This window comes from Bdellovibrio bacteriovorus (genome assembly GCF_001592755.1).
In the GTDB taxonomy this organism is placed as follows: domain Bacteria; phylum Bdellovibrionota; class Bdellovibrionia; order Bdellovibrionales; family Bdellovibrionaceae; genus Bdellovibrio; species Bdellovibrio bacteriovorus_E.
Genome location: NZ_LUKF01000002.1, coordinates 1 through 57,671, shown reverse-complemented (window position 1 = coordinate 57,671; position 57,671 = coordinate 1). Strand labels below are relative to the sequence as shown.

Genomic DNA, 57,671 nt, shown 5'->3' with positions numbered 1-57,671 from the left:
AGAGTGGAGTAGTTCCACTCTCGTGTCTGCATTTTCACCATTAAAGGCGCGCGGCCCTTTTCAAACGGCAGTTGGAATTCCCCTTGAACCTTGCCACCAAAAAGGCTGAGTTGAGTAAAGATCGTGTCTAAATTCAAACGCACGATGAAATTAGAATTCGGAATTTCCTGATCTTCGAAGAAGGAGTCAGTCACGGCTCCTTTGACTAAGACCTGCGGGTTTTTAACGGGTCCGGTTAATTCGGCCGCGAAGTTCAGATTCCCCGCGATGCTCGAGTTGATTTTGCTGATGGTGTCGGATTCTTCAAGTTTAAAGTTTTTTCCATCGGCATTGAGGTTTAAAACTTGCGACGAGCTGATTCCGCCTTGAACAAGAACAATCGATCCCGCTCTTTGTAACGTGACCTTATCCGCGTTGATATTGCCATCACGAGCTGTGACATTGAAATTCAAAGAATCAAAAGTCTCAGGTCCAATGCTCACATTTTTAAAAGCCGACTGCAGTTCATAGTTCATCTTCCAGAAGTTTAAGGGACCGCGCACAGATGCTTTCGCAGAGCCTTGACCTTGAACATCGACCGGGAATTTATAAATACGAGTGAAAACGGCGGCAACGTCGGGAAGCTCTGCCGTTGGAATACTGAAGTCACCTGTTAAAGTGTTTTTATCTAAATTCACTTCCAGATCACCCAAGTACTGAGTTTTACGAATCGCGCCTGCGACGTCTTCGAAAATCAGGCGCCCCCCGCGGTACTTTAAGTTCGAAATCAAATTTCCTAAATAAAAATCTTCAAAGGTGAATTCGCGAGCATTGACCTTCATGTCAAAGATCGCGGCGTTAGAATCTCCGGATGTTGAGCCTTCCATGCTGGCAGAACCTTCCATTTTCAGGTTCGCCAAGTTCTTCACATTTTTAAAATCAAGTTTGTCTGTTTTAAAATTGATTTTAAAACCTTTGGCAAAATCAATCACACCATCACTTTGGCCGGTGCTATCACCAATAGAAACCCCAGCGGCATATGTCACGGCCTCTGTGGTGACTTTCACTTGTCCTTGAGCACTCATCGTATTGATGTCTAAGATCGCTGTGGCCTTAGGCGCTAACGAGGATCGCACCCATAGTTGCTCCGCTTTTAAGGAAGCATTTGAACACGTGAACTCGAAGCTTGGTTGAATGTGTCCTTCGCAAGGCAGATCACCTTGAATACCGACACCGACCGGGACGTTATTCAGATTCAAGCTGATAAAAAGTTTTTGCAGATCCAGGTCGTGAACAGCGACGTGAGTCTTAAAGTCAAAGTTTTGACCTATCGACATCTGTGTGTTTGTCATCACGGCTTCGCCGGCAGGGTGTTGCACGCGAATTTCAGAAAGACTGATTTTTTTATCGCGGTATTCACCTTGGATGCGCGCATCGCCCAACTCAAATTTATCAACCGTCAATGCGCGAGTTTTAATATCCGCTTTGCCGCGCACGTCCTCGAGGCCGTTGAAGCGGGCTTCTGCATCCAGGTTCACTTCGCCACTGAAGGTCGGCAGTTTCAAGTCCGGACGGATTTTCTGAAGTTCGGTGTAGAGGTCACTTAAGTGCAGACGGGCAGAGACATCCAAAAGACCTGAAGGTTTGATCGTGACGCGATGAAATTGCGTGAGTTCACCACGAAGCAAAACTTCGGATTGATCCAGGCGCACACCCATTTGAATAATGCGCAGACTTTGTCTTGTCAGATAAAGATGAGTGTCCAAAGACCCTTGGAAGCTTCCGATCTTTTCAAGATTTAAATTCAGTTGTGGGACATTGGCTTTGGCCGTCAGGTGTTTACCCATGTTCGTAGCCAGAAGATCGCCACTTTGAATTTCACCATTCAGTTTTAAATCTTTCGAAGTGACTTTCAGATGCAGGTTCTGAATAAACAGGCGATTCAGCGGCAGTTGATCCAGTTGATTAAATAAAGCGTCGAGGGGAAGTTCTTTCGGAGGACCGTCACTTTTCAAAAAAGGATCGATGTTGATCTCCACATCGGGAGAATCCACAACGACGGCCGACAAAGTCACACGACCACTGAGCAGGTGAAAGAAGTCGATGAAAACCCGAACACTGCTCACGCGAATAGGTTTCAACGCTTCGGCGAGCTCTCCTTTAGCTTCGACATCAATGCCTTCCAATGCCAAAGAGGGCTTAAAAAGTTTTAGCTGCAATTTTTCCGCGCGGATTTTTACCGGCAAAGAAGAGTCTGAATAAGTTTGAATTTTATCCAACGCCCAAGCTTCAAGTTTAGGTGCGATCAGCATCGAGCCGATCAACCACAAAACCAGAAAGCCTGCTAAGGGCGTGATTAAAATCCAAAACGCTCTTTTCACTGACCACTCCAGATACTCAGCAGAGCGCTGGCAGCGCGATAGTGGGGGCGAGAAGCAAGCAAGCCTTCCATCACTTCAATAGCGGTGTGTTTCTGTCCAAGTCCCCAAAGAGCTTGCGCGCGTAAATAGGCCGTCGCAAAAAAAGTTTCTGGTTCGTGTGCAAAAATAATTTCGGTCTGAGAAAGTTCATTCAATAGTTCGACAAAGCGACGGCACTTCAACAACACTTCCAATCGGAACCAAAGAAGCGAGTCGGATTCTTCACTCAAACCCAATAACGACAATGAAGCTTCGTAATTTTCCATCATGAAAGCCGCCACGGCAAAATCAAAAGCCATATCAGGATTTTGTGCCGCGTGCTCATGCAGACTTTGCATTAAGGCACTCATGGCTTTTTCAACTTCAGGATCTTTGGGAGAAAAATCTTCCGGTTTGACGGTGCGAGCTTTCGGCGTGCGACGTTGTAAAATCTCAAGAGCGTAACGCTGCTTGTGCTCATTCACTTCACTGCGGATGTCAGCATCGCCGGGATAAAGTTTTTGCAAACGCTGTAGAAGATGTTTTTCTTGTTCGTAAAGCTGTTGCGTGCGCAACGTGATCAATTGATCTAATAGCTGTCGCTTGTTGTTCAGGTAGTCTTTGTGAATCTGGTATTTTCGATTCCCACGCCATTCACCTAATTCAGGAATCAGATCTTTTAACGCCAAGGAACGGCCCGCTTCGGATTCCGCGCCGTCTTCAGCAATTCCTTCTAACAAAGCTTTGATAGTTTTTTCGTCAAGCTCCGCACTGACGGCACCTAAGGCTTCCAAGAAGTAAGGCCAAGGGATCGGAAAAGATTCATTGTCGATGTAACGCAAAATAAATTCGATCAACAAGTGAGGCTGCTCAGCGTGAATTAAAAACTTTGCTAAGGCCGTGACGTTATCAAGGGTGAGGCCTTCAGAAGAGGACTCTAAATTTTGAATCAGACGTTCGGAAGCTTGTTGAAGGTCAGTGCCTTCATTAAGCAAATTTTGAATTTCAAGTTCAACGTATGTGGACAAGAATAGCCTCCGCGACCGAATCCCTCTTATTTTGCGATAAAAACGAGTGGTTGCGGAGACTTAATACTAGGCGTTAGCTATTTTTGAGTGACACGCTCTACGTATTCGCCAGAAGCGGTATCAATACGAAGAACATCGCCTTCATTGATGTGCAATGGAACGTTCACAGAAAGGCCTGTTTCCATGATAGCAGGCTTCGTCGCGCCAGTAACGCGGTCACCTTTAATGCCTGGATCCGCTTTCGCGACCATCAAGTTCACGGCTTTTGGTACGTCACAAGCAACAGCTTTTTCGTTGTAGAACAAGATAACGACTTTCAAGTTTTCAGTCAGGTAGTACTTAGATTCGCCCAAGTCTTCTTCAGACATCGCGATTTGTTCATAAGATTCAGGAGACATGAAGTTGTAACCAGAGTCGTCTTTGTAAAGGAAAGTCATCTCTTTGTTTTCAACGTTCGGTACTTCGAACTTTTCACCAGACTTGAAAGTAGATTCCAAGTTTTGGCCCGTCAGCATGTTACGCAGTTTCGTGCGTGTGAACTGATTTCCTTTTCCTGGTTTAACGTGTTGGAAATCAACGACTACGTAGGGCTTGCCCTCGATCATGATTTTAAGACCTTTTTTAAAATCGGACGTTTCGTACATGTTTGATCCTTTTAAATTGTAAATGCAGAGGGGCCATATTCTCCTAAGTGCCTGTATTTGGTCAACAGTCACTCCTTTGGAAAACGAGTCTATCGCCATTTTCCAGCGTGGAGGTCTTTGTGCGTCATGGTGTTGTGAGTGCTAAGTCTGCAGGCGATACTCTTCAATTTTGCGAAGCATCATTTGAAGAACTTCCAGCTTACGCTCGCGCACGAGTTGTTCTCGCGGCATCAAAGGTCTTAAAGGAGTTGCTTCGTCAGAATCATTATAACGAACTTGAAGAGTCTTCATTCGTCTTTGAATTTCCGGATGATCACCAAACTCCACGCGCGTGTCTTTTAAAAGAGCATGAGCTTTTTCCAGATCATTGCGCACAATAAAGGCATCAATCAAAGAAAGCATGCGTTCCATGGCTTTGCTTGGTGATGCCGGCGTCAGAGGTTTTGCAATCAAAGCCTCTTCCTTTTTTGCGACAGGCGGAGGAGCTTCATTCAAGCGAACTTCCGGAAGCTTTGTCATCGCAAAAACTTCTTCGTCGTATTCGTCCGCAGTCAAAGATTCTAATTTTTGCACGGCTTTTTGTGCTGACTTCGAATTTGGATTTAAGAATAAAACCATCTTGAAAGCTTTAAGAGCTTCCTTCGGATTTTTGCTGGCTAGTTGAACTTCAGCCAAAAGCTGATGCGCCAAAATATTTTCAGGAGAAAGTGACGTCGCGCGCTTTGCCGCATCCAGGGCCTTGTTCAGCTCTCCAAGATCGCGCATGACTTTGGTGTACGTGACAAGGCCGCCGACAAATTGCGGGTGGCGTTGAACGCCGGCAGTCACAGTTTTTTTGGCTTCAGGAAGAAGACCCATTTCGCGATAAGCTTCCGCCAGCGGAGCGAAAACCTGAGAATTCGGATCTTTCTCAAGAATCTGCTGGTACTTTTCAATGGTGCTTGCATCTATTTTCATCAATGCTCGATCCAATTCGCAAAAAATTAAAGGTCTCTCTAGAGAAATAGTATTTCAGATTTATTGACTACGCAATACTTCTAACTAAAATCCTCAATAAGTGCTCAATTCTATTGTTCCAAGAATAAAAGTGCACAATTTTAGCGGTGGTGGAAATGTCAGTGACAATCCTCGGAGTGGATCCGGGATCTCGCATTACAGGATTCGGAGTTATCCGAGTGGAAAACGGTCGGATTGAGCATATCAATCACGGCGTGATTTTATTGGACGCCGATCAGGCTTTTCCCTATCGCATGAAAGAATTGGGTTCGGCCTTTCGCGAAGTCATGACGAAGTATCAACCAGATCAAGTCGTGATTGAAAAAATCTTCCTGGGAAAAAACGCCGATAGCGCGTTCAAGTTAGGTCATGCCCGTGGCGTTGTCATGTATGAAGCCGGTTTGGGTGGATCTGATGTGTTTGAGTATGCCACACGCGTGGTAAAAAAAGGTGTCACCGGAACCGGGGGCGCCAGCAAAGAAGACGTGCAGGCGATTCTCAAAGCCATTTTAAACATCAAAGTGATCAATCGTATTGACGCGTCCGATGCTTTGGCTATGGCCTGCCACCATGCTTTTGAAATTAAAAAGAAATCCATCCTGCAAAGAGCGGTGAGTTTATGATCGGTTATTTACGTGGAAAAATTATTGAAGTCTTAAATGACTCCGCTTTGATTGATGTGCAAGGGGTGGGCTATGAAGTTCATGCCTCATCAAATACTTTAGGCGATTTGCAAACTCTGATGGGTAAAGACATCATCATTTGGGTGCATACGCACGTGCGCGAAGATGCTTTGCAACTTTTTGGGTTTCATTCCAAAGACGAAAAAAATCTTTTCTTGTCACTTTTGAAAGTCAATGGCGTCGGTCCTAAGATGGCTTTAAGTATTTTATCTGGGGGGCGTCCCGCCCAAATTCAAGAGATGATCGAAGCGGGGAATGCCAAAGCTCTTTCGGGTCTTCCGAAAGTGGGTAAAAAAACCGCAGAACAAATTATCCTGACGTTAAAAGGCAAACTTGTATCGATCGAAGAAACCATCAAAGGTAAATCAGAAAGCCATACGCAAATCACGTCGGCTCTTTTAAACCTGGGTTACAAATCTCAGTTGGTGGATCAGTTCGTTTCGTCACTTCCGACAGATATTTCTTTGGAAGACGGCGTTCGTAAAGGTCTTCAGACATTATCTGGGAGCTTATCATGAGTCGCATCCTAGAAGGGGATCCGGTAGAAGGTGAAAAGAGTTGGGAAAACGAACTTCGCCCCCAGCACTTTGAAGATTTTCCGGGCCAAGAAGACGTCAAAGAAAAATTAAAAGTTTTCGTCGCGGCGGCAAAACATCGTGGTGAATCTTTGGATCACGTTTTGTTGTGCGGCCCTCCGGGGTTAGGTAAAACCACGCTTTCAAAAATTATCGCGAACGACATGGGTGCTGAGATCAAAATGACATCGGCTCCGGCGATCGATAAAAAAGGCGATTTGGCGGCGGTTCTGACTTCATTAAAGCCGCACTCTGTTTTGTTCATTGATGAAATTCATCGTTTAAGTCGTCACGTCGAAGAGTATCTTTACACCGCAATGGAAGACTACTACATCGACATCGTCACAGGCGACGGCTTGGGTGCACGTTCAATGAAGTTTCAGTTGGCGCCATTTACTTTGGTGGGGGCGACGACACGAGCGGGGCTTTTAAATCCGCCATTCCGAGACCGTTTCGGAATTGTCGAGCGTCTGCAGTTTTATGATAAAAACGCGCTTCAAAAAATCCTGATCCGATCGGCTGAAATTCTCAAAGTGAAAATCGATGAAGAAGGCGCTGAAGAAATCGCGCGCCGTTCGCGCGGGACACCTCGTGTGGCGAATCGTCTTTTAAAACGTGTTCGCGACTATGCCCAGGTCAAAGGTAATGGAAATATCTCGAAAGACATTGCTGTCTACGCCCTGAACCAGCTTGGAGTGGATCAATTTGGACTGGACCTTATGGACCGTCGTATTTTGAGTCTGATCCAAGAAAAATATAACGGGGGGCCCGTAGGAATTGATACAATGGCTGCTGCGCTCAGTGAAGAGCGAGACACTCTAGAAGAGGTCTATGAGCCTTTCTTGATCCAAGAAGGATTCATTCAAAAAACACCTCGTGGTCGCGTGATCACAGAGTTTGCAAAAAATTCGGTACTATCGGAGAAGTAGCTATGGCATTGAGACAACCATTAGTGGTTGAGGTGTTAAGAGGTCCCGTCGTGGAAAGCTTGCACCAGGTGATGATCGTTGTAACAAACGAGATTGGAAGCGTGACAAACTATTGGGGAAATCCGCAGTTTCTGACGATGCCCCGTAGTGCGATCAAAATGCTTCAGGCTTTACCTCTCATTGAGTCAGGGGCTGCTGATAAGTACGAACTTGAAGACAAGCACATTGCGCTAGCCTGCTCCTCTCATCGTGGCGAAAAAGACCATCTTGCGGCTTTAAGTCAGTGGATGGAAAAGGTGCAAATCAAAGAAGGTGCTTACGTCTGTGCTCCGCACATGCCTTATGATGAAGCCTCTGCAAGTGATTTCACTCGTCGTGGGCAGAAGCCTTCAGTGCTTTGTAATAACTGTGCCGGAAAACACTCGGCAATCATCACAACATGTCTGCATCTTGGCGAAGATCCCACGGGTTATGAAAAGTACGAACACAATGCGCAGAAACGTTTGCGCAAAGTTCTGACTGAGACAATGAAGATTGATCACTCTAAAGTTCCGCACGGTGTAGATGGTTGCGGTATTCCCACGTATGCTGTTCCCTTGCAGTCGATGGCGACAGGCATGTCGGCCTTGATCAATCCGAAAGAAACACCGGCCCGCAAAGCCGCGGCAGAACGCCTTTTGCGTGCAGTTAAGAATTTTCCGTTCTATCTTTCCGGCAGTGACAATTTCGCCACAGCTGTGATTGAAAAGTCACAAGGTCGTGCGATTGTGAAGGGCGGGGCAGAAGGTGTTTTCTGTGGGGTTCTTCCTGAAAAACGCCTCGCTTTTGCAGTGAAAGCCTGTGATGGCGCTTCTCGTGCGGCTCAGGCGGCGACAGCGTCTTTACTATTGCAGCTTGGGGGTCTTAACGAAGCCGAGTTCAAATCCCTAGCAAAACACACTCTACCTTCGGTCACTAACTGGAACGGTGATGTTGTTGGCCAAATCCGCATTGCGAAGGGTCGCTAGTTAGAGTAATGTCTAACTAGTATGTTCTTACAAAAAACGATTCGTAAAAAAACGGTGGTAAATGGTATCGGGATTCACTCAGGTGATTCCTGCACTTTGACTTTCAGACCGGCACCTCCGGATACGGGCGTTTACTTTATTCGCACAGATCTTCCAGGAAATCCTTCTTTGAAAGTCACCGCACGCAATGTGCAAGCGACTTCTCACCAGACGACTATTGGTGGCGCCGCTTTTTCTGTAGCGACTATTGAGCACTGCTTATCTGCCTTGTCGGCTTTGCGCATAGATAATTTATTTATCGAATTAGACGGACCAGAAATTCCAATCGGGGATGGCAGTGCCCGTGATTTTCTGCAAGCCTTGCTTGCTGTCGGGATTGTTGAACAAGATCAGCCACGCAAATATTGCTATATCACAGAACCGATTTATTTTAGTGAAGGTGAAAAGCACGCTTACGTCGTTCCTTATCATGGACTTCGTTTGACCGTGACGATTGACTTTCCTCATCCCAAAATCGGGAAGCAGACAATTGACATCGACATCAACGAACAATCCTTTGGACGTGATGTGGCGAATGCTCGCACCTTTGGTTTTATGAAAGATGTCGAGGCTTTGAAGTCCCGCGGTTTGGCGAAGGGCGGAAGCTTAGATAACTGTATCGTCTTAGATCACGCTGAAATCATCAACCCTGAAGGCCTGCGCTGGGAAGACGAATTCGTTCGTCACAAGGCTTTGGATGCTTTAGGGGACCTTGTGACTTTGGAAATGCCGTTGATGGGGCATGTGGTTCTTTATAAAGCGGGTCACGACATTATGAATAAACTCGTGAAAAAAGTATGGGACTCGCCCACAAGCTATCGCCACGTAGAGCTGGGCGCGGATATTTCCGAAGAAGTGCAGCGTTATTCGGGATGGACCGTTCCTCTTTAATGTAAAATTGCAAATCCTATTTAATTTCATCGTACAGAATATCCGTCGCATTACACTCAAAAGAGCAAACAGATTTTTGTTCTTGTTGCGATGGAGTCCAAGATGGCAAGACAGAATGAACCAGATTTTCGCGCTCTTTTTGAAGGCATCCCTGGCCTCTATTTAGTGCTGACACCTGATTTTCACATGGTCGCGATGAGCGACGCCTACGCGAAGTCCACATTCCTCAAGCGTGAAGAGGTCATTGGAAAATACATGTTTGATGTGTTTCCAGAAAATCCTTCCGAAGAAGCCGCGACGGGAAAGAACAATGTTCGTGCTTCATTTCAACAAGTCGTGGATACAAAACAAGCCTCCACAATGGCCGTACAAAAATATGATATCCGTCGTCCCGATGGCACCTATGAGGAGCGTTACTGGAGTCCCATCAATCTTCCTTTTTTTAATAAGGAAGGGGAGCTCATCTATATCATCCACAAGGTGGAAGACGTCACCGAGTTTGTAAACATGCGTAAGCACGAACAAGAACAAAGTAAAATCAACGAAGAGCTTAAAAATCAAGTCGGGTTGATGGAGTCTGATGTTCTGGAGCGGGCTCAAGAAATTCAGGTCACGAACAAAAAATTGGAAGCTCTAAATAAATCCCTGGAACTTCGTGAAAAAGAGCTGCGAGAAGCCAACGAACAATTGGCGATCTTAGATAAGCAGCGCACGCACTTTTTCGCCAACGTCAGTCACGAACTGCGAACTCCGGTTTCATTAATTTTAGGACCCGTAGAGAAGCTTTTAGGCGATAACAGCCTTACGGCATCGCAAAGGAATTACTTAGAACTCGTAAAAAGAAACAGTCAGATTCTTTTGCGCCAGGTGAATGATCTTTTAGATGTCGCAAAATTTGATGCGCAGGAAATGACGGCTCACTATGTTTCAGTCGATGCCGCCTCTTTGGTCAAACAAAGTGCCGACAACTTTTCTGTTTTGGCCGAAGAAAAAGGGTATCGCTTTAAAATTGAAACTCCGGATCGTCTTAATATGGAAACTGATCCTGAAAAGTTTCTGCGCATTCTATTAAATCTTTTAAGTAATGCTTTTAAGTTCACTCCGCAAAATGGGGAGGTCCGTTGCAGTCTTTCCTTATTGCAGAATACAAAAGACCCCCAGATCAAATTGCAAGTCGCGGACAGTGGCCCCGGTATCCCTAAAAACATGCGAAAAAATATTTTTGAACGCTTTTTTCAGATTCAAGACAGCATGAACAGAGAAAAAGGCGGAACGGGATTGGGCCTTTCCATTGTAAAAGACTTTGTGGAGCTTATGCATGGGAAGGTGGAGGTAAAAAAAGCTCCCGAAGGCGGCGCCCTTTTTGAAGTTCTGCTACCTCAGTTTGCCGGCGAAGATGTGCAGGTCAGTCCTTCTATGGGCGAAAATAAAAACCTCCGCTTGGTAGAGCAGGGATTGGTAGACCAGCTGAAAGAGGCCCACTCCCTCAGCGCCCAGGCGAAACCGGAACCTACTAAGGCGGGGGCTGAAGCACCTTTGGTACTGGTCGTGGAGGACAGCCCGGACTTGCAAAAATTTATTGTGGAAGTTCTGTCTGAAGAGTTCCGCTGTGTGACGGCTTCGGATGGCAAAGAAGGTTATGAAAAAGCGCGGGCCGTAAAGCCGGATTTAATTTTAAGTGATTTGATGATGCCTAACTACAGCGGCGAATTCCTTGTTGACCAAGTCATGGCTGACGCAACTTTGCAGGCTATCCCGGTCGTAATTTTGACGGCGAAAGCCGATGATGCCCTTCGTGCGAAGCTTTTGAATAAAGGCGTGCAAGACTACGTCACCAAACCTTTTCAAGCAGTCGAGTTATTGGCTCGCGTGCGCAATCACGCCAAAGCTTATCGTGCTCGACAAGTGATTGAACAAGCACTTGAAGTAAAAGGAGATGACCTTGAAAAAATGGCGCGTCTTTTAGCGGATAAAAATACGGAACTGCAAGAACTCAGTCGTTTGAAGGACGAGTTTTTAGCGACACTGTCCCATGAATTACGAACTCCGATTAGCATTATATTTGGATATGCTGAGATTCTATCTGAAGAAATGGATCGTAAAAACGAGACGGCCTTTCAGGCCCTTTCGGCTATTCAAAGAAATGCGGCGATTCAACTTCGTTTGGTCGAGGACTTGGTGAATCTTTCGAAAAGCATCACCGGTAAAATCTCCCTGGATCCCCACAAACTCGAATTTTCAGAGATCCTTGGTGACGCCTTAGAATCCATCGAAAATATGGCGCGTGCGAAAGATATACAGGTCTCAGCTCAATTGACCGAAGCACCGCTGTGGGCGGATTCGGTGCGACTCACGCAAATTCTATGGAACATTCTTTCTAATGCTGTGAAATTCACGCCCGAGCACGGGCGCATCGAAGTGCGTTCTCGCAAAGATGACCAGCATCTTTATGTCGAGATCACGGATAGTGGTGTTGGCATTAAGCCCGAATTCTTACCTTATATTTTTGATCGATTTCGACAGCAAGATGGCAGCTTCACCCGTAAATATGGGGGATTAGGCCTGGGACTTTCCATTGTGAAACACCTGGTTGATCTTCACGGTGGCGAAGTGAAAATTGAAAGCGAGGGGGAAGGAAAAGGCACAAAAGTTCTTCTGCAATTTCCCCTTTATCACGGACAGGATGCAACGCCCGAGGCTGCAGCTGAAAACTTTGACGTGCGAGAATTACGCGGCCGTCGCATTTTGGTGGTCGAGGATGAGCCCGATGCACTGCGAATGATTAAGCTCATTTTAAAAAAGTACGGTGTTGAAGTTGTCGCTGCCGAAAATGCAGATCAAGCGCAAGAACTCTTAAAACAGATGAAGCCGGACGCTATCGTAAGTGACATTGGTCTTCCGGGTAAAAACGGTATCGAGTTCATACGCACCGTGCGCGGTCTTGAAACAGCCGATCATCATATTCCTGCTTTGGCTTTGACAGCTTTTACGTCTAAAGTAACCGAATCAAGAGCTTTGGATGCTGGTTTTGAGATGTATGTTCCTAAACCTATTGAAACTAGAAAACTCGTGAACGCGATCCGTCGTCTTATCAAGGATCAATCCGCCTGACACAAAAATGGGGAAAGCGCCTTTCCCCATTTCTTAAAAATTTTAAGGTGAAGGTGGAAGGTCTTCCGGAGTCGGAGAAGGGGTTGCGGGTTCAATTCCCGATAACCAATTGCGAGCGCGGTCGATATCCTTGCGCGCAAACACCTCAATATCCATAGAAACAATCGGATCCAAAAAGTTAGAAATATTTTTCACCCAGTGAATATCCGTGACGATAGCAGCTCGCGGAAATTTATCCATGTTTTTAATTCCGAAACGAAGATCCTTCCAGAATGCGGCAAGTTCCACTTTTCCGATATCGCGAACCTCTTCAAGGACATTGACTTCACCCCACTCGGAAATTCGTTGCTGCATTAAACTTAACAGTGCAGCCACAGAATCTTTATTAATGTCGCCATCCACCAAAATTTCGATGTACTTGTGTTGAGAATTCTCCGCGATCACCTTCAACATGGAAAAACCCCTTTCAAAAAAAGTCCTAAGCTTATTTTCCAAGCAACCAAAAACCAGAACAACGCATTTTAGTAGACTATGTGGAACTGCAAATCTATAAGGGTTCCAGGTTTTGAAATCAGCCTGTATGACAAAAGCGGGGCACCACGAAAGTGGTTATTGGCGGATCTATGAGTCAAGTTTGGGGAATTATCGGTCTAGGATGGTTGGGAGCGGAATTCGCAAACTACCTTACCGAGAAAAATCAGAAATACTGGGGTACCCACAGATCTTCTTTTAGTTGGGAGAAGGATTTTTTTCCGGATGAATTCTGCGACGTTCTTTTAATCAATGTGCCGCCATTAAAGACCCTGTCGCCTTCCGATTTCGTTGGCAAGATTCCAGAGAACTCTTTTAAAAAAATTATTTTTGTAAGTTCTATTTCTGTCTACGGAGATGTTTCAGGTGAAGTCACCGAAGCTACAGAGCCACGGCCCAATTCGGAATCAGGACAATGGCTCTACGCCGTTGAGCAAGCGCTTCAAAAAAGATATTCCGAAAAGTGTGTGATCGTTCGAGCAGGGGGCTTGATCGGTGGAAGCAGACATCCTGTTTTCCAAATTGCGGGCCGGGGCTTAGTTCAACATGGTTTGGCACCCGTAAACTTAATTCATCGAGAAGATCTGATTCGCATCATTTATGATTTAGGGGAAGGCACTACCGTAGTGCCTAGGGTAAATGCGGTAACACCTTTTCATCCATCAAAAGAAAGCTATTACAGCATCATGGCCGCAAAGTGGGGGCTTCCGCCGATAAAGTTTGAACAGAGTGGTGGCGATGGAAAAATCGTCAGCTCAGAAGTTCTTTCTCATCTGTATCCCGAGTGGATTTGCGCAAAGCTTGATAGACTTTGATGTGTTTTTAAAATGAAAACGCCGAAGTTTCTGTGCTTCGGCGTTTTAAAGATTATCTCTGAGATTTCAAGTAACCTACGATGTCGACATCCGCAGGTGCTGCGACTCCGGCGCCAGGCAATGGCCCCGTCAATTGGTCTAACGAATAGTCCATGCGAGCATCATAACGACGTTCCGATTGATAACGAAGCCATTTTTCTGCTTCATACCACGCGCGTTTGTTTTCATCATCCGTACAAGCTGCAAGCTCTTGTTCTAAACGAGCTCCCCAGCGATGTTCAATACAGTGATAAGGATCAAAGCTCATATTGAAAAGTCTTTGACGAGCGGCCTCAAGATTCATTTTCACTGTCAGACCGTTCGTCGTTGTGTAAGTAAACTGACATGCTTGAGCTTTTTGCGCATAAACGGCGAATAAATCTGCGGCTAAATTTCCGCCATTATATTTAATAGCGGGATCACGTTTTTTATAGCGTTCGATATTTGCTTTCGTCGATACAAGAAGATCAGCAAAAGCCACTTTCAAACGAGCATCGCGCGAAGGTGTCGCAAAGTTTTCCCATTCGCCTTCAGCGCCATAGATATTCACAGGCAATCTTTCAGGATGAGCTTTTAAATAAACACCCGATGTGCGAGCGGCTTCCACGGCTTCAACCCGGTCTTTCAAGCTCACGCAAATATCATCTGTCAATTGCGCCATGTCTTTCAACGGATCAATATGCACTTCACCTTGCATGAGGCTCATACGAACATAGTCATAATAAGGAACTTGCTGACCGCGGATCGAGAATTTCCCTTTGCTCCAGCCTGAAGAGTCAGGCTCTGTTCCATAGAATTGTTCCAAGCCATAGTTCGGCAACTGATAGTTCATCGCCGCGACGATCTTTCCTCCAGCATAAGAGCCTGAAGAATCGACTTTGGCGTCAACTAAAGCCAAAGGACGGAAGTTTTTAAAGCCCGCACCTTGGGCAGGATTACTGCGCACGAACTTAGGCGTGTACATCCCCATCGTCAAAGAGTTGTCGGGATGAGCATCAATATAGAAAATACGACCGTCATCCGCGACTTTGTAAATGATAGCCACGTGACCGTTCGGATCATAGATAACGGTGCCGGGACGAATCGCTTCGCGGTTGATTTTCACGGGGTAAAAGTCAGTGAAAAGCTCTGCATCTTCATTTCCCTGCATGCGGAAGGAACCCGAAAACGTCAAACCGGGAACGATATTATTCAAAACATCAAAGGCGTTTACGTGAGTGTTTTTGAAAACGCCGTTCTTCGTAATAACGTCATAACGTTTCGTGATGTAGTTACCCATTGTTGAGTAGCGAGCATCCACTTTTTTCGTAGGATCATCTTGAGGACCGATATTAGGTTTCACTTCGCTGGCGATTGAAAAAGGAAGACCGTTTTTCCAAGAGAAATAAGCGCGAAGGTAATAGGGAAGATCCGCACAATCCGCGTAATATTTCAAGCCGGCTGGATCAGAACCAAAATAGGGATTCGCTGTACTTTGTAAGCAGGTATCTACTTTCCAGCACTGGCGTTTTTCGACGGCTTCACCGATGCGCGTGACAAATTCACCGAATTGGCGCTCATGGTTTTCAGTCCACGTCGGCTGCGTAATGCGCCACGGGGTTGTGTTTGACTGAGCATGTCCAGTCAAAGAGGCGAGAACTACCAACGAGAAAGCCCCGAGAAATTTCATAAAACACTCCAATACGGTTTTGATCCAAAAAGTACTAGAGCAACTCCTTTGCCACATTTTTAGGCGTGGAGTTGGATTTATTTCGATTTGGCTGTGATTTCACTGGGAAAAAGCCGCAAAATGACAGTCTAAGATGTCGAAGTTCTTTACGCAATGTGACACCTAAACCTTCCCCTAGCTCGCTTGCATTTTATTACCGTTCTGGCATAGTTCCGGAGTCATCATAAAAGACAAAAATGAGGGGGATTTCAATGTCACCCCACAGGAGCAAATATGATTATCGGTATTCCGAAGGAAATTAAAATTTCTGAGAACCGTGTTGGTATCACAGAAGCAGGCGTACGCCAGTACGTGAAAGAAGGCCACACTGTTATCGTTGAAAAAGATGCGGGTGTTGGTTCTGGTATTTCAAACGAACAATACGAAAAAGCCGGCGCGAAAATCATCGACACTAAAAAAGAAGTGTACGCGAAAGCGGACATGATCCAAAAAGTGAAAGAGCCACTTCCAGACGAATACGAATTGATGAAGGAAAATCAAATCCTTTACACTTACCTTCACTTGGCTGCAGAAGCAAAATTGACGAAAGTTCTTTGTGAACGCAAAGTGAAAGCGATCGCTTACGAAACTATCCAATTGGATAACGGTTCTTTGCCTCTTTTGACTCCTATGTCTGAAGTTGCAGGTCGTATGGCGACTCAAATTGGTGCTTTCTATCTTCAAAAAGACCACGCTGGTAAAGGCATCCTTCTTGGTGGTGTGACAGGTGTTAAACCTGGTAAAGTCACAATCATCGGTGGTGGTGTTGTAGGTACGAACGCAGCGAAAATGGCTGTCGGCCTTGGCGCTTCAGTGACGATCCTTGACGTCAACACAGCTCGCCTTGAGTACCTTGATGATATTTTCCAAGGTCGTTGCATGACTTTGTTCTCGAACGCGAAAAACATCGAAGATTCAGTAAAAGATTCTGATCTAGTTATCGGTGGCGTTTTGATCACAGGTCACAAAGCTCCAACTCTAGTTTCTAAAGACATGATCTCTTCAATGGCTAAAGGTTCTGTGGTTGTTGACGTAGCGGTAGACCAAGGTGGTTGTATCGAAACTTGCCGTCCAACGTCCCACCAAAACCCAACTTATGAAGTTGATGGCGTTATCCATTACTGTGTACCTAATATGCCAGGCGTGGTGCCAAGAACTTCTACTTACGCTCTAACAAACGTGACTTCTCGTTACGGTTCAATGCTAGCAGCGATGGGTGTAGAAGATGCTGTGGCGAAGTCTCCAGCATTGATGAAAGGTCTTAACACTTACGGCGGTTACGTATGTTACGAGCCGGTGGCAAAAGATCTTCACATGGAATACAGACCTTACAAAGGTTAATTCCTAGCTCTGCCTAAAACTAAAAAGCCCAGCTTTGTGCTGGGCTTTTTTATTTCTACCATCCTTCATCCGGCTCGCCGTTATAGCGGCATTTCACTTCCGTGTAGACCTTCGAGGCCCCAGAGGCTTTTTCTTGCTGAGTCAGCGTTTTGTTCGGGTGATTGAGCGTCACTAGATACTTAGAATTTCCAAAAATCCATTCGTCGTTAGTTTCTCGACGTGAAGTAAGATACTGATCCGCTTTGGCGACTGTTAACAGATACATGTCTTCAGGCTCTAACAAAAGCACGTCTTGTCTTTGCCCGTTGTCCTGATCAATGGCTGTACAGTAAATAGTCCCATCCGCAAAGGCCGAAGAGAACGACAGAGTCATTGCTAAAAACGTAACTAGAGCTTTCATTCTTCCTCCAAATCTGAAGTGCCGTGAGTGTTGGTGCAAACTTGAGTCCTTGCTCAAATCCTTTAAAGCGCATTTTCACCACGAATTCGTCTAAAGCTAAAATAAAAGTGACAAATCTTGTGAGCAAACATCGTCCACTCAAGTTGTCCTTAATTGACAAGATCTCGCGGAACACGAACACTCGAAGCGTAAGGAGATTCCCATGAAAGTATCTCTATTTTTTCTGGTAATACTTGTTCAGTTTTCTTTGGCGAAGGCCTTCCAAGCGGAGCCACCAACTCCACAAGCAGAGTCACTAAAGGCCTACAATATTGACAAGAGTGCGATCTCTGTTTCCGGAGTTTCTTCCGGTGGCTTTATGGCAGTGCAATTAGGTGTGGCCTTTTCTAAAGACTTTGCCTCGGTCGCGAGCGTGGCCGGTGGAATATACTGGTGTACCGAAGGGGATTCACAAAAAACACAATCCTGGTGCATGAAACATCCCGACAATATTCAATCCGAAGTTCAAGTGAATGAAGTGCGAAAGCTCGCGCAGACGGGAGTCGTGGACCCCGTCGCAAATATGCAACGCCAAAAAGTTTACATTTTTGCCAGTCCCAAAGATGCCGTTATTCATCCAGGCAATGGAGAAAAGCTAGAAGAGTTTTATCGCGCTTTTGTACCGGCATCGCAAATCCTCGTCGAAAAAGGTATCGAGGCTGCTCATGGCTTTCCCACTTTGAATTCTGGCAATCCCTGCCAAATGGGATTTCTGCCATGGCTTTTAAAATGCAACTTTGATCTTGCCGGGGAAATTTTAAATTCAGCCTATGGAACTTTGCAGGCTCGAGGAGTCGCCGACGTAAAACATCTGCACAAATTTTCGCAAAAAGATTTCGGCGATGAAACTACACCCTTATATAGAGAAGGGTGGGTCTATATTCCGGCAAACTGCGAACAAGGTGAAAAGTGTCGTCTGCATATCGCACTTCACGGCTGTCAAATGAATCCTGATTTTATTCAAGACAAGTTTGCCACATTAGCAGGGTACAACGAGTGGGCTGAAACAAATAGCATCATCGTTCTGTATCCCCAGTCCGCTAAAATTTCAAAAGACAATCCGTATGCGTGCTGGGATTGGTTTGGTTTCACCGGAGCTGACTACATGACAAAATCCGGAAAGCAAATGCAGGCATTAAAGAAAATGCTTCAAACCATTGCACCTTAATTATTCAAAAAATCACTCAAACCAAATATTCCCCCAATCTTCCGTGCGAAGAAGGGGGATTTTTCTTTTCAGCAGTCGCCATTGCACTTCGCTATGAGGATGGTGATAGCGGGACCATCGCGCGGACGCTACTCCTATACGCAATTCAGGTAATGAGCTTAAAAGTTTTTCTGAAGTGGAAGTGTGACTGCCGTGATGTCCTAGAATCAACACATGGCTTTTTCTAAAAGCTTTTAAAGAACTCCACACCCTTTCCTGCTTCGAGGTCGAATCTCCGGGAATCAAATATTCTTTGAAGGCAACGACATGGCTCAGTTCGTTTGAATTCTTTGCGGCTTTCGGGGACCACAAAGGAAGCTCTGGGCGGGAAGGGCACTCCGAATATTTCGCCAACATCTGCATTTTCCCGCGCGAACTTTTTCCTTGTGGCTTTAATTGAATACAGAAGTTTTCAAAGCGCGCGATCTTCGCGGTTTTACTTAAAGCCCCCACGTGATCCCAATCCCAATGACTTAAGTAAGCGCGATTGTCTTTATTCGCGCACTGGTGAAGAACTTTCGGCCAAGGAAAGAACTCTCCACCCATATCGAAGTGATGACACTCACTGGGCGTTACGGCTGTTAACCATTGCCCCTGTCCCACATTCCAAACAATGAAATACGATCGCGCGGGAAAATCTTGGGTAAGGCTGGCACTTCCTAAAATTAAAAAGAAGATGAAGCCTTTCACGTCAGATCCTTTCCCTGCCAAAGATGCAGACGCAGAAAATGAAAGGCGACATGCCAAAATAAAATCCAACACCACAGAAGACGAATATCAGGAGTCGTGCGTGTTGCGAACTCAATCGGCTCTGACAGCACAAAAAGAACGGAATGAAAGTGATCCATAAAAAAATCAAACAGAAATACCAATGACGAAAACACCGAAACCAGAAAACTCAGAGGCAGAAGAATGTAGGAAACGACAGGCGCTAAAAATAAATTATAAAGAATGCTCAAAGGATGAAGACTGCCTATGCCCCAAAGTGGCGCACTCATAAAAAAGAAAATCGAAAACTGTGTTAAAAATCCGCGCGCCCAAGAATTCCTAACACGCAGCACATCAGGAGCCGTCAGCGCCAAAGCCGCGCACCAGCTCATCAGGAAAGACAAAGACTTCCACCAAGCGGGGAATAGTATCAGCGCCAGAAACCCTGCTAGGAGCACGCAGAGGTCTTTAGGAAGAAAGATGCGAGAGCGCTGAAGAAGACGACGACTGCACATGCCTAAAAGCGCACGCACGGCCGGCGCCTGCCAACCAATAACGATGGAGTAAAAACTCATAAAGAAAAATCTTACATAGAATGGAATTCGCAAAATGCTTAAGAGTTCATCAAGTAAAAGCAGGTGAGAACCAGAGACAACGAAGATGTGAATGAGTGAAGTCTTGCGCAAATTTTCGCGCAAATCTTTGTCTGTGATTTTTTCGCCACAAACAAGAGAGTTCAGTGCATTGAAGTGTTGTGAGTCTTTCGGAAGATTCTGTGAACATTTTGTCTGAATTTCTTCACTGAAAATTGATGTGTTCGTTAGCAAAGTGGTTGGAAGTGGTGTGCTTAAGCTCAAAGCAAGAAGAAGAAGAACAATCATGGTTACAAGTAGTTAGCAAATTTAATGACGCACCTAATTTCTAAAATGTTCTGTCATTGGGTCCGCGCGTCTCCTGAGGTCGGATTTTAAGATCTGAAATTTACAGGCTTAATTACGTCGCTGTAATCGTATTTTAATTAGTATTATCATGTATTTAAGTCATGCTTAAGGAGTGTGCATTTCGCTGAAACCCTTGAAAATGAACAGGTCCAAGGTCTAGCATTACAATAACTCAACATTTTATGTGGATAACTCCTGCTTGTTTGCACTTCTCAATGCGTGTCATACTGATGAAAGATCACGAGGTGTCGAGAGATGAAGCAACTTAGACTATTAGCAGCAACGGTCCTTGCGACCCTTCCTTTGACAGTATTAGCAAAGCCTGGAGCATCTTCCCAAAAGCTTTCAGCGAAAGAACTTCAGCAAGAGTCTTTGCTGGTGGAGCTGACAGGAAAAGACATTTCTAAAGAAAATGACATCACACTCTATGCTGAAATGGTAAGCGCTTACCAGAACGATGATGAAATTGCATTTAAGAGTCGTTTGCAAAGCTTGCTTTCAAGATTTCCGCAAAGTTCTTACGCGGACAACGCTCTGTTTTTAGCGGGTCGCATGGCCGTAGATCACAACAATTTTGCGGAAGCGGTGAAGTATTTCGCTCGCATCGAAAAAGAATATCCTCTCAGCAATAAAGTGGCGGCGGCGAAATTCGCAAAGGCCATGACGTACAAGCGCATGAACTTGCCGGAATATGCGCTGATGACTTTGAAAGAAGTGCGCACGAAGTATCCTGGCAGTCCGGAATCTTTCCGTGCTGACGCTGAAATCAGAATGACGAAATAAGAAATTCACTTCGCAAGGACGCAAAAGTGATGAAAAAAAAGTTCTCGGTTCTTTTAGCTATGATTTTTTGTGCGCTTGTTGCACAGGCGCAAGACACTCCCCCTGACACTACTTGGGAGTCAGATCCTTTGGATGTGTTAGAACCTCAACAACCACAAGAAACAGTGGAACCGACAGTTCCTGAGTTTAAAGAAATTGATGAGTCTGGACAATCTGCCGACACTCCGGCGCCGGATATTCCTGCTGAAGACATTTCTACGCCAGCAGCAACGGATTTGCCACCTGCAACTCCGGATTCAGCGCCAACCACTTTTGGAACAAGTGAACCAGATTACTCTCGCGAAGCCGAGTTCCACCGCATTTACAAAACCTACAATGAACAACCGACGCCGGTAGAAGCTTGGGAAAAAGCCGTCGGTGCTCGTGAATCAGAAACCTACCAAGTTCAAAAAGGGGATACGCTTTCGGGCATCTCGACAACTTTCTTTGGGGACCCGTTGTTCTGGCCAAAAATTTGGTCTTTGAATAAAGGGCAGATTTTAAATCCTCACGAGATCGATCCGGGAATGAGCGTTCAATTCTTCCCTGGCAGCATGGATGATGCGCCGACTTTGGATGTTGGCGAAACCACTGTCATCGATCAAAAAGCAAGTAACGGAAATGCGGAGGCCGCAGCTTCGGGTTCGACAACGGCCGGCGCGACAATCCCACGCGCACGTAAAAGAACGCCGCTTTTAAAAACCCTTCCGCAAAGTTTACCTCAATATCGTATGGGTGCTTTAGGCGCAGCAAAAGTTCAGCTGCAAGTGGAGCTGCCAAAGACTCAGTTCCCCACGGCCCTAGAAAATCTTGAGTATTATATTCAAGACACGCCCGCTTACGGCGCGGGTGTGGTGACCGCGGCAGAGCTTGATATGAAAACGGCGGGTGAACACCAATACGTCTTCGTCCAACTTGAAAATGGTGGTGGGGCGAAAGAATACGTTGCACAAAGAAATGTCGGTACAGTCCCAGATCCAGCGCAAAAAGGTCGCATGGGTCACATGGTTGAAATTCAAGGCGAGATTGAAATTCTTGAGCGCGTGAATGATCAGAAAAATATTTATCGCGCGATCGTTAAAAGATCTCTGCAGCCGGTGCAAGTCGGCGCGATTTTAACGCCCGGAAAGCTGCCTGTGATTGATCCTTCTCCTGGAGCGGTGAGCTCGGGCGTGGGTGCAAAAATCATGGGTGGTCACTTCGAGGCGAAAAGAAAACTTTTTGGTTCAAACTCTTTGGTGTTCTTAGATGCAGGCACCAATCAAGGGTTGCAGGAAGGCCAAACTTTGGCGATCTTCGCGGATGAGCGTGTTCGCAATAAAAAGAATGAGGCCTTAACGAACGACCGCGTGATCGGCACAGCGAAGATTGTGAAAGTATCTGGAAACTTCGCGACAGCTTATATCACAAAAGCTTCTGAGGATATTTTGTTAGGTGACTATGTGGGAAGTGCCACGTCGCACGCGACGAATTATACGGAGCCTGTCGCGGCACCTAGCCAAACTGAACCGGCAGTGGATCAAGATTTCGAAAAAGATTTTGAAGATGCCCCGGCAGCGACACCAGAAGGCTCACCGGATTCCGGAAGCGACGACTTGGACCTTGAATTATAGCGAAGTTAAAAAGCCTCTGCAGATTGCAGGGGCTTTTTTCTTATGAACGATCTTTATTCTTTATCGCAAATCATTAAGTCTCATCCTCTTTACACTCTTCAAAAAGATTCTATTTTGCATCTTTATCGCACTTTAGGTGGCACGGGGCGCCTGGATGCCGAAACCTTGATGGAGGAGTTAAAGCTTCTTTCGCCAGAGCTCTTTACGGCCTTACAAAAGAATCACACGCTTTTTAAAAATCATTGCGAAGAAACGGTGAAGTTAAAAATGCAGGGTGTGCAGATGGTTTGTTACGGTGAAGCTCTTTATCCTTCTTCTTGTTATTGGATGGAAGAGCCACCATTAACCTTAAGCTTTATCGGATCACCGGCCTGGCTTAACGAGCGCACCTTGGCCGTCGTAGGCAGTCGTGAGCCGACTTTTGAGTCGATGCAGTGGATGGAAAAAGAGTTTGCGCCTTTTTGTGAAAAAGAAAAACCGTGCATAGTGAGTGGAGGCGCGCGCGGTATTGATCAAAAATCTCACTCGACAGCTTTGCGCAAAGACACGACAACGGTCGTCGTTTTGCCATCTGGCTTGGGAAATCTGTACCCTGCAAACTTACAAGAGTGGCTTTCGCCGATTTTAAATCGCGGAGGTTGTTTCGTCAGTGAATACGCCTATGAACAGAAAATGCATAAGCATCTTTTCCATCATCGCAATCGTTTGATCGCGGCACTAGGTCGCGCGACTTTGTTGGTTGAGGCCAAAAAGCGCAGTGGAACACTGATTACGGCGCAACAGTCTTTGCAGTTGGGGCGTCCCGTATGGGTGGTGCCTGGACACCCCTTAGATCCGCACTTTGCGGGGAGCCTGGAATTGTTAGTGGACGGTGCATTGTTAGTCCGCGATGCTCATGATTTATCCATGCACTTTGGCGTAGAAATCGGGAATTCAAAGTTGCCGTCGGCACCGATAGCAGAGCCTGAAAACACCCACCACTACCGGTAGTATGTCGTCTAAGTTGCCAAAATTGTTCAGAAAAAAATGAAATGATCTAAAAAAATCTTTTGCAAGGTCGAGGGAATGCCCCTACCATTTGATTTAAGGGAGGGGCGATGTGGTCAAGGATGACCGTGGTAGTATGGATGCTACTGCATCGCTCTAATTTTCGACCGCAGCCCTAATTCCAATTTCTTCTTAAAGCTTCCATACCTAAAAGAGCAAAAATAAAATTCGGAGCCCAGATCGCCACTGGCACAGGTAAACTTCCTGAGCGCGCCATACCTTCAGCCGCGACGTACAACGTCCAATAAAGAATGATAAGGCCGATACAAAGAATCATTCCCCCGGCTTTCGCCGCACGACGGTTGGTGGTCGTACCAAGCCCCACGCCAATCATCGCAAAGACCACGCACAAAAAAGTAATGGCCAAGCGTTTGTGATATTCCGTGCGCAATGTGCGCTCCAGCTCTTCGTCTTTAAGATCTTCTTTAAGGCGACTGCGAACTTCGTTTAAAGTTAAAGACTGTGGAGATTTCTTTTTCTCTTCGATATTCAAGGGCTCAGAAAATCGGACGTCGTAAGTGTCAAAGCTGATCTTCGTGTGAGTTTTTGCCTGACGATGAATTTCTCCGTCTTTGAGGCGCAAAAGGATGTCGTGGCCAGGACGTTCTTTGTCGGGGACGATCTCGCCCTCTTTAGAAATAATCGTCAAAGGCACATCACCGGTTTTTTCGTCGTAAATAAAGACGTTTTTCAGAAGGCCCTTATCTGAATTCACTTCGTTCGCGTAAACGACCATGTCAAAAAAACCTTCAGAAAAGGTTCCTTCTTTGATCACCGCGCCGGCTTTGGTGTTGGCAAGGCGCGAGTACAAAACTTCAAATTGACGATTCCCCCAGGGGGCAATGTTGAAGGACATTTGAGCAGAGATAGCTCCGACAAAAAGAGATAACACAATCGCTGGCAAAAGCAGGGTTCCCATCGGGAGACCGGATGCTTTCATAGCGACGATTTCAGAGTCTTGGCTTAATCTTCCATACGTTAATAGCACCGAAAACAGAAGAGCCATAGGGAAGAGCACCGGTAAAAGCGAGATCACGACGTAGCCGATAATTTCCGCGATAGTTTTCAGAGTCACACCGTGGACGAGGGCGAATTCGGTCAGACGTAAAACCTGAAACATGAGGATGATCGAAATAAAGACCATCAGTCCTAAAATGAAGCTGGGAAGCATCTCAAAAAAAATGTACTGCGCAGCTTTTTTCCCGTGAAAGATACTCAAAAGCAGTCTCCGTTGTGAAGTCCCATTGTAGTCCGCCGAATTAAAGGAGTCATCGCGTCCATCGTCTAGTACAGTTCTAGGATTAGTTTCTACTGCGTTGCAGCCTCCTCGACGTATTAGCAATACGCCTTCGTCGGTGCGCCTTGTATAAACTAATCCTAGAACTGTACCACTTGAGGCTGTTTGTCTCTGCGATATTGACCCGATCCATTGCATATCCGACAATAGATGTATGAACAAGATTCTTTTGGTGTACGAGGATTACGCAGATCTTATGTCTGTTGAGTCGACTTTGAAAAAAGTGGGCTTTGATGTCATTGGTCTTTCCAGTGAGTATGCCATCGCAGAACAGATGCTCGCATTCAATCCGGATCTTGTTGTTGGAAACGGCAAGGGCGGAAAGGTCAGCTCTTTGGGTGTTGGCAAACGCTTGAAAGAGATGACGCGCTGGCAGGGAAAGTCAGTGCTTATTTTTCCCGCAAACTTCAAACCCAATCCTCAAGAGTTGATCCGCATTCGCGTGGATATGATTCTTGAAGCGCCCGTGGCACCTTTAAGACTTGTCCAAGTGATTGGAAAAATCTTGGGGCATGATGAAGCCGTTCTCTTAGAGCGCTTGAATAAAGCCATGCATGTGGAAAGCCCGCAGAAGACTGGCGGCAGCAGTGTTGTCGGCGGTAAAACCGGGACTGAAAATGAAGCTATTTACGTCAAAGGCGTTGTTCCGGATGCGGCCCCCGAAGGCTCTAGCGATGCCTCTTTGCAGTCAGAAAGAATTCAGGAAGAGTCTCAACAGTTTCCGCTAAGTCCCGAAGAAGAGACAAAAAAATTCTCTTTTAAGTTCGGCGATCGCATGTCGGAAGCCTCCTCTGAAAAGACGTCGGCAAGCAGTGAAGAATCGGCGTTCCCCGATGTCGATCTGAAAGCGTTAGAGCGAGAGCTTTTAGGCGGAGGAGCGCCCGAAGTTGAGCGCGTTGATGTTCTTGATAACACAACGGCGCAAGAAGACAGTGTGGCGGTGTCGGGCTCTGCGGATGTAGATCCTGAAATTCAAGCTAAAGCTAAAGCCGACCTGCAAAAAGCAGAAGAAGGCCTGAAGGACCGTGTCTCTAAATACAGCAATATCGTTGCGGATGTGAAGGTCTCTCCGAAAAGTACGGTGACCCGAGTTGAGGCGCGTCGACGCCAAAGAGAGCTTGCCACTCATTGGGATGGCCAAAATCTGAGCGATCTCGATAAGTTACGCCAAGAGTTTGCCAAAGCGCTGTTTAAAAAGTAATTGCCCCGCGCATACCTTGACGATAGACCTTTTGATGTTCAAATTAGTAAGAGAATATTACGGAGGCCATTCATGGGCACATTTACGAAACCTGTCACTGACAGTTCATTTGAAACAGAAGTACTTAACTCGTCAACTCCCGTCCTAGTAGATTTCTGGGCTGAGTGGTGCGGACCTTGTCGTGCACTAGCTCCAAAGCTTGAAGAAGTCGCACAAGAGTTGGGTCAAAAAGTAAAGATCGTAAAGGTGAACGTTGATGAGAACCCAGGGACTCCAGGTAAATATGGAATCCGCGGGATTCCGGCAATGTTGCTTTTCAAAGGTGGCAGTGAAGTAGGTCAACTTGTTGGCAACCACCCTAAAGATGCGATCTTGGATTTCTTGAACAAGAACGTTTAATTTCCTTTTACAGAGTGAAGTAAACAAAAACCCTGCTTGTAAAAAAGCGGGGTTTTTTTATGTTAAAACCTCGTTAAATTTCCCCTAATGTCCGCAACCATTGCATCTTGGTAAGATTTAACTTGCTGAGCCGTCCAATTGGACAAAAGGCAAAATGCTGGCTATCTTTGAAGTACTCACATAAGGTGAGAGTATGCAGGGGTTAGAAATGTCTATTGAAGTTGTTGAAGTTCGCCAGCAAGATGTGGCTTTACTCGTTGAGAAGTTCAAAGCTGCATCTCAAAAAATCTGTATGATGTTTGCTACTGAAGGAGTCTACAGAAAACCCTATATCGATGGGTTGCCTCATTTCCGAGCATGCTCTTACGAAAAAATGCAAGAGATCGTGACTAGCATCACTTTCTTCAAAGAACTTTGCGAAGAACAAATTGCTGAAGGTTACAAGTTGAAGGACAACTCGAGCTTCGTGTGGAGAGCTTTCCGTAAACTGGACTTCGTTCCGCGCGCAGATGTTTTCAATCACATGACGGATGAAAATCTTGTCGAGATCTATTCGGTGGATAACAAACAGCTTTATCGCAATTTCAAATTCTTTGAATGCTGCTCTTACACTTTGGAAGAACTTTACTCTGTCGAGTGGTGGAATCTTTACGAGCGCAATGCTGCAATGACGATGAAGATTTTCGATCTGGGTGTCAAAGTAGCCACAGGTGAAATTCCTGATAGCTATACTCCTGATATCGAGCCGCATCTTCTAAAAGAAGTGAAAGAAGACGGACAATCATTCATGCAACAAGTGAAGTTGATCAGTCCTTTGAAGCGCAACAGACGTGTTGAAGGTTTGTTGGTGATTGAGACCGCAGAACCCGTTAACAACTAGTTCTTAAGTTTTAATTTAGAAAAGAAAAGGCACCCGATGGGTGCCTTTTTTATTTCAAGCTTATGAAGTCAGCTTAAGCCGCTTTACGCGCTTTCGATTTACATTGCTCTGCCATTCTTTCCACCATGCGAGAGTAAAGAACCGCCGATTGCAGCATGTTCTTCGCGATATAGTCGCAGTCTTTTTCGCTTAATAGCTCTAAGAATTTCTGACCCTCTTCATAGTGATCCTGATCGACGACCGCATGCACTCTTAAGTGCACCGTCGCTTTTTTTCCGTAGTGTTTCTCAAGCACCTCTAAAAGCTGCGGTCCATGAAATTTGGCCGCCCCTTCAAGTAAGAAAGCATACCCGCAGAGCGAAAGTGGATTTTCAAACTCGATCCAATAATACTGCAATTGACGAATCATTTCAGTCTCTGGCAGTTCGGGATACTGTGCAAGTTTACCGCCCATGTTTTCTAAATCCTTTAAAGGCATGAAGTCATGGTTCAGCTCCTCTTGGATGTGATGAAGCATGGCATAGTGGTGATCCCGATCATCCACTGGAAGGCGAGCTGCCGACAGAGCTAAAAATTTTGTCGTGTGGCGAATCAGATAATAAGTCTGCGCTAACCAGTTTTTATAAAACTCTGGATTATCCCACGGGCAGTCCATGATTTTGTCACCCAAGGCTTTGATTTCGCGATCCATGATCGTAGCTAACTGTTTTTTCTCCATACGTCCCTCATTTGGTTTAAGTTGAAAAATAACTAAGCAATTTTTAAATGGCGTTTTTTAACAGGCTGATCACTGATGAGATCAGTGTAGTTGATTTTTGCATTCCAAAGCTCGGTCACCATTTTGGCTAAAAAAGGATCCGAAAGTTCTTTGGTTTCGTGTTTTTTAAGGAACAATAGCTGACACGGGTATTTCCCGCGCATGATTTCTCCCATCGGACGCATACCGAAGCGCTGGGCTTTTTCATGAATTTTATAATCCATGCGGGCGACGGCGAGCAGGCCATCCCATGGTGAGGCCTCAAAAGCTTTCATACTTAAGGCGCTAATGATGTCAGCGACTTTAAAGCCCGGCTTGCTGAGTTGATAGGAGGTGTTCACTCCCAAGTACTCCAGCGACATATAGGTGTGGGCTCCTTCGGCCTGAAACTTTTTAACAAGTTCAGGCGTGAAGGGCTCCATATATCGATGTTCTAAGTGCGAGCTCGCGCGATCGTCGAACACGCTGTACATATGGAAGGCTAAGACCTCGTCCGTTTCCATATCTTTTAGGCAGGTGATGACCTCATTGCGATAGAAGTCATCCGTGTGCAAAGACTCAAAGATTCCGTCATAAACTTGTTTCCAAGTTTCATATACCTGATTGGTGAGTTTCGCTGTTTCGTCAGTCAAGATGCGCGGGTTGAACAGATAGTACTGATACTTCATGAAATTCCCCCAAAATGTGCAGATAGAAACTTTTCGGGAGATCCTAATTTTCTTTGAAGAGTGAATTTGATACGTACTTAAATTTAATGTTTCCGTACTTAATTGGTGCGTATGAAAAATGGAAATTTTCAAAAAGTATTAGGAGAGAAAACCGCTTTTCTCTCCTAAGTTAGAACATTAGTTGGATGCGACAACCATGTTTGCGCTATTAGAAAGCTTTGCATAGATCTCGCCGTAGTTTTTCATCACGCGAGAGTTGTATTCTGCAGGCTTCATGTTTTTCGCAAGAAGACGGCGTACATTCAGTGGTCCCATGTTATAGGCGCTCACGTATTTAACCGCTTTTTTGTCAAACTTTCCACGAAGGTAGCTCATGTAAGCCAGACCGATGCGGATGTTGGCAGAAGGATTTTCCAATGTCTTCTTGCCATTCCAAGGAAGTTTGAACTTTTTCGCAATCCACTCTGCTGTATCCGGTTTGATTTGCATCAAACCGATTTCACCAAAGCGACCCAAAGCCAACGGATTAAATTTACTTTCTGTTTTGATCACTGCCAGAACAAACACAGGGTCTAAATTGTGTTTCGCTGCTTCAGTAATAACAGTGCGAGAGATATTGCGTGCTTGGCCTTTCCAGCGCGGAGCCAAAGAGCTTTGCACTTTATCGTAAATCATTTCATTTAAAGTCGCAGTGCCTTCTACTTTTTGAGCGCTGCTACCTTTATAGTCTGAACCTAAAAGTTCTTTCGCGTGCGAAATGCGAGAAGCTTCATTCACGCTTTCGATACCGATCTTGTTCACGGCAGGCCATTGAACGAAATCGAAGTTATTAAAAAGAACCAACGTGAGCGTTGCGGCTGCTATCACTTTTCCTGTATTGAGATGTTTCGTTTTCATAACCGCTACCTCCTGATGTAAGTAGGTAAGTTCAAGGGTCATGCCGTCGGTGTAAGCTTTTGTTTTTCTTGGGTTCTTAGAATGAAGCACCTATTAGAGTTGATTGGTTTGAGCTGGCTTAGAGGGGTGTCAACCAATGTGTTGACGGTGTCTGATCATTGGTTAGTCGTTCTAGGACGAATTCTCTTTTCGAGGCGTTCTTGGTGAGACGCTTCGTTTGCCGTGGGGTTCGCTTCGGGCGACGGCTTTGGGTTGTGGGAGGGGCTTGCTGGCTATCGTCTCTTCGCGAGGCACGCCATCCGGGCTCAATCGCCGCCGCACTTTGTGCGGTTCGCGCATCCTGCGCCGGCGAAGGCCTCGCTTCGGACGACATCCAGCAAGCCCCTCCCACAACCCAAAGCTGTGCTGATGCAAATGTCATCGCTTCGAAAGCTCTTGAAGATTGTTTGATTGAGATTGCTTATTTGACTAGTTGGTCAGCGCGTTTTTATTGGTTGTGGATTTGAAGCTTGAACGAATTTTAATTCGTGTTCTTGGAATTGGAAAAATGAAAGCTAGGGTGGTCGATGTTGAAAGGCTTAACGGAGATGTTGAGATGAAAACGGAAGATGTTTTTTGTTGTTCAGCGCGGTTCGTTTTGGAAATAAAAAAAGCCCTTCTGTTGAAGGGCTTTTTTGTTTTCTTTTTAGAATAGATATCTTCGGTAGGCTACGCTGCTGACTATTCCTAGGCCGGCCATTGTGGTTAGCATGGAGGAGCCTCCGTAGCTGAGGAGTGGTAAGGGGACGCCTACGATGGGGAGGAGGCCTATGACCATTCCTATGTTTACGAACATGTGCCAGAAGATGTAGCACAGGACGCCGACGGTTAAGAGGGCGCCGAATTTGTCGCGGGCGTTTGTTGCTATTCTTATTCCTGTTATGAAGAGGAAGGCGAAGAGGCCTATGACGGCGATACTTCCTACGAAGCCGTGTTCTTCGCTTAGTACTGAGTAAATGAAATCGGTGTGACGTTCAGGAAGGAATTCTAGTTGGGATTGAGTTCCTTTCATGAAGCCTTTTCCGAAGAAGCGGCCGGAGCCTACGGCGATTTTGGATTGGATGCTGTTGTATCCTGTTCCTCTGGGGTCACTGGCTGGAGACAGGAATGTGAAGATACGATTTTTTTGGTAGTCGTGCAGGACGAACTTCCATGCGATAGGCAAGGCAATGATTCCTAGGACGATGATTGTGGCTAGGATGCTCTTTCTGATTTTTGCAAAGATCAGCATCGATCCGCCGATCGCGGCTAGCATCATCGCGGTTCCTAAGTCAGGTTGTTCAACGACCAAGCCGAACGGGATTAAAAGGGCTATCAAAGGTCCGATCAACTCTTTCAGTCCCATGCCGGGGCCATGAGTGTTTCTGGTAGCTAGGATTTTGGCCATCAACATGATCAATGCTAACTTCATGGTTTCTGAAGGCTGATAGCGGAAGAATCCAAGGTCAATCCAACGTTGAGCTCCTAAGGCGACTTTACCGAAGAAGGTTACATAGAGGATGGCTCCAAGATTGAATACGTAAACGACCAGCGCGATCCTGCTGACGACGGAATAATCTAATAATGTCACGACCAAGAACACAGTCCAACCTACCGCCAACCACATGATTTGCGAGATGAACAGCGAGGCCACGTCTACCGTCGTGGGGCCATGGGTCGCACTGTACAGGTTGATAAGGCCGATCACATTCAACGCCAAGATGACGATGATTAAGTTGATATCTAATTTTTTGAAGAGAGTTCTCTCTTCAACGTGTAACGACGTAAACACCCTTATTCTCCTTCTGCAGGTTCAGGGATGGGGCCGGTTGGAGCTGTGGCGCGTTTTTGCCCTTTGGCTTTCAGCGCGGCTTCAATCACCTCAGGATGATATTTTTCAAAGTAAGCTTGCACGATATCGCGAACAATCGGAGCCGCTCCCGTACTTCCGTGACAAGAGTGTTCTGCTAAAGCGGCAATCGTAATTTCTGGATTGTCTGCCGGAGCGAACGCTACGAACCAACCATGATGGCGCATGTGAATCGGGCGGCTTTCGCACTTTGCATAGATTTGATCTGCCGAAAAGCCCATGACCTGCGCCGTGCCTGTTTTACCAGCCATCTGCACGCCCGGAACTTTCCAGTGTTTCGCCGTTCCGCGATCACCGTTGGCCACGCGACGCATACCTTCTTTCACGACTTTGAAAGTCTCTGGAGAAATATGCACGCCATTTGGCTGAGTTTGTTGAAGATCGCGCACCACTTGGGGGAAATTTTCGCGCAAGACTTTTCCATCCTGATCGATGATCTTACGAACTAAGAATGGCTTAACAACTTTTCCTTCAGTGCCGATTGAGTTGTAAGCAATCGCCATCGACAAAGGTGTCACATTCACGAAACCTTGTCCGATCGCGGTACTTAAGTTTTCACCCGGTTGCCATTCTTCACCGACCGTGGCTTTTTTCCACGCAGAGTTCGGCATAGTTCCAGACACTTCACGAGAAAGTTCAATGCCAGTTTTTTGACCGATACCTAAAAGGCTGATGTAGTCATACATTTTGTCTACGCCCAGCGCGATACCCATCTTATAGAAGAAGACGTTCGAAGATCTTTCCAGAGCTTCATACACCGTGATGTTACCATGACCGCCTTTTAAGTGGTCATGGTAAGGACGGCGTCCAAAGTAGAATACACCCGGTGCGCTCACGATCGTTGTCGGAGTGATCACTTTTTCTTGAAGTGCCGGCACCGCCACCAAAGGCTTAAATGTCGAACCTGGAGAGTTGTGATCTTGAATAACTTTGTTACGTAAGGGTTTAAACGGATCGTTGATCAAACGCGACCAAGTCTGAGCCGAAATCCCTGTCGAGAACTCATTCGGATCAAAAGACGGAGTGCTGACCCACGCCAAAATTTCGCCATTGGTTCTCATCGCGACGACCGCACCGATACGATTCAAAGCCATGAAAGATTTGAAAGCGGCTTCTTGAATATCGCGGTCAATAGTCAGGACAGCGTTATTACCGTGAACCGGAATCAAGTCTTTGATTTGTTCACCGTAAATATTCGGAGTCTGGGTGACAGTTTCACGTCCGTGGGCATCGACTTGAATAAAGCTGACACCATCTGCGCCGCGAATGTCTTTTTCCAGGGTCTCTTCCAAACCACTCTTACCGATGATATCACCTTGTTCAAAGAGCAGCGTGCCTTTGTAAAGCTCGTTCAAAACGGGAAGCTGACGTTTAGAGATCTCACCGACGTAGCCGAAAAGTTGTGCGCCATTATCTTTAAGAGGGTAGTAGCGCACGATGGATTCGCGGATCTCAAGGCCCGGCGTATCCAAACGCATGCGTTTAAGACGGAAGACTTCTTCGCGGCTTAAGTTTTCTTTCAAACGAATTTGTGCAAACGGTCCGTTTTGACGACGGCTTTTTGTCACTTTCAAAACGACTTTGTCAGGCTCCATGCCTAGCACGGGGCCGACAGTTTTAGAAAGCTCTTCCAGGTTCTCAATATATTGAGGAGAAAGAATCGCTTCAAAGCCTGGCAGGTTTTCCACCAGAACTTTTCCGTCACGGTCCAACATCAATCCGCGGGGAGCGGTGATCTTGTTCTGTTTGATACGATTTTTTTCCGAGAACTCACGCAACTCATTTCCTGAGATCACTTGCAAATACCACAAGCGGATCGAGAAAATAGTCAGAGCAAACGCAATAGCGATGTAAAAGATTTTATACCGGCTGTGGTACTCTTTTGCCTCATCCGGATTACTTACGTAAGTACTCATAACTCCAATCCCCCAGGCTCGTGCATCAATTCATCCTGAGTGATCTTGTCGATTTTTGCTAAGATCCAGTACATCGGAAAGGCAAATGAAGGAGTAAGAACAATCTGTACCAAGCGATCAACAATCTCGAAACTCGCAGGATTTTTTTCTAACACCATCGAAGAGAAGAAGTAAATCAGGTGATAGGCGACGGCTGAGAATCCGCACATGATTGTATAGTATCCGGAGCCACTCCAAAAGACGCGTGTTTTGATGGCATAGACCAAAGTGAAGAGGATGACGGAACTAATCCACATCATCTTTAAAGGCATTGCTGTGAACGACAGCAAAATGAAGCCCATCGCGTAAACGGTGAGGATGGCCGGGAACGGTTTGCGATAAAGGATCACATATACGATCAAGTTCAACCAAAGTAGAGGGGAAGGGACATTCCCAAAAAGTTCAAACCAGAAAGTTGTTTGTAATCCCGCTACCAAAATTAAAACCGCAAATAATACGAGAAAATTCAGAATAGCATTCCAGCGGATCTTCACTGTGGTTTCTCCTCTGGCTTTTTCGGAGCTTGTGCCGGAGTTGCCGCCACAGAAGGTTTCACCGCAGGCGTTGCTGCGGGTTTTACTGCCGGACTTGCAGCGGGCGTCGGTTTTGCTGTCGCCGCAGGGCTTGCTGCTGGAGCTGCCGTTGCCGCATTAGGCTCAGCCGTTTCGCCTTCGGTGGCGGCTTGAGGAGCGTACTTGTCTCCGAAATCTTCAGCCGCGGCAGAAAGAACGACAAAAACCTCTTCGACCTTATAAGGGTCGACAACTGGACGCAGATCCACTTTCAAACTCACACTGAAAGTTTTCTTTTCGACGGATTCAACAATCGCCACCGGGAAACCTTTTGGGAAGATATTATCTAAGCCACCCGTGACGACCATGTCGCCTTCTTGTACGTCTTCAGTGCGCTCTACGTATTTCAACTGCAAGGTGCTAGTGTATTGGCTTTTACCTTCGACGATACCGCGTGCGCGTGTTCTTTGAATCAAGCCATCCACAACCGCGTAACGATCAGTGATCAACATGACGTGAGAAGTGAAAGGCTCTGGTTTAAAGATGTAACCTAGAACACCACCGGTGGTGATGACGGCTTGACCCGCTTTCAATCCGTCGTTAGTTCCCTTGTTGATGGTGACCGTGTTGTGATCGATAACCAAGTCGCGACCAATCACTTGGGCCGCCATCAAGCTCATTTTCGTTTGCTCTTTAAATGTCAGCAAACCGCGAAGACGATCGTTCTCGAGCAGAAGTTCGTTCATTTTTTCTAAACGCGCTTGCAACTCGTTGTTCGTGCTTTTCAATTCTTCACTGTGTTTTTTGATATTGATAAGATTGACGTACATGGCGGTTGTATCAGTGACACCATGACTGAAGCCGTAAAAAGTTTCCGACACGGCGCTAGCCAACATCGTAAATGGTTTCGAAAGCCAGTTTGATTCCTGAGGTCTTTGCTGCATGTTGATAGAGATCAGTGGCAAAGCCAAAACAATCCCGATCATCACAAGTTTCTTGAGATCAAAGTTGAAAAAGTTCAAAGGTTCCCCTCTATGCTGTGTATGGTTACCGCGATTTCTGAAAGTGCGTCCTCGTGGTAATATTCAAACGCTAGTCAAAAGAACCAATTATTTCAACAATTTCCCCTTGAAAAAATGCAAAATTCGTTGGGTAATGGAACCGCTCTCAAAAGATGTTTAAGGAAGGATAAAAGTTATGAGCGAAAATATGGCTGATAAAATGAAGAGAAAACTCTCTGGTAAGAGTGTGACAGCTATCATTCTCTTCGGCGCGATCATTCTGGTATTCGTGTTTTTCGGATTGCCGGGCCCTATGGGCGCAGGTGTCGGATCAGTAGCGCGTGTGAACAACAGCCTGATCTCTGTTGCTGACTTCCAGCAAGAGGAAAACCGCATTCAGCAGTACTACCAAAACCTCTTCGGCAGTCAGATGGATTTTAGCTCTCAGCGTCAACTGCTTCGTCAGCAAGCTTTGGAAAACCTAGTGCGCATGGAGCTTGTGTCTCAAGCTGCACAGAAAAATGGCATTCTGACAACAGACGCGGAAGTAGCGAACTTCATCGTGAAGGATATTCCATTCTTCCAACAAAATGGTCAGTTCCAACGTGAATTCTACAGCCGTTACCTTGAGTCCACTCGTTCGACTCCGGGCGATTTCGAAAACAAAGTGCGTAAAGATATCGCAAACGTGCGCACGCGTCAGATGTTTGAGTTGGCTGCAAAACCAACCGCTGTAGAACTTAAAAAGATCCAAGAGTTGAAATCTCAAAAAATCAATGTCTTGTTTGCTCGCGTAGATTCTGAGGCGGCGACAAAAGCTCTTTCTAAAGAAAAAGCTGATGCAGCCGTAAAAGCCTTGGACGAAGCCTTGGCGAAAGGCGACGAAGCGGCAGTGAATGCGCAACTTAAAGAGTTGAAAGCGACTTGGGAAGAAACAGGATTTGTTGAACTCAGTGCTGAAACCTTCCCAAAAATCACAAGCTCTGTAGCGACAGAGGCCGTTTTTGAACTTAAGAAGACAGAGCCTTTGTTGAAACGCCTGGTTCGTGATGGCAACGCGAAGTACGTATTGAAACTAAAAGAGACAAAAGTAGAACAAGTTTCTGCCCTTGAGCCAATGGCTCCAGAAATGCTGCAAAAACGCCGCGGTGACGGTATGTTTGAAGCCTGGGTGAACCAATTCCGTTCTAAGTCTCACGTGACTATGAACACACAAGCTTTGCAGTTGAACTAATGCTCAGCTTTGTTCGTGAAATTCCAATAAGCATAGTTATCGAAGGAGCCCTGTCAGCACGACGGGGTTTCTTGTTTTATGTGTCCGCGGGATTTCAAGCGCCGATAGATCCGCTTTCTGGCATGTCAGCAGATTTGGTTTTGGTTGATAAGTGGCTAGGTGAACTGAAAAGTCATTTAGAGTCCAAAACCTGGATGGCTGAAACAGAAATTCTGAATCCGACATGGGCCTCCCTTCTTGCGGAGTCCAGAAATTTTCTTTCCCAAAAAGCCGATGCGGCTCAAGTAAAACTCTATAGCTTGAACTTCCGAGAGGAACGCCACTGGAGTTTTTCTTGGGATACGACGCAAACTTTGCTGCAGGCTCGATTTTCTTACGCTCACTATCTTGAGTCTTTACCTCTCGACGGTAAGTTTGAACTTTTAAAAATAAACTTCATTTGGAAACATGATAGCAAGAACGGCATCAATCAAGACGACTATCGCCATGAAGGCTTTAAACTATTGAAATCTGCGTCGCAAAAAACCTCTGAGGATTTCTTCAAAGAGGTGGATTCGTGGGTGGGGAAAAGGCTTCCTTCGCAGAGTTTCCTGGAACAGGTGAAAATAGAATTTTTAACTTCTGGGCACAGTCTTATCCTTCCCTAAGGAAGCTTGCGTTTTCCGCGAAGAAATCTGCCAATTAGTCGCCCTGTCTCAAAGTTAGACAGCCGCTTTCAAATTAAAAAGCTGCTCGCCTTTGTATGGAACTTGAATAAAGGACCATAAGACTTTTTGTCTGCGAGGAACGTGATGACTCTTTCAAAGATGTTAACTCTGGGTTTGCTTGTTTTAGGTGCTCAAAGTGCGCGTGCGGAAATGTACTTTTCTGCCGATCCGAATCCTCCGCGATTCTGCCTGCAAAACTTCAATGCTTACGGTCCGATCTATGCTTCCAAGGTCGAAGAGCGCACGGAACGCATGACAGGCTTTCTTCAATCCATCCCTAAATGTGACGTGGTTCATTTACAAGAAGTTTGGAATGAAGGCCATATTCAACAAATCGAAAACAATTTGCATCGCCAATACGAAATCAGCGCTCCCAACAAAAAATCCCGCATCGGTTTGATGTCGCTTTTCATGGCGGACGTCAAGGGGAGTCAGACTGAAGACTTCCAAGTCAATAATGAGGGCGGCGTTCTGGATTCAGTGCGTGTCGCCTTTAATGTCAAAAAAGCCTATCACGTCGTTCGTGCCGGATTTTTCGGTATCGATGAAGATTTCTTTTTCTTAAACACACATCTTCATCCTACCTCTCCTGCCGTGCGCCTGACGCAAATCCTAGATATCTTGCGTTGGAGATTAAAACACCAAAATGAAAAGTTAGTTTTATCTGGTGATTTCAATGCCGACATCGATAGCGTCGAAAGAAAATTCCTGATGCTAACATTGGGTGCTCATGACTCTATGGAAGAATATTTCGGCGGAGCGTATCCAAAATCCTTCTGCACCTACTGCACCGGAAACCCCTTGGGCTGGATGCTGAGCGATCACACATTTGATTATATCTTTTTTTCCAACGTCGGAAATTCAGGAACGACTTTAAAAGCTCTTGAGGGCGAAGTGAACATGCGCGGGACTCCACGCAAACCATGGTCCGACCACTTCGGTGTTCGCGTGAAGTTTTCCGTCGAACCAACGACGTCTGTGGTTGAAGCAAGCGACATCGAAAGACGCCGCACCGAAGCCCTAGAAACTTTGGCCGTAGCGAGCTACATCCTTCAACAAGAAGACGCCAAAGAATTCGAAGGCTACGCCCAAATGATCAACGAACTTTCAACCCAACTAAAAAACCGCCAAGGCACATTCAACACCTACTTCGAAAAATTCCGATAGGTGCCTGCTTAGAGGCACCTCTAGTCGAGGTGTTTTGGCGTGAAGGCCTCTGGGAAGATTTCTGGGAAGGCGAAGGTCTTCATTTTTCCTTGAAGGTTCGCGGTGTGAATCAGGGTTTGTTCTGTGGCGAATTCGGCGATGACTTGACGGCAGAATCCACACGGAGGCCACGGCTTTTCAGCGTCGCTGACGACCAAAACTTCTTTCACTTGTTTCGGAGCGCCTTCGCTGACAGCTTTAAAAATGGCCACGCGCTCAGCGCACACAGTTCCACCGAAAGAAGCGTTTTCAACATTGCATCCAGAATAAATAGAGCCATCTGCCATTAAAACAGCGGCACCGATAAAGGCGCTAGAGTAAGGGGCGTGAGCTCTTTTTTGAGCATCACAAGCGGCGTCGAAAAGTTTTTTTTGAATCTCTGTCATAGTCCTAAATTCTCTAATATTTTGCTGAGTGCGATCAAGGGTAAACCTTGAATGGCGGTGAAATCCTGGCTTTCAATTTTATCAAAAAGCATGATGCCGTGTTTTTCAATCTTATAACTGCCAGCGCAATCCGTCGGCATATCCAGTTGGACATAGCGCTCGATCTGTTCGCGCGAAAGTTTTTTCATATGCATGCGCGTGATGTCAGTATAGGGAATCATCTTGTCATCATCAAACACGCAGATCGCTGTGATCAACTCATGCGTCTTTCCCTGCATGGAATAAAGCTGTTCAACGGCTTTTTCGGGCGTGTGCGACTTGCCAAGAATCCGACCTTCAAAGGCCACCAGTTGGTCGCCGCCGATCACAACGCGGCCGGCCCCTTTCAGGCTGCCGGCTTTCAACATCGCCAACTTTTCTGCAAGATGTTGAGGAGAAAGGCTAGGATCCTTCTCTTTTTCTTCATCAATCAAAGGGGCGGTGGCGGTGAATTTGTAAGCCAAACGAGAAAGCAGCTCTTGGCGGTATTTCGATGTACTTGCGAGGATCAATTGTTTTTCTGCCATAGGGCTTCAACTATATGTCAAAATAGCTGTAAAAACTATAATTTAAGAGCCAACGCCACGAAATTGGGGTAAACAGAGGGTCTCTGGAATAACCTGATTTCCAGAAGAGAACTGAAGAATTGTATGACTAAAAAAACTCTGCCCGATGTGGCTAAAGAAACTCACGCTGAAAAATACGCTCCGATTGACTGGGTAGGAATGGGCTCGATTGAATTGCCTTTATTGCTTCGTCAATCTGATGGCGTGTATCGCATTCCGGCTCGTGTGGATGCAAAAGTCAGCTTAGATAAAACTCCTTCACGTGGCATTCACATGTCGCGTTTGTATCTTATCACTCAAGAAACTTTGTCGAAGAATGAAATGTCCTTAGGCCTCTTAGGTCAGACGACGGATGAGTTCCTGCGTACGCACGAAGATCTTTCGACCCAAGCTTTAGTGCAAGTGCAGTTTGAAGCGCCTTTGGTACGTAAAGCTTTGAAGAGCGCGAACCAAGCTTGGCGCTCTTACCCAGTGATTCTTTCTTCTTTCAATAAAGAGGGCGTAAAGAATTATTTCGTCGAAGTGGTGGTGACTTATTCAAGCACTTGTCCTGCTTCGGCTGCTTTGTCTCGTCAATTAATCCAAGATAGTTTCAAGCAACAATTTGAAGAGCGCTCTTTGGATTTCGATGTTGTTCATTCGTGGTTGGGCACTCCGCAAGGGATTGTCGCAACTCCGCATGCACAACGAAGTTTTGCCAGAGTGAAAGCTGAAGTGGGGCCGAACTTTAACTACGGCGATTTAATCGACGTAGTGGAAGAGGCTTTGCAAACAGCCGTGCAAGGTGCGGTGAAAAGGGAAGACGAGCAAGAGTTCGCTCTTCGCAATGGCCAAAACCTGATGTTCTGTGAAGATGCGGCTCGCCGGGTGAAAGAAGCTTTGGATGCCAAAGCGGAAATCCTGGATTACGTGGCTGAGTTCAGTCACGTCGAAAGCCTGCATCCACATAACGCCGTTTCTCATATATCTAAAGGCAAAAATCTTCGTACTTTCTAGTACTTAGGTTGATTTCCTTGAAAAAACTGCCAGGTAATTAAGAATCAACTGAAAATGATTCTTAATTATTTGGACTTCCGCGGGCACTTCTCCTATAAATGGTCGTTCGAGGTGCCTATGGGTAAAGACGCAGTTCCCTTTCTTCCAAGACAACATGACGAAGACATCGTAGTTCATACGGAACAATTTGATGAGCCCGAGCTCAAACGTATTATCCGTGCCTTGAATCTAAAAGTAACAACTCAACGTATGGCGATTCTTAAAGCTTTGCACGATGGACGTCGCCACGTGACGGCTCAAGAGCTTTACGAAAAGCTCAATAAAGATCATCCAGATATTGGTTTTGCGACAGTGTATCGCTTCCTTCGCACTCTGACAGAGGGTAGTTTCGTGACGGAAGTGCGTATGGGCGGATTGCCAGCGCGCTACGAACTGACTCCCAAAGGTCACCATGACCACTTAACATGCGTGAAGTGCGGAAAGATCTGCGAGTTTGAAAACAAAGCGATCGAAGGCCTTCAAGAAAAAGTCGCGCATCAGTTCGGCTTTAAGCTGACTCACCATATCCTAGAGTTATACGGCGTCTGCCCCTCTTGCCAAACGAAGGTGTAATCCTGAAGGACCGAGAAATCGGTCCTTTTTCGTTTCGTAATATTGTCGTCTCAATTTGAGAATTACCGCTGCTATCTTAGGGAAACTTCAATAATTTTATGGGTTGGGGTTGCGAAGTGTTTCCGAAAGTCCGATAGGACTTTTGATGCGATTTCCGAAACAAGCCCTTATTTTATTTGTCGTGTTTTGTCTTGGTTTCAAGGGTGGGGATATCGTTGAGCTTGAAGGATATTTCAATGCTCGTTACTCTGCGAATTTTCTAAAATCCACAAAAAACGTAAAATTTGTGATGCCGCCGGGAACGCGTGCGCGTATCGAAGAAACTAAAAAGTTTAATTCTGGAAATTACGGTTTGAAAGTGGAGCTGACATCTGGCCCTCATAAGGGTGAGTCCGTCTGGGTTTACTACAACACTGCAAATCCATCGATGAAACTGTATCCGAGCGAAGAAGAGATGAAGCAGAATGCTTCGACGGAAACTGTAGAAGTAGCGACGCAAGTGAAGACGACAAAGGAAACGCCAGCGCTGCGTGTTCCCGCTACGGAGACGGCAGAAAAAGTGATCGAAAATGTCTCTCAAGCCAATCGTGTCGTGCAAGAGCAGGGAAAAGCGGGCGGACCTTGTTCAGATTGTGAAGTCGCGCAACTGACTTCGCGAGGAGAATCCGTCACTCCTATCGGGGCTCCGGAAGGCCTCGTCAATTGGACGGCAAAGCCGACACAGGATTCTCCGGTGATCAACCCGCCCACACGCACGGTGAATCCTTATGGCTTGCGTTCGGTGCGCTGCTCATCCAAGCAGGGTGGTTACGACGTTTGCTCTTACGGCGACGATCCGACTCCGGGTAAATTTAAATTCTATAATCGCGGACCGAATAAAATCGTGAGCAGTGGTGAATCGCGCATGCGTGAGTGGAGTTTTGATTTTGAAGCCGGGGCTCGTCAAAGCCTGGGTTTTTCGATCAGTGATATGCCAAACTCCACTATCAGTCAGACACAAGAAAGTTATATCGTGCTTTTGCCGCGAAAAACTTTGCCGCACATCCGTGTGGAAGGAAATAAGCAAATCGTCACGTTACCTACCGGTGAAACAGTGACATTCAATACTCAAACTAAAGAAGTTATTGGTGGTGTGCTTTCAGAGACCGGGGCCTTGACCTCGGGAGGAAAAGCCTTGAATCCCGCAAAGATCTCTTACAGCGGTAACGGTGTGATGGTTCGTGTGGATCGCGTAGGCGAAGAACCGCGCCTTCAACGCAATGGCACTGCGACAATTAGCAAACAAGGTCGGTCCTGCAAAGTACCCGTGGTGGATTTGTGGCCTGATCAATCCAGCAGCTCCTCGGCTCGCTTTAAATACTTCTCGGACTCTGATTTTGACGCTTATATCAAGCGCAAATGTGGGTTTGGCTTATAATAGAAGCACTGCATTTCAACGACTGGCCCTTGCTGTTCTTCACCCCTCATCCTAGAATGAGGGCTTATGTCGCATGCTGAAGAAGACGGAATCATAGTAAAAGGCGCCAAGGAACATAACCTCAAGAATGTCAGTGTGACTATTCCCCGAAATAAGATCACTGTCTTCACGGGCCTCAGTGGCAGTGGAAAGTCGTCCCTGGCTTTTGACACGGTCTACGCTGAAGGACAGCGCCGTTATGTGGAAAGTCTTTCGGCCTATGCGCGAAACTTCCTTGAACAGTTAAAAAAACCCGAAGTGGACTCTATCTCGGGATTGTCTCCCGCTATTGCTATCGATCAAAAATCCGTCAGCACAAATCCTCGATCGACTGTTGGAACCGTGACAGAGATTTACGACTATCTTCGTTTGCTTTATGCAAAAGTAGGTATTCCTGAATGTCCTATTCATCATATTCCGGTCAGCAGCCAAACGCCGCAGCAGATTATTGAAGACGTGATGAAAAAGAGCATGGGCACAAAGTTCTATGTTCTAGCTCCCATGGCCTCTGGAAAAAAAGGGGAGTTCTTAGCCGAGTTCCAACGTTGGGCAAAAAAAGGTTTCGTGAAAGCCAAGGTCGATGGAAAGATGATCGACCTTGATAAAGCCACGAAATTAGCGAAAACCAAAACCCATGATATTGATTTGGTGGTCGATCAGTTGATCTTGAAAGACACCCTGAAGCTTCGTTTAGCTGAAAGTATCAATACGTCACTGGGCATGGCCAATGGCCGCGTGATTATTGAAACTTTAGATGGAGAGCGCACAGCGTATTCCTTGCACTCGGCCTGTCCTCAGTGTGGATACAGCTTCCCGGAAATTGAACCGCGTATTTTCAGCTTCAACAATCCTCGCGGAGCCTGTGAGACTTGCAACGGCTTAGGCACTTTGGATTTGGAAGAAGAAGAACAGTTTTCTGATTCTGAGGTCGGTGGCAAGAAGCTTGATAAGGTCGTTTATAAATACAAAGGTAAAAAGACTTCTGACGAGGATGATGAAGAAGGCGAAGAAATGGTTTTGAATGCGTGCCCTGATTGCAAGGGAACGCGTTTAAAGCAAGAGGCGCTTAACATCCGGGTCGGTGAAAAAACTATCGCAGAACTTGCCGATTTAAGCTCGGTGGAATTGCGCGAGTGGATTTCTAAAATCAAATGGAAATCCAAAGATCAATTGATCGCCGAAAAAATCGTAAAACAAATCGTGTCGCGCTTAGATTATCTTGTGCGAGTGGGAACGTCTTATCTTTCCTTAAGTCGACCGGCGCGAACTTTGTCGGGCGGGGAAGCACAGCGTATTCGTCTAGCGACTCAAGTGGGCTCTTCATTGATCGGTGTCTTGTACGTGATGGACGAACCGAGTATCGGTCTTCATCCGCGGGACCACCATCGTTTATTAGATATTATCGGCGAACTTAAAGATCGTGGAAATACAATCTTACTGGTTGAGCATGACGAAGACACCATCCGCTATGCTGACTTCGTTGTCGATCTAGGGCCTCGTGCGGGAGTTTTGGGCGGTCAGATGATGGCGCAAGGGACTCCGCAAGAGTTGGAAAAAAATCCGAACTCTTTAACGGGTAAATACCTTAAAGGAGATGTGCGCATCCCCATTCCTAAAGAGCGCCGTAAAGGGAATGGTGATTTTTTAAAAATCACGGGCGCTACAGGGAATAATCTTCGCAACGTGGATCTTTCCATTCCTTTGGGAACTTTCACGGCGGTCACCGGAGTTTCTGGATCAGGCAAAAGTACTTTGATCATCGACACTCTTTATAAAATTTTAGCGCAGCACTTTTATAAAGCGTTGGCGCAACCGTCGCCGTATAAAAAAATCGAAGGTTTAGATAAAATTGATAAAGTCATTGATATCAATCAACGTCCGATTGGTCGAACGCCTCGTTCAACACCAGCGACGTACGTCGGTTTATTCCCGATGATTCGCGATCTGTTTGCCAATCTTCCTGATTCTAAGTTGCGCGGGTATGAACCGGGCCGCTTTAGTTTTAACGTGAAGGGTGGACGTTGCGAAACCTGTATGGGTCATGGGCAAATCCGTGTCGAGATGCACTTCCTAAGTGATGTGTTCGTGACCTGTGATACGTGCCAAGGACGCCGTTACAACCGCGAGACTTTGAATATTAAATATAAAAACAAATCCATCGCCGACGTTTTGGAAATGAGTGTGGCCGAAGCTTTAGAGTTTTTCCGCAACCACACGCAAATCTATCGCAAGCTAGAAACCTTGCATCGCGTAGGTTTGGATTACATGACCTTAGGACAAAGCTCGACGACTCTTTCTGGCGGTGAAGCGCAACGTGTGAAGCTGTCAAAAGAGCTTTCTCGTCGCGGGACAGGAAAGACACTGTATATTCTAGATGAGCCTACGACAGGTCTTCACTTCGACGATGTTCGTAAGCTTGTTGAATTGATTCAAGAGCTGGCGGATGCTGGCAATACGGTGCTGGTCATCGAACACAATATGGAAGTCGTTAAAACGGCCGATCACGTGATTGATTTGGGACCGGATGGTGGTAAAGGCGGCGGTTTGATTGTCGCGACCGGGACACCTGAACAGGTTGCCAAAGTTTCTGGCAGCGAGACCGGGAAATTCCTAAAACCGGTTCTTAAATAAGGCTTGATTCTTCGCCCAGAATCGACGAATTTTTGGAGCATGAAATACTTCACAGGCTCCTTTGCATTTACGATTCTGGGACTTATTGCGTCCTATTTTGTTGGTCATTATTACGGTGGAACGGTGGGCGCAGGTTTAAGCGCTCTGTTCATCGCTTTCATTTTGGCTATTCTTGAAATCTCTCTTTCTTTCGATAACGCGATTGTTAACGCCGTCGTCCTTAAAGAAATGACTCCGGTATGGCGTCATCGCTTTTTGACGTGGGGGATGTTGATTGCTGTTTTCGGTATGCGTTTGGTGTTCCCACTTTTGATCGTGACCTTCATGGCGCACGTCAGCCCTTGGGAAGCCTTGGTCATGGCGGCAACAAGACCCGATGATTACGCTCAATTGATGTTAGGGGCGCATTTGGAAGTGGCAGCCTTTGGTGGCGCTTTCCTTTTAATGGTGGCATTGAAGTACTTCTATGATGAAAGCAAAGACTTGCACTGGATCCCAGTGATTGAAAAGCCGACAGCTTATTTGGGGAGTAAAGTCGAAGCGATTGAAGTGGCGTTAAGTCTTATCATCTTGGCGATCATTTCTCAGTTCCTTCCTGATGATGAATCTTTGCGCTTTATCAAAGCCGGCATGGCGGGTCTTATCACTTACGTGATCGTGGATGGTATTGGTTCCTGGCTTGAAGCTTCAGACGATCAAATGAAGGACGTGCATAAGGCAAGTGCCGGTATGTTCTTGTACCTGGAAGTTCTAGATGCCTCTTTCAGTTTTGACGGTGTTGTCGGTGCCTTCGCGATCACGCACAATCTTTTCATTATCATGATTGGTTTAAGTATCGGTGCTTTCTTCGTACGTAGCTTGACGATCATGTTCGTAGAAAAAGAAGCATTAACGAAGTTTGCATTCTTAGAGCATGGCGCCTTTTACGCGATTGGTTTATTAGCCATGATCATGTTGTCAGATCCGTTCCTGCACATTCCAGAGTGGATCACAGGACTGAGCGGTGGAGTCATCATCGTGACTTCATTCATCTGGTCTTTAAAGAAAAACGAAAAACAGCTTAAAGCTCACTAGGTAATAAAAAAGGCTCTTAAACAGAGCCTTTTTTATTTTCTGAAACGGCGGCTTCTTTATTGGAAGGATCAAGCCAGATCTGCAACACAGAAGCAATCATGATCGTGATCGCTCCAAGGGTTTGAAACAATGAAAGTCTTTCGTTGAGAATCAAGAAACCGAAGACCGCTGCAAACGGGGATTCTAAAAGAAAAAGCATGCTGGCCGTGGAATCCGAAAGCACTCTTTGAGTTCGCACCTGCAAATAAAACGCGATAATACTGGAACCCAATCCCAGACAAAGAACACCCAGCCACGGAGTCCAATCTTCAGGCATCGGGCTTCGCTCTTGAGTGATATACAAAGGCATTAAAGCTAATAGACACCAAAACGATTGGAAGTTATTAAAGCGAAAGGCATTTCCAACACGGTTTGAAATCTTCCCGATGTAAATAATGTGAAAAGCGGCAAACACCGAGCAGCCAATGGTCCACAAATCACCGACATTGATGCCGGAAAGATTCGCGTCCACCAAAATAAAAGTGCCTGCCAAGGCCAAGCCCACGATCAAATAGTTTTTCAATGTCGAAGGCGCTTTGAAGAACCAAGCATTCAGCAAAGGCACGATGATGACGTAAAGACTGGTTAAAAATCCACTCTTCGTCGCGGTTGTGTATTTCAGACCGATGGTTTGCAGTAAGAGCATTCCGCCTAAAAGAAGTCCGGCGGGCAGGGCGCGAAAGAGTTCTTCACGAATAGTCGTGAAGTTTGGTCCCTTCGCAAGCAGATAAAGAATTTCACCGACGATCGCGGCGATGATAAAACGAAAAACCAGGGTTTCAGTGGGCGTAAAGGCCCGCAACGCCCATACGGTGGCGATAAAGCCGAAGCCCCAAAGGACTCCGGCAAAAATCAGCTCAAGCGCCGCGCGATTTTTAGTCAAACGCTTCGGACCAGATGCGAGTTTTATCGAAGCCGTCGACCTCAAGAAGTTGATGTTTCACTTCCTTGATCATTCCGCCGTTACCACACAGATAGAACGTCGTTGGAATGTTTTTATAATCAAACTCTGAAATGAAGTTCTGCACGTAACCTTTTTTGCCTTTCCATTCTTCGCTAGGGCGGCTTAAGACAAATTCAAATTTGAAATCAGGAAGCTCTTTCATCAAAGCTTCGACTTCTTTTTGGTAGTACATATCCTTTTCAGAGCGCACCCCAAAGAGCATGCGATAGCGAAGATTTGGATACTGTTCTTTTTTAGAAAGCAAATAGCAGATATGCTGAGAAAGTCCTGTGCCCGTATTCAAGAACACGATTTGCTCTGTCGGCGGCTCTTGGAAGAAGACTTTTCCGAAAGGACCCGTGAAGTTGATGAGCTCACCACCTTTAAGAGCCCATACAAATGTCGAGGCCACGCCATTTTCGACGAACTTGAAAAGCAAACGGAAACCGTTCTTGATTCTGTCGTCAGAGGCGATGGAATAAGCTCTTAAAATCGGTTTTGCTTCCCCTTGCGGCACATTTAGCATCACGAATTGACCCGCTTTAAAGGTGAATTCCCCCGGTTCCTCGGTTTTTAGCACCAGTTCTCGCACGGTCGGAGTGTGATCGATAATTTCTGTGACTCTCATGTGATAGACTTTGCGAGCGGAAGACATAAGGCTCCTTCAGTTTTAAAAGGTCTTAATAATCCGAAAATCCCAGACAGTCCAATATTTTAGCTTGTTACAAAACCTCGCATTCAATAAAATTCAATAAGTAACACAGCAATGAGGTATCTACGTGAATATTGCGCAGCATCTGGTCTTATCCCTTGTCTTGTCTTTTACAACGTTCGCGCAGGCTCAAGAGACTCCGGCTCCTCAAGAGGCCGCCTCTCAGCCCCCCGCAGAAACTCAGGAAGAGATTCCTGCTCCACAAAGATCCCTGCTTAAAACAGCAGCGACGCGGGAGTTCAACAAAGCCCTTTACTTCGATCAGTTGGATAACGGCGTCATTCTGCCTCCTTTGGAGCTGGAGTACGACTTAACGGGCGCGAATGGAAAGCAATTGAAAATCGGAAACGTAGCCCTGCATGAGAAGAACTTTTTCTTTGCACTTTTGCCTCTGGGTAAGACTCATTCGCAAATCAATCAGGTGTTAAGCGGTGGTGATGCCAATAAAGTCATGCTGTTGATGTCTTGGCCGGACAAGTTAATGACTCACGGAACGATCGAGATGATCTCTAGAACGGGAACAGTTCTTTGGAGCCATACTTTCACGGAAGCGGATCATGATAAATGGATCAAACAACTCGAAGAGTGGCGCAAGGACCTTATTGGAAAAGGTGTTGAAGCAAAACAAATCGGTCGTGCAGGAATTTTCGGAACGCAGTTTGGTTTAGATGCTAGAGCCGCAAATGCGCCTTTTTGGGGACAGAAAGAATCTTTCCGTTTCTGTGTGACTCAATCAGACGGTCGTAACTCGACAAAAATGTGTTCGCAACGTTACGGTACGAAATCTTCAGGTCAAAACGTGGTGATGGGAAAAGTTCGTATGGACCCAACACCCGCGCGTGTGCTTGTTCAAAATGAAGAAGCTCCATTGAAGAACTCCGTTGCTGTCGGCGCGGATATGCCAGCCGCTTTCTTTGCCGAGCTTGCAAGTGGTGAGTCGTATGAATTTGTGACTTTGCCGAATAAGCTTCAGCTGATGGATATCTCTGACACGAAAAAACCAACGGTGCTTCGTATCGTGGGTTACGACACGCGTCCCGTAGGTCGTTCCGTGATCTTGAATCCAGATCAATACAGTGCTTTGACGAAGCTTTTGGGTTTTGAATCCACGATCGGGGATCCAAGAAAATTCTGGGCGGCGGCCGTAGCTAAGAATGATCCAAAAATTTATCTTCCAGGTCAGGGCGGTGGCGTTTTCAAACAACGTTTTGAGCTTTCAGAAATCCCTCGCGCGCAGGCTCGTGTTTATTTAAATAAACGTGCTCCGACAGGAACTTATATTGACGGCATCAAGTTAGAGGGGCGCAAACAACCTGTTGCAGATATTTCTTCAGAACAGAACTCAGTCACAGTCAGTGATAAAGATCCAGCCTCTTTCGTTTGGAATTTTAAAGCCACAGAGCGTGGCGCGATCAATCGTTCGTACTTAAATGTAACGATGGACGGAAAGACTTATAAGTCTTTCTATGAAATCTATAAAGGCTTCCCGCGTGAGCTTTCAGGACGCTTCACCGGTGTTCAAGCTTCGGGTGAGTTCATCATCATGGGCGAAGTCGCGTACAATCAATGGTTTGAAGATCTTTTTGGTTGGACGAACTATTGGCTTTCTCGTCAGCGTTGGGGTTTTAGTGCAAAGTACTTCCAATCTTTCAATCAATTGAAAGTGGATGATGCGGGTAATACAGCTCCATTAAGCGTGATGACAGTGGATTTGAAGTACCGTGCGACTCCAGGTCTATGGGGTCGTGACGAGACAGTGGGTGGAATGCTTTCTTACCAAAGCGTGACCTTTGATCAATTGAAGGCACCAATGCTAGGTGTAGGGGCTTTCTGGGCGCGTTCAATGCCGAAGGTATTTGACGATCTTTTCAACCTACTTCCACTTCTTCGCTATCCGAAATGGGTGGATATGGAATTCATCTATTACATGAACTCGATGGATTCAAATGTGGAGCTGAACTCGTCTATGTCTCTAAACTTCCACGGTAAGGTATTGTGGTCGGACCGCTACTTCGGTGAAGCGGGATTTGGTATCAAACGCTACGGCTTCACAGACTCATCGTTGAATCAAAAAGCCGAGTTGAACACTTTCTATGGGACCGTCGGCTTAGGTATCAACTTCTAATAAGTATCGAGAACATTACGGAAATTCAAAGAACACCTGGCTTCCAGGTGTTCTTTTTTTTTGCCTAAAAGCTAAGAGCCCCGCAGAAATGTCACCTGTTTAGGTCTTTGACAGCTGTAAACGTCTTTATCGGTTCTCTCGGTGGACAGGGATTTGCTTATGTCCCAATCGTTGTCATGAAAGGAACGTCAAATGCGAGCACTTATGCTGTTCTTCCTCTTTATTGTGGGATTGTTTTCATCACTCGTGGTTTCTGCGGAGCAAGCTTTCGCGCAAACTAAAAATATTTCGAAGTCGACACAGTCTCGTGTGATCAATGACTCATTAGTTGAAAACCTGCGTTGTTCAACTCTTTCAGTAGACAATATTTATAAAGCCATTCGCGCAGATGCGTTTTCTGAAGAAAGAAATATGCCCGTTACCAATTGGCCTTTCAAAAGCGGTCTTGCGACAATTGCGGGGTGCTGGGCCCTTTCGAGCACTCAACGTATGGTCTCTTACTTAGCTCGTTATAACACCGTGGGGGCGCAAGCGATGAGTGTTCGCGTTCCCGTGATTTTGGATATGGTGCGCGGAAATAAACTGGTTGAAAATACGAGAGACAACTCCAATGCCCCTTACGATACAAGACCTGCTTCCTATTCCACTTTCGCGGTTGAAGGAAACACTCTGAAAGCGACAAACACATATAACGGTCTGTGGGCAGAAATGCGTGACGGTTATGATCAATGGATTAGCGGAGCTCGCGTGCGCCGTAACTTCACAGACGAGATCGAAGCCAATCAAGCCAATCGTTTCTTCCGCTTCGGTAATTTGGGCATGACATTCAAAAGCGGTGAGCGCTCAGTGAAAGCCAACTGGGCAACCATGGCGCAACTTCTTAAAAACCTCAATGGCAAGCGTTTGACTTTGATGAATCTTCGCGTGGAAAGAACCATCCAACACGTGGTGATGGTGAAGTCTTATAAGAAAACAAAAAGCAATGTCTATGAATTCACGGTGTATGATTCAAATCAGCCATCTCGTGACGTCATTCTTTACTTCGATGGCACAAGTGGACAGTTTTACTCTCCGTCCATCGTTGGCGGCTTCGTTTACCAGAATGCTTCTCGTCCTGTCGGCGCATTCATCGTGAGCGAAGAAGAGCGCGCACCTTTGGAAAAAGCGATGCTAGCGCACTACAAGGGTCAATGTAGATAAACAGAACAGACCTATAAAAAGTTCTCAGGTCCCTGAAGTCCTCAGGGACTGATCTTGGGTGAGGGCTTTTTAAATAATTTTGGAATCAAAACGAAACCATCTTACTGGCCCGCTAATTGCTAAATTCGCGGACGGTGCTAGAACACGAATTTTTGACCCTACCCAAAAGGGGGCGTGAATGTCTTTAAGAATAGTTATTGTCTGCGCTTTATGCCTGATGATGCTCTCTATCGCGAGTGCGGAGAGTGTGTCACTACCGCTAAAGTCAGTCAAAAAGCCCTCCGCGGACCTTCTAAACCGCTCTGGCAGCCCTTTAGACGTCGGGCAGGCCGCAGCCCTAGCTAATCAAGGTACGGACCTCAGCACCTTCAATCCTATCGAAAACAAGATGTGGCAAAACCGTATTTACGATGCGGTGGAAAACGTTCCTGGCGCTTATCCTGCGGCGGCTCGCGGTGTGCAATTCCTATCCGAAGAAGCCGCTTTGCCCTTTACTTACATGTCTCGCGTTCAATCCATTGAAAGCCCAGGGCTCTTTTATCGTTTGAGCCTCAGCCGTTACTCTCACACCACTTTGATGAGAGCAGCCCTTTTAAGAAAACTCGGTTATTACGTTCCGTCTCCAAAGTATTATCGCAACCTGCGCGTTCAGTTCGCGAGTGAAGAAGAAAAAGAAGCTTTCTTAAAGAACGCCCAAGAATCCATGATCTCTGACTTTGAAAGTCGGGGATGGGTCACTGAAAATAACAAAACAAATCACAGCGTGGTTTTCTCTGACGCGGTTCTTGAGCCTGCTGTTGCGGAGTACTTCGATATTCAATGGGGTTATGCTCCAGATCCAAACAATCCAGATCAGTTGCCGACGGTGCAAAGATTTTCTCGTTACCGTGCTTACCGTGCGTTGATTCTTCCATTCTCTTTGGTGGATGTTCCTGAAAGTATCAATCGTTTCTCTCCGAAGTTGGGTTCGGTTCTTTCCGGTCACGTGGTGTTGACGCATCCTTCGGCGGAATCTTTTTCGGCATGTACCTACGAAGATGCTCGTTGGTTGGTTCGTCGTTTGGCGCAGCTTCGTTATCAAGATTTCCAAGACATCGTGAAAGCCGGAGCTTTTCCTGCTGAATTGGAAGAACTTGTTTTAGCAAAACTGATTCACCGTGCTCACAATGCTTTAGAGCTTTTCAATCTAAAAGGGGCGGCGAACTGGACTTTGCCTCGTTTGGATATCACGACGAAAAGTGGATTGATCCAAAATGGAAAAGTGATGAAGGAATTCGTTCCAGGTTACCCGCAACGTTTTGCGCACGGGGACCGTCAATCACCATTCCAGGATGGCGATCTTGAGCGTTACCTGGGGATCCGTTCTAAAACCATGGCCATTGGAACTGTGATCAACTACTTGAATGAGAAGTTGGATTTACTTAAGGTGAATGACCTTTATGCCAACCGCCGTGAAGAGATCACCAATCGTATCATGGATCACATCCGCACAAAACCGAACGAGCCTCTTTACCAACAGGTGGAAGCTTGGGGTGGACCTGTCGGTGGATTTAATTTAGCGGCGACTCGCCACGTTTCTACAGGCACGTACTATGGAAGTTCGGCGGCGATTCAGCTTGTCGACAATATGAGTGTTGCGGGTCGTTTAGGTTACTTCATGACTTTGGATGGCGTTCCTGATGTGGTGCCTTTTGCGGGTGCCAATGTGATGGTGATGCGCGATTACACTCACGTTCGTCCTCTTCTTTCCATCACCGAAGGCGCCAAAGTACCTTGGAAGAATATCTTGCTTCCCCGTTACATGAACAATCTTTCTAAAGTCTTAGCGGAAAAAGACCTTATCACTTCGGAAGATGGCAAGAAGCAGCAGCCTCTAGACGCTTTCTTGGCAGAGCTTCGTGAGGGTGAAGTATTCACGATCACGGACTCCGTAGCGCTCTCGGCTTACGCGCAATTGACATCGTCTTTAGATGTTTTGATGGGAATCACGCCGCTCAGCTTTATTAACTCCATCTCTGTTGGTGCGGATGGCTCGCGCGCGATTCTTCGCCAAACAAGCTTTATGCGTACGAAAGAAGGCATTCAAGTTTACGTTCGTAACCAAAAGGCCAGTGCCTTGGGAATGAGCTTAGACGTGAACTACTTCATTAACTTGATGCGTGTTCGCGCAAGCACGACGTGGACAGATCTTAATACAGATGCTTTCGTCATTGATTACAATCCAGAATACGCAGAGCTTCTAGATACTGAAAATGCAGATGCGAAATTCGTGAAAGACTTTTTAGCTACTCGTAATAACTTAAAGCCGGCTTTGCGTTCTTTATTTAAGAGCAATGACCCGGAACTTCTCTATGCGAACTTTGCACACAAGAAGTTTGAGATAGACCACCAACTTAAAACAAAAGAGATGCGTACGAAGGTTTTTGCGATCCGCATGAATTCTTTCACGGAAGATCATCTTTTGAAAATCCGTTACCCACGTTCTTCAGAAGCTCCCGATTTAGATCCAAAAGAATCTGAAGTGACTCTGTTTGCTAATAAGCGCGGCGAATTGAAAGGCCGTGATCTTTTAGGTTTCGCAACAGACTGGATCAAAGGGATTTTAAATAAGTGGAAGCCTGACAACCGAATTGATTTGGCCGAATCGAACGATCCAAATCCAGCCAATACTCCTTTCGGTAAAGCTTACTGGAGAACAGTCACTACAGAGGCCGATCTGACGGTGAAGGGCACTCAATATCCTTCCGTTGCCGTGATTCAACACGTGTGGGGTGGATGGCATTTAAACCGCAAAAAATTCTTCAAGCTTCTAGATGAAGTGCAACAAGAATTAAATGGAGCTCCTTTGATGTCTTACCGCTTGATCGAGCCTGAGGCTTTCTCAACGGTGACGGCCGTGGATTTCTATCGGATCACGGCGAATCTTTCGATCTTGCCGGGTGGCCTAGATAAAGTGCGTGATTTGATTCTTCAACCAGATGCGAATGGAAAGTCCGTCAAACGTTCGAAATTTATCAGCGGCGTTTTCCAAAGGCTCAGTGAAAAAATGGGCCGTAAGGCGCGCGCTAACGATAAAGAAATGTTCGACGACATGTTGAAAGTTCTAGGCAATGGCAACTACAACGCCGGTAAGAATCGTTATATGGCAGCCTGCTACGAGTACCATGAAAATCGTCATGGTGGCGGCAAGAACGACAGCGCGCAGAACACACCGACATCAGCTTGGCTCAATGGCACAAACTACGACTGTATGATTCCTTGGATGGAAAAGCTTTTGAAGGCTTCGGCTAGTTATCCTAAAGACAAAAAGTCTCAGACGCAGTGGATGACGAATGTTCTTTATATCTTGGAAGAAGAAATTCCTCTTCCACAGCTTTTAAAGTTCTTAGGTGAAGAAAACTACGTCTTCTTTGTTCGTATCAATGGTTTCCGCAGTGGTGATGAAGACGGGGACTTAGAGTATTTCTCAAATACTTTGGGTGATCCTAAGAAAAACATGGATTACGCCAGCGGCTTGATTGCGATGTTTGCCAATAAGACACGTATTTCTCCGATTGAGTTAGATCGTTCACAAGGAAGCTTCCGATGAGAAACGCATTATTTGTTTTGCTGACATTAGGAGCTGTTTCCGCATTGGCGGCAGACCCCTTTGCTATCTACCAGTGGGGGATTAACAACCAAGGCCAACCGCAAACGGTGGACTTGGATCCTTTGCACACTTACAAGGTGCCCGCGCGCGCGCAGGAAGACGTGCGCTTACCGGCTCCACAGAAAGCCAAAAAGAAAGTGCTTGTTGCCGTCTTAGATACGGGTATTCAGAAAGATCATCCAGATCTTAAAAACGTCATTCACCGTAACGAAACCGAATGCCGTGCTTTAGCGAAGTTCAATGCATGCTTAGAAGACAAAGATCGCAAAGAGTGTGAAGCAAAATGGATGGATCTAAAAAATCCTGAAGTCGATATGGATAAAAATGGTTATCCCTTAGATTGTCAGGGCTGGAGTCTTTTAGGCGCGGTGAATCCAACGAATAAAATCATGGGTCGCCCTGATTTTGGAGATGATCAAGGTCACGGAACGCATGTCGCCGGTATTATCGCCGCGGAAGTGGGCAACAACATCGGCATTCGTGGTTTAAGCGAAAACGTTGAAATCCTACCAGTGCAAGTTATCGGCGTTCAACCCAGTGAACCGATTAAGCCTTTATCCATCTATGATTCTCCTTCTGAAGAGGGTCGCGAAAACATCAAAAAGAGTCTGGGTGATGTTGTTGCTCGCGGTGTGATCTATGCGATGCACTCGGGCGCTCAAGTGATCAACTTCTCTATGGGTTGGCCACAGACTTCGGATTCTGAATTCATGCGCAAGGTGATTGAGGAAGCTCAAGCTCGCGGCATCATCATCGTTGCGGCCGCGGGGAATGACTCCACTCGGGCCCTTTTAAGACCTTGTGCTTACCCTAACGTGATTTGCGTAGGAGCGGCGGGCCCCGACGGCGCGATGGCGCATTTTTCTAACTTCGGCAGTGGCGTTGATATCGTGGCTCCCGGATTAAATATTTTAAGCACATACCCTGAAGGTCGTCGTCCCGTGCGTTTCCGTTCGACATTAGGTTATGAATACCTTTCGGGAACCTCTCAGGCGTCTCCGTATGTGGCAGCCGCCGTGGCGGAACTTTTGGCTCGTGGTGTGCCAGTGAATGAAGTGTATGCTCGTTTGGTTTTGGGATCTCGTCCGTTGCTTTCGAATTTATCGTTGGTGTCGGGTGGCTCGCATGAACAAGGACGTGTGTTATCACCTGAAAAAGAAATCTATAAGAAATATTCCGTGGGTGGAAATATGGACGTGGAACGCGCTCTGAAAGTTCCTGCCCAACCACTCATCACTATCGCCAACAAAGAAAAAGCCGAAATCGTCTGGGATCGTAAAAGTAAAGATCTTAACTTCGAAATTTCTTTTGTGAATAAGTGGGCGCCGGTAGATATCTCTCAAGTGCGCATGACTGCTAATTTCTTAAAGCCTCATCCAGAAGCGGCTCGTCCGTGGGTGACTTCGATTAAAGAAATTGCTCCTTACGCGGTTCTATGGAAAACGGGAGAAGTTCGTAAGTATACGGTGGCTATGACGATCGTGGATGCGGCGGACCCTTCGCAGTCCCGTATCCCAAGTGAACTTGATCTGACCGTGGACGTTTCGGTGAACGGCCAAGAAGCTCGTCGCTACGTTTTAGAAAGCGAAGTGACAGTGGAAGTGAATGCGAACTTAGCGGGAAGTGATATTCAAACTTTCCCGATCGTAGGCATGCCGAAAGGTCGCTTCTCTTTCATTCCGTTAGATCAAAACTTAGATGCTGATACGAACCAACGTGACTATTTGGCATTGATTGAAAACAAAAACACCTGGCAGCTTTATTTAGTGGCGGACGCTGGCAACGGCACCTACAAAGCTTCCGGTGGTACGAAAATTCAAATTGAAGGAAAAAGCGACAACCTTCTTGATAAAGTTACGGCTCGCATGGATATGAACGGCGACGGTCGCAGTGAATACGTCTTGGGCGTATTGGAAGATAAAACTGAGGAAGAAGACTACAAGGGTTCACCAACATCGTTCTTCGTTTTTGATTCTTCGTTGAAATTAGTCGATAGCTTTAAGTATGACGGTGTGATGGCGCCGATGCCCGTGGATGCATCGCAAATATACTGGCAGTCTATTGGTGGTACAAAACGTCCCACTTGGTTGGGTGGTGGAAAAGACCCGGATCGTAAGCGTGATCTTAAAGATTACTGGGAAAATCCAGATAACTATGAGCAATCCAAACTTCGTCTTTACTTCTTAAATGAAAAGAATCAGCTGAAAGCTTTGCGTGATCACGAAGACTATCAAATCGTCGATGTCATTCAACCTCGTCAAGATCAGGTAGAAGCCGGTCGCATTGCGATTCTTTTGGCGAAGAATCAAGGGACGGAAGCCAAGCCCTCTTATTTATATGACTTCGCCGTCGCTGAAGTGGTTAACGGGAAGATTGAGAACTTCATGGAGCTTGATTTATTCCATGACTCCAATGTTTACCGAAACATCTTAGACACCCGCGTGGATAAAATTCAGAACCTTGATTACAACAAGGACGAGTTCGCGGGAAGCTTCTGGTTCGGTGAAGGCTTAAGCCGTAAGCAGCGCTTGACCCTTTTCGATAACAAGGACTTTGACCTCTTGGATCGTCAGTTGGGGGCTCAGCGGTCCCAATTTGACTCCGCTTTGCGTGTTCGTGCGGTCTTCGCCGGTCAGCAACGCAAGGGGGCTTTCGTTCTTACAAATTCTGAAATTCAGTACCATGACCTGCTTTCAGGTCAGGTTTGGAGCAAGAGTTTAGACCGTTATACGTTCTTCCCAGACAACCTCTTTATCAGTCTGTACATCCCCTTAACTTTACGTGATGCGCGCAATGCAGCAACGAAGATCCCGGGGATCTTTACTACGGAAAGTGCTGGCCTCAGCCGTGGTGTCAAAATGTTGGTACCGGTTTTTGCAAAGGATGGATCTGCGATCGAACTGGTGTCACCGGCGCGCTTAAGGTTTAAGTCTTCGGGATGCCGTTCGATGGAGACACCTGTCTTCGATGGAGCGAAAGGGGCTCACTCTTTCGACTACTACTGCGGAGACAAGTTACTCAGAGTTAATTTGACGTATTAGTAAATACAAAACACATATAGGGACGAAAACACATAGGAGGAACCACAAATGAAAAATGTAATGCGCACTCTTCTTGCGTCAGTTGTAGCGACTAGCTTCGCAGCCTGC

Annotated in this window: 48 protein-coding genes (1 of these 48 running past the window's edge); 27 read left to right on the top strand and 21 right to left on the bottom strand. The window is 46.2% G+C overall.

Annotated elements, in window-relative coordinates:
- From AZI85_RS03095 to AZI85_RS03080, 4 genes are all read right to left on the bottom strand, one after another.
- Window positions 1–2,360, bottom strand: partial view of a translocation/assembly module TamB domain-containing protein gene (locus tag AZI85_RS03095; RefSeq protein ID WP_063242713.1) — the 5' portion only. The gene continues 1,606 nt to the left of window position 1, outside the view; only the first 2,360 of its 3,966 coding nucleotides appear in the window; it begins with the start codon at window positions 2,358–2,360; the stop codon falls past the left edge of the window.
- Window positions 2,357–3,406, bottom strand: a complete 1,050-nt coding sequence (locus tag AZI85_RS03090; protein WP_063242712.1) for a hypothetical protein — start codon at window positions 3,404–3,406, stop codon at window positions 2,357–2,359. Before AZI85_RS03090 ends, AZI85_RS03095 begins: the two co-directional genes overlap by 4 nt.
- Window positions 3,407–3,483: 77 nt before the next feature.
- Window positions 3,484–4,050, bottom strand: coding sequence for an elongation factor P (gene efp, locus AZI85_RS03085; protein WP_063242711.1), 567 nt, complete (start codon window positions 4,048–4,050; stop codon window positions 3,484–3,486).
- A gap of 141 nt (window positions 4,051–4,191) precedes the next feature.
- On the bottom strand, window positions 4,192–5,007 hold the full coding sequence (locus tag AZI85_RS03080) for a tetratricopeptide repeat protein (RefSeq protein WP_253720810.1): 816 nt from the start codon (window positions 5,005–5,007) through the stop codon (window positions 4,192–4,194).
- A gap of 155 nt (window positions 5,008–5,162) precedes the next feature.
- Here AZI85_RS03080 and ruvC point away from each other — a divergent pair, with 155 nt between their 5' ends.
- The 6 genes from ruvC (at window position 5,163) to AZI85_RS03050 (ending at window position 12,281) form a co-directional block, all read left to right on the top strand.
- Window positions 5,163–5,669 carry a crossover junction endodeoxyribonuclease RuvC gene (gene ruvC, locus AZI85_RS03075; protein ID WP_063206493.1) on the top strand — a complete coding sequence of 169 codons (507 nt, stop codon included), beginning with the start codon at window positions 5,163–5,165 and terminating at the stop codon, window positions 5,667–5,669.
- The gene (gene ruvA, locus AZI85_RS03070; RefSeq protein WP_063242710.1) at window positions 5,666–6,247 is read left to right on the top strand and encodes a Holliday junction branch migration protein RuvA; all 582 of its coding nucleotides are present in this window, start codon (window positions 5,666–5,668) and stop codon (window positions 6,245–6,247) included. The genes ruvC and ruvA overlap by 4 nt, the downstream gene beginning before the upstream one ends.
- Window positions 6,244–7,233 carry a Holliday junction branch migration DNA helicase RuvB gene (gene ruvB, locus AZI85_RS03065; protein ID WP_063242709.1) on the top strand — a complete coding sequence of 330 codons (990 nt, stop codon included), beginning with the start codon at window positions 6,244–6,246 and terminating at the stop codon, window positions 7,231–7,233. Before ruvA ends, ruvB begins: the two co-directional genes overlap by 4 nt.
- A 2-nt stretch (window positions 7,234–7,235) precedes the next feature.
- A complete protein-coding gene (locus tag AZI85_RS03060) occupies window positions 7,236–8,240 on the top strand; it encodes an asparaginase (RefSeq protein ID WP_063242708.1) in 1,005 nt (334 codons plus the stop codon).
- 21 nt (window positions 8,241–8,261) lie between these two features.
- A complete protein-coding gene (gene lpxC, locus AZI85_RS03055; protein ID WP_063242707.1) occupies window positions 8,262–9,170 on the top strand; it encodes a UDP-3-O-acyl-N-acetylglucosamine deacetylase in 909 nt (302 codons plus the stop codon).
- 102 nt (window positions 9,171–9,272) lie between these two features.
- Window positions 9,273–12,281, top strand: coding sequence for an ATP-binding protein (locus AZI85_RS03050; RefSeq protein WP_172795292.1), 3,009 nt, complete (start codon window positions 9,273–9,275; stop codon window positions 12,279–12,281).
- A gap of 42 nt (window positions 12,282–12,323) precedes the next feature.
- Here the strand turns inward: AZI85_RS03050 and AZI85_RS03045 are convergent, their stop codons facing one another.
- Window positions 12,324–12,734: an STAS/SEC14 domain-containing protein gene (locus AZI85_RS03045; RefSeq protein WP_155723905.1), complete on the bottom strand. Its 411-nt coding sequence runs from the start codon at window positions 12,732–12,734 to the stop codon at window positions 12,324–12,326.
- A gap of 170 nt (window positions 12,735–12,904) precedes the next feature.
- On the opposite strand from AZI85_RS03045, the gene AZI85_RS03040 reads away from it, so the two are divergent.
- On the top strand, window positions 12,905–13,627 hold the full coding sequence (locus tag AZI85_RS03040; protein ID WP_063242704.1) for a hypothetical protein: 723 nt from the start codon (window positions 12,905–12,907) through the stop codon (window positions 13,625–13,627).
- 52 nt (window positions 13,628–13,679) lie between these two features.
- Here the strand turns inward: AZI85_RS03040 and AZI85_RS03035 are convergent, their stop codons facing one another.
- Complete coding sequence (locus tag AZI85_RS03035) at window positions 13,680–15,335, bottom strand: hypothetical protein (protein WP_063242703.1); 1,656 nt, start codon at window positions 15,333–15,335, stop codon at window positions 13,680–13,682.
- Between the two features lie 273 nt (window positions 15,336–15,608).
- Here AZI85_RS03035 and ald point away from each other — a divergent pair, with 273 nt between their 5' ends.
- Window positions 15,609–16,715, top strand: a complete 1,107-nt coding sequence (gene ald / locus AZI85_RS03030) for an alanine dehydrogenase (RefSeq protein ID WP_063204444.1) — start codon at window positions 15,609–15,611, stop codon at window positions 16,713–16,715.
- Between the two features lie 55 nt (window positions 16,716–16,770).
- On the opposite strand, the gene AZI85_RS03025 is transcribed toward ald, so the two are convergent.
- The gene (locus AZI85_RS03025) at window positions 16,771–17,115 is read right to left on the bottom strand and encodes a hypothetical protein (RefSeq protein ID WP_063242702.1); all 345 of its coding nucleotides are present in this window, start codon (window positions 17,113–17,115) and stop codon (window positions 16,771–16,773) included.
- Window positions 17,116–17,317: 202 nt separating this feature from the next.
- Here AZI85_RS03025 and AZI85_RS03020 point away from each other — a divergent pair, with 202 nt between their 5' ends.
- Entirely contained in the window at window positions 17,318–18,322 is a 1,005-nt protein-coding gene (locus AZI85_RS03020) for an extracellular catalytic domain type 2 short-chain-length polyhydroxyalkanoate depolymerase (protein WP_155723904.1), read from the top strand.
- A gap of 12 nt (window positions 18,323–18,334) precedes the next feature.
- Here AZI85_RS03020 and AZI85_RS03015 read toward each other — a convergent pair whose 3' ends face one another.
- Both AZI85_RS03015 and AZI85_RS03010 read right to left on the bottom strand, forming a co-directional pair.
- Window positions 18,335–19,051 (bottom strand): hydrolase, encoded by a 717-nt coding sequence (locus tag AZI85_RS03015; RefSeq protein ID WP_253720809.1) that lies wholly within the window; start codon window positions 19,049–19,051, stop codon window positions 18,335–18,337.
- Window positions 19,048–19,950 (bottom strand): ComEC/Rec2 family competence protein, encoded by a 903-nt coding sequence (locus AZI85_RS03010; protein WP_063242701.1) that lies wholly within the window; start codon window positions 19,948–19,950, stop codon window positions 19,048–19,050. The genes AZI85_RS03015 and AZI85_RS03010 overlap by 4 nt, the downstream gene beginning before the upstream one ends.
- Before the next feature lie 315 nt (window positions 19,951–20,265).
- On the opposite strand from AZI85_RS03010, the gene AZI85_RS03005 reads away from it, so the two are divergent.
- Genes AZI85_RS03005 through AZI85_RS02995 form a run of 3 tightly spaced genes read left to right on the top strand, consistent with a single transcriptional unit; the run spans window position 20,266 to window position 23,435 of the window.
- Window positions 20,266–20,793, top strand: coding sequence for a tetratricopeptide repeat protein (locus AZI85_RS03005; RefSeq protein WP_063242700.1), 528 nt, complete (start codon window positions 20,266–20,268; stop codon window positions 20,791–20,793).
- Between the two features lie 29 nt (window positions 20,794–20,822).
- A complete protein-coding gene (locus tag AZI85_RS03000) occupies window positions 20,823–22,445 on the top strand; it encodes a LysM peptidoglycan-binding domain-containing protein (protein ID WP_063242699.1) in 1,623 nt (540 codons plus the stop codon).
- A gap of 42 nt (window positions 22,446–22,487) precedes the next feature.
- Complete coding sequence (locus AZI85_RS02995; protein WP_063242698.1) at window positions 22,488–23,435, top strand: DNA-processing protein DprA; 948 nt, start codon at window positions 22,488–22,490, stop codon at window positions 23,433–23,435.
- A 172-nt stretch (window positions 23,436–23,607) separates the two neighbouring features.
- On the opposite strand, the gene lptF is transcribed toward AZI85_RS02995, so the two are convergent.
- A complete protein-coding gene (gene lptF, locus AZI85_RS02990) occupies window positions 23,608–24,711 on the bottom strand; it encodes an LPS export ABC transporter permease LptF (RefSeq protein ID WP_063242697.1) in 1,104 nt (367 codons plus the stop codon).
- A 232-nt stretch (window positions 24,712–24,943) separates the two neighbouring features.
- On the opposite strand from lptF, the gene AZI85_RS02985 reads away from it, so the two are divergent.
- From AZI85_RS02985 to AZI85_RS02975, 3 genes are all read left to right on the top strand, one after another.
- Window positions 24,944–25,990: a hypothetical protein gene (locus AZI85_RS02985; protein ID WP_063242696.1), complete on the top strand. Its 1,047-nt coding sequence runs from the start codon at window positions 24,944–24,946 to the stop codon at window positions 25,988–25,990.
- Between the two features lie 72 nt (window positions 25,991–26,062).
- On the top strand, window positions 26,063–26,389 hold the full coding sequence (gene trxA / locus AZI85_RS02980; protein ID WP_041874691.1) for a thioredoxin: 327 nt from the start codon (window positions 26,063–26,065) through the stop codon (window positions 26,387–26,389).
- Between the two features lie 208 nt (window positions 26,390–26,597).
- Window positions 26,598–27,269, top strand: coding sequence for a hypothetical protein (locus tag AZI85_RS02975; protein WP_155723903.1), 672 nt, complete (start codon window positions 26,598–26,600; stop codon window positions 27,267–27,269).
- Between the two features lie 73 nt (window positions 27,270–27,342).
- Here AZI85_RS02975 and AZI85_RS02970 read toward each other — a convergent pair whose 3' ends face one another.
- From AZI85_RS02970 to mreC, 7 genes are all read right to left on the bottom strand, one after another.
- Window positions 27,343–27,987, bottom strand: a complete 645-nt coding sequence (locus AZI85_RS02970; protein WP_063242694.1) for an iron-containing redox enzyme family protein — start codon at window positions 27,985–27,987, stop codon at window positions 27,343–27,345.
- A gap of 32 nt (window positions 27,988–28,019) precedes the next feature.
- Window positions 28,020–28,694 carry a hypothetical protein gene (locus AZI85_RS02965; RefSeq protein ID WP_063242693.1) on the bottom strand — a complete coding sequence of 225 codons (675 nt, stop codon included), beginning with the start codon at window positions 28,692–28,694 and terminating at the stop codon, window positions 28,020–28,022.
- A gap of 177 nt (window positions 28,695–28,871) precedes the next feature.
- Window positions 28,872–29,591, bottom strand: coding sequence for a lytic transglycosylase domain-containing protein (locus AZI85_RS02960; protein ID WP_063242692.1), 720 nt, complete (start codon window positions 29,589–29,591; stop codon window positions 28,872–28,874).
- A gap of 685 nt (window positions 29,592–30,276) precedes the next feature.
- A complete protein-coding gene (gene rodA, locus AZI85_RS02945; RefSeq protein ID WP_063242689.1) occupies window positions 30,277–31,401 on the bottom strand; it encodes a rod shape-determining protein RodA in 1,125 nt (374 codons plus the stop codon).
- A gap of 2 nt (window positions 31,402–31,403) precedes the next feature.
- Window positions 31,404–33,395, bottom strand: a complete 1,992-nt coding sequence (mrdA, locus tag AZI85_RS02940; RefSeq protein ID WP_063242688.1) for a penicillin-binding protein 2 — start codon at window positions 33,393–33,395, stop codon at window positions 31,404–31,406.
- Window positions 33,392–33,928 carry a hypothetical protein gene (locus AZI85_RS02935; protein ID WP_063242687.1) on the bottom strand — a complete coding sequence of 179 codons (537 nt, stop codon included), beginning with the start codon at window positions 33,926–33,928 and terminating at the stop codon, window positions 33,392–33,394. The genes mrdA and AZI85_RS02935 overlap by 4 nt, the downstream gene beginning before the upstream one ends.
- A complete protein-coding gene (mreC, locus tag AZI85_RS02930; protein ID WP_063242686.1) occupies window positions 33,925–34,968 on the bottom strand; it encodes a rod shape-determining protein MreC in 1,044 nt (347 codons plus the stop codon). The genes AZI85_RS02935 and mreC overlap by 4 nt, the downstream gene beginning before the upstream one ends.
- A gap of 175 nt (window positions 34,969–35,143) precedes the next feature.
- Here mreC and AZI85_RS02925 point away from each other — a divergent pair, with 175 nt between their 5' ends.
- The 3 genes from AZI85_RS02925 (at window position 35,144) to AZI85_RS02915 (ending at window position 38,055) form a co-directional block, all read left to right on the top strand.
- On the top strand, window positions 35,144–36,181 hold the full coding sequence (locus tag AZI85_RS02925; RefSeq protein ID WP_063242685.1) for a SurA N-terminal domain-containing protein: 1,038 nt from the start codon (window positions 35,144–35,146) through the stop codon (window positions 36,179–36,181).
- Between the two features lie 71 nt (window positions 36,182–36,252).
- Window positions 36,253–36,828, top strand: coding sequence for a hypothetical protein (locus AZI85_RS02920; RefSeq protein ID WP_216635844.1), 576 nt, complete (start codon window positions 36,253–36,255; stop codon window positions 36,826–36,828).
- A 144-nt stretch (window positions 36,829–36,972) separates the two neighbouring features.
- Window positions 36,973–38,055 carry an endonuclease/exonuclease/phosphatase family protein gene (locus AZI85_RS02915; protein WP_063242683.1) on the top strand — a complete coding sequence of 361 codons (1,083 nt, stop codon included), beginning with the start codon at window positions 36,973–36,975 and terminating at the stop codon, window positions 38,053–38,055.
- Window positions 38,056–38,075: 20 nt separating this feature from the next.
- On the opposite strand, the gene AZI85_RS02910 is transcribed toward AZI85_RS02915, so the two are convergent.
- Together AZI85_RS02910 and AZI85_RS02905 are read right to left on the bottom strand one after the other, a co-directional pair.
- Complete coding sequence (locus AZI85_RS02910; RefSeq protein ID WP_063242682.1) at window positions 38,076–38,480, bottom strand: cytidine deaminase; 405 nt, start codon at window positions 38,478–38,480, stop codon at window positions 38,076–38,078.
- Entirely contained in the window at window positions 38,477–39,046 is a 570-nt protein-coding gene (locus tag AZI85_RS02905; RefSeq protein ID WP_063242681.1) for a Maf family protein, read from the bottom strand. The genes AZI85_RS02910 and AZI85_RS02905 overlap by 4 nt, the downstream gene beginning before the upstream one ends.
- Window positions 39,047–39,169: 123 nt before the next feature.
- Between AZI85_RS02905 and folE2 the strand changes: the two genes are divergently transcribed.
- The 5 genes from folE2 to AZI85_RS02880 all read left to right on the top strand — a co-directional run bounded on the left by folE2 (window position 39,170) and on the right by AZI85_RS02880 (window position 45,854).
- Window positions 39,170–40,081 (top strand): GTP cyclohydrolase FolE2, encoded by a 912-nt coding sequence (gene folE2, locus AZI85_RS02900; RefSeq protein WP_063242680.1) that lies wholly within the window; start codon window positions 39,170–39,172, stop codon window positions 40,079–40,081.
- Window positions 40,082–40,198: 117 nt separating this feature from the next.
- Window positions 40,199–40,693: a Fur family transcriptional regulator gene (locus tag AZI85_RS02895; protein ID WP_063242679.1), complete on the top strand. Its 495-nt coding sequence runs from the start codon at window positions 40,199–40,201 to the stop codon at window positions 40,691–40,693.
- A gap of 145 nt (window positions 40,694–40,838) precedes the next feature.
- Entirely contained in the window at window positions 40,839–42,110 is a 1,272-nt protein-coding gene (locus AZI85_RS02890) for a hypothetical protein (protein WP_063242678.1), read from the top strand.
- 66 nt (window positions 42,111–42,176) lie between these two features.
- Window positions 42,177–44,780, top strand: coding sequence for an excinuclease ABC subunit UvrA (uvrA, locus tag AZI85_RS02885; RefSeq protein ID WP_063242677.1), 2,604 nt, complete (start codon window positions 42,177–42,179; stop codon window positions 44,778–44,780).
- A gap of 39 nt (window positions 44,781–44,819) precedes the next feature.
- Window positions 44,820–45,854, top strand: coding sequence for a DUF475 domain-containing protein (locus AZI85_RS02880; RefSeq protein WP_063242834.1), 1,035 nt, complete (start codon window positions 44,820–44,822; stop codon window positions 45,852–45,854).
- Window positions 45,855–45,870: 16 nt separating this feature from the next.
- Here the strand turns inward: AZI85_RS02880 and AZI85_RS02875 are convergent, their stop codons facing one another.
- Both AZI85_RS02875 and AZI85_RS02870 read right to left on the bottom strand, forming a co-directional pair.
- A complete protein-coding gene (locus AZI85_RS02875; protein ID WP_063242676.1) occupies window positions 45,871–46,776 on the bottom strand; it encodes a DMT family transporter in 906 nt (301 codons plus the stop codon).
- The gene (locus AZI85_RS02870; protein WP_063204416.1) at window positions 46,769–47,491 is read right to left on the bottom strand and encodes an FAD-binding oxidoreductase; all 723 of its coding nucleotides are present in this window, start codon (window positions 47,489–47,491) and stop codon (window positions 46,769–46,771) included. The genes AZI85_RS02875 and AZI85_RS02870 overlap by 8 nt, the downstream gene beginning before the upstream one ends.
- Before the next feature lie 124 nt (window positions 47,492–47,615).
- Here AZI85_RS02870 and AZI85_RS02865 point away from each other — a divergent pair, with 124 nt between their 5' ends.
- From AZI85_RS02865 to AZI85_RS02850, 4 genes are all read left to right on the top strand, one after another.
- On the top strand, window positions 47,616–49,673 hold the full coding sequence (locus AZI85_RS02865; protein WP_253720808.1) for a hypothetical protein: 2,058 nt from the start codon (window positions 47,616–47,618) through the stop codon (window positions 49,671–49,673).
- 192 nt (window positions 49,674–49,865) lie between these two features.
- The gene (locus AZI85_RS02860) at window positions 49,866–50,873 is read left to right on the top strand and encodes a hypothetical protein (RefSeq protein WP_063242675.1); all 1,008 of its coding nucleotides are present in this window, start codon (window positions 49,866–49,868) and stop codon (window positions 50,871–50,873) included.
- A 178-nt stretch (window positions 50,874–51,051) separates the two neighbouring features.
- Window positions 51,052–54,462 carry a hypothetical protein gene (locus tag AZI85_RS02855; protein ID WP_063242674.1) on the top strand — a complete coding sequence of 1,137 codons (3,411 nt, stop codon included), beginning with the start codon at window positions 51,052–51,054 and terminating at the stop codon, window positions 54,460–54,462.
- Window positions 54,459–57,563 (top strand): S8 family serine peptidase, encoded by a 3,105-nt coding sequence (locus AZI85_RS02850; RefSeq protein WP_063242673.1) that lies wholly within the window; start codon window positions 54,459–54,461, stop codon window positions 57,561–57,563. Before AZI85_RS02855 ends, AZI85_RS02850 begins: the two co-directional genes overlap by 4 nt.
- Window positions 57,564–57,671 lie beyond the last annotated feature (108 nt).

What these genes read in the sequence shown, in the direction of transcription:
- efp (WP_063242711.1), bottom strand. Translation starts at nt 4,050, where the DNA reads ATGTACGAAACGTCCGATTTTAAAAAAGGTCTTAAAATCATGATCGAG.
- AZI85_RS03080 (WP_253720810.1), bottom strand. Translation starts at nt 5,007, where the DNA reads ATGAAAATAGATGCAAGCACCATTGAAAAGTACCAGCAGATTCTTGAG.
- ruvC (WP_063206493.1), top strand. Translation starts at nt 5,163, where the DNA reads ATGTCAGTGACAATCCTCGGAGTGGATCCGGGATCTCGCATTACAGGA.
- ruvA (WP_063242710.1), top strand. Translation starts at nt 5,666, where the DNA reads ATGATCGGTTATTTACGTGGAAAAATTATTGAAGTCTTAAATGACTCC.
- ruvB (WP_063242709.1), top strand. Translation starts at nt 6,244, where the DNA reads ATGAGTCGCATCCTAGAAGGGGATCCGGTAGAAGGTGAAAAGAGTTGG.
- AZI85_RS03060 (WP_063242708.1), top strand. Translation starts at nt 7,236, where the DNA reads ATGGCATTGAGACAACCATTAGTGGTTGAGGTGTTAAGAGGTCCCGTC.
- lpxC (WP_063242707.1), top strand. Translation starts at nt 8,262, where the DNA reads ATGTTCTTACAAAAAACGATTCGTAAAAAAACGGTGGTAAATGGTATC.
- AZI85_RS03050 (WP_172795292.1), top strand. Translation starts at nt 9,273, where the DNA reads ATGGCAAGACAGAATGAACCAGATTTTCGCGCTCTTTTTGAAGGCATC.
- AZI85_RS03045 (WP_155723905.1), bottom strand. Translation starts at nt 12,734, where the DNA reads ATGTTGAAGGTGATCGCGGAGAATTCTCAACACAAGTACATCGAAATT.
- AZI85_RS03040 (WP_063242704.1), top strand. Translation starts at nt 12,905, where the DNA reads ATGAGTCAAGTTTGGGGAATTATCGGTCTAGGATGGTTGGGAGCGGAA.
- AZI85_RS03035 (WP_063242703.1), bottom strand. Translation starts at nt 15,335, where the DNA reads ATGAAATTTCTCGGGGCTTTCTCGTTGGTAGTTCTCGCCTCTTTGACT.
- ald (WP_063204444.1), top strand. Translation starts at nt 15,609, where the DNA reads ATGATTATCGGTATTCCGAAGGAAATTAAAATTTCTGAGAACCGTGTT.
- AZI85_RS03025 (WP_063242702.1), bottom strand. Translation starts at nt 17,115, where the DNA reads ATGAAAGCTCTAGTTACGTTTTTAGCAATGACTCTGTCGTTCTCTTCG.
- AZI85_RS03020 (WP_155723904.1), top strand. Translation starts at nt 17,318, where the DNA reads ATGAAAGTATCTCTATTTTTTCTGGTAATACTTGTTCAGTTTTCTTTG.
- AZI85_RS03010 (WP_063242701.1), bottom strand. Translation starts at nt 19,950, where the DNA reads ATGATTGTTCTTCTTCTTCTTGCTTTGAGCTTAAGCACACCACTTCCA.
- AZI85_RS03005 (WP_063242700.1), top strand. Translation starts at nt 20,266, where the DNA reads ATGAAGCAACTTAGACTATTAGCAGCAACGGTCCTTGCGACCCTTCCT.
- AZI85_RS03000 (WP_063242699.1), top strand. Translation starts at nt 20,823, where the DNA reads ATGAAAAAAAAGTTCTCGGTTCTTTTAGCTATGATTTTTTGTGCGCTT.
- AZI85_RS02995 (WP_063242698.1), top strand. Translation starts at nt 22,488, where the DNA reads ATGAACGATCTTTATTCTTTATCGCAAATCATTAAGTCTCATCCTCTT.
- AZI85_RS02985 (WP_063242696.1), top strand. Translation starts at nt 24,944, where the DNA reads ATGAACAAGATTCTTTTGGTGTACGAGGATTACGCAGATCTTATGTCT.
- trxA (WP_041874691.1), top strand. Translation starts at nt 26,063, where the DNA reads ATGGGCACATTTACGAAACCTGTCACTGACAGTTCATTTGAAACAGAA.
- AZI85_RS02975 (WP_155723903.1), top strand. Translation starts at nt 26,598, where the DNA reads ATGTCTATTGAAGTTGTTGAAGTTCGCCAGCAAGATGTGGCTTTACTC.
- AZI85_RS02970 (WP_063242694.1), bottom strand. Translation starts at nt 27,987, where the DNA reads ATGGAGAAAAAACAGTTAGCTACGATCATGGATCGCGAAATCAAAGCC.
- AZI85_RS02965 (WP_063242693.1), bottom strand. Translation starts at nt 28,694, where the DNA reads ATGAAGTATCAGTACTATCTGTTCAACCCGCGCATCTTGACTGACGAA.
- AZI85_RS02960 (WP_063242692.1), bottom strand. Translation starts at nt 29,591, where the DNA reads ATGAAAACGAAACATCTCAATACAGGAAAAGTGATAGCAGCCGCAACG.
- mrdA (WP_063242688.1), bottom strand. Translation starts at nt 33,395, where the DNA reads ATGAGTACTTACGTAAGTAATCCGGATGAGGCAAAAGAGTACCACAGC.
- AZI85_RS02925 (WP_063242685.1), top strand. Translation starts at nt 35,144, where the DNA reads ATGAGCGAAAATATGGCTGATAAAATGAAGAGAAAACTCTCTGGTAAG.
- AZI85_RS02915 (WP_063242683.1), top strand. Translation starts at nt 36,973, where the DNA reads ATGACTCTTTCAAAGATGTTAACTCTGGGTTTGCTTGTTTTAGGTGCT.
- AZI85_RS02910 (WP_063242682.1), bottom strand. Translation starts at nt 38,480, where the DNA reads ATGACAGAGATTCAAAAAAAACTTTTCGACGCCGCTTGTGATGCTCAA.
- AZI85_RS02905 (WP_063242681.1), bottom strand. Translation starts at nt 39,046, where the DNA reads ATGGCAGAAAAACAATTGATCCTCGCAAGTACATCGAAATACCGCCAA.
- folE2 (WP_063242680.1), top strand. Translation starts at nt 39,170, where the DNA reads ATGACTAAAAAAACTCTGCCCGATGTGGCTAAAGAAACTCACGCTGAA.
- AZI85_RS02895 (WP_063242679.1), top strand. Translation starts at nt 40,199, where the DNA reads ATGGGTAAAGACGCAGTTCCCTTTCTTCCAAGACAACATGACGAAGAC.
- AZI85_RS02890 (WP_063242678.1), top strand. Translation starts at nt 40,839, where the DNA reads ATGCGATTTCCGAAACAAGCCCTTATTTTATTTGTCGTGTTTTGTCTT.
- uvrA (WP_063242677.1), top strand. Translation starts at nt 42,177, where the DNA reads ATGTCGCATGCTGAAGAAGACGGAATCATAGTAAAAGGCGCCAAGGAA.
- AZI85_RS02880 (WP_063242834.1), top strand. Translation starts at nt 44,820, where the DNA reads ATGAAATACTTCACAGGCTCCTTTGCATTTACGATTCTGGGACTTATT.
- AZI85_RS02870 (WP_063204416.1), bottom strand. Translation starts at nt 47,491, where the DNA reads ATGTCTTCCGCTCGCAAAGTCTATCACATGAGAGTCACAGAAATTATC.
- AZI85_RS02860 (WP_063242675.1), top strand. Translation starts at nt 49,866, where the DNA reads ATGCGAGCACTTATGCTGTTCTTCCTCTTTATTGTGGGATTGTTTTCA.
- AZI85_RS02855 (WP_063242674.1), top strand. Translation starts at nt 51,052, where the DNA reads ATGTCTTTAAGAATAGTTATTGTCTGCGCTTTATGCCTGATGATGCTC.
- AZI85_RS02850 (WP_063242673.1), top strand. Translation starts at nt 54,459, where the DNA reads ATGAGAAACGCATTATTTGTTTTGCTGACATTAGGAGCTGTTTCCGCA.